The organism is Corallococcus carmarthensis (assembly GCF_003611695.1).
GTDB lineage: Bacteria > Myxococcota > Myxococcia > Myxococcales > Myxococcaceae > Corallococcus > Corallococcus carmarthensis.
In genome coordinates this window covers 1-57671 of sequence record NZ_RAWE01000030.1, presented here as the reverse complement: position 1 = coordinate 57671, position 57671 = coordinate 1, and the positions used below count along the sequence as shown (strand labels likewise).

General features: G+C 69.5%; 41 protein-coding genes, 2 tRNA genes and 1 pseudogene (1 of these 44 running past the window's edge). 22 read left to right on the top strand and 22 right to left on the bottom strand.

Going from position 1 to position 57671, the window contains the following annotated elements; all coding sequences use genetic code 11:
• From D7X32_RS11540 to D7X32_RS11505, 8 genes are all read left to right on the top strand, one after another.
• Positions 1–663, top strand: the 3' portion of a protein-coding gene (locus D7X32_RS11540) for a lytic transglycosylase domain-containing protein (RefSeq protein WP_120602577.1). 27 nt of this gene lie to the left of the window's left edge; 663 of the gene's 690 nt are visible here — the last part of the coding sequence; its start codon lies off the left edge, out of view; the stop codon is at positions 661–663.
• On the top strand, positions 620–2356 hold the full coding sequence (locus D7X32_RS11535) for a tetratricopeptide repeat protein (RefSeq protein WP_120602576.1): 1737 nt from the start codon (positions 620–622) through the stop codon (positions 2354–2356). The genes D7X32_RS11540 and D7X32_RS11535 overlap by 44 nt, the downstream gene beginning before the upstream one ends.
• An 11-nt stretch (positions 2357–2367) precedes the next feature.
• A complete protein-coding gene (pgsA, locus tag D7X32_RS11530; protein ID WP_120602575.1) occupies positions 2368–3057 on the top strand; it encodes a CDP-diacylglycerol--glycerol-3-phosphate 3-phosphatidyltransferase in 690 nt (229 codons plus the stop codon).
• An 80-nt stretch (positions 3058–3137) separates the two neighbouring features.
• A tRNA-Gly gene (locus D7X32_RS11525) sits at positions 3138–3212 on the top strand.
• 38 nt (positions 3213–3250) lie between these two features.
• Positions 3251–3325: transfer RNA gene (locus D7X32_RS11520), tRNA-Gly, on the top strand.
• A 155-nt stretch (positions 3326–3480) separates the two neighbouring features.
• Positions 3481–4260, top strand: a complete 780-nt coding sequence (locus tag D7X32_RS11515) for an ABC transporter permease (protein WP_120602574.1) — start codon at positions 3481–3483, stop codon at positions 4258–4260.
• Entirely contained in the window at positions 4261–5610 is a 1350-nt protein-coding gene (locus D7X32_RS11510; protein ID WP_120602573.1) for an ABC transporter ATP-binding protein, read from the top strand.
• Positions 5611–5673: 63 nt separating this feature from the next.
• Positions 5674–8439, top strand: a complete 2766-nt coding sequence (locus tag D7X32_RS11505) for a glycosyltransferase family 2 protein (RefSeq protein ID WP_279635576.1) — start codon at positions 5674–5676, stop codon at positions 8437–8439.
• A 12-nt stretch (positions 8440–8451) separates the two neighbouring features.
• Here D7X32_RS11505 and D7X32_RS11500 read toward each other — a convergent pair whose 3' ends face one another.
• From D7X32_RS11500 to D7X32_RS11480, 5 genes are all read right to left on the bottom strand, one after another.
• Positions 8452–10776, bottom strand: a complete 2325-nt coding sequence (locus D7X32_RS11500) for an HAD family hydrolase (RefSeq protein WP_120602572.1) — start codon at positions 10774–10776, stop codon at positions 8452–8454.
• 21 nt (positions 10777–10797) lie between these two features.
• Entirely contained in the window at positions 10798–11841 is a 1044-nt protein-coding gene (locus D7X32_RS11495) for a glycosyltransferase (protein WP_120602571.1), read from the bottom strand.
• On the bottom strand, positions 11838–13115 hold the full coding sequence (locus tag D7X32_RS11490; protein ID WP_120602570.1) for a glycosyltransferase family 4 protein: 1278 nt from the start codon (positions 13113–13115) through the stop codon (positions 11838–11840). Before D7X32_RS11490 ends, D7X32_RS11495 begins: the two co-directional genes overlap by 4 nt.
• A gap of 189 nt (positions 13116–13304) precedes the next feature.
• The gene (locus D7X32_RS11485) at positions 13305–13760 is read right to left on the bottom strand and encodes a hypothetical protein (RefSeq protein ID WP_171446439.1); all 456 of its coding nucleotides are present in this window, start codon (positions 13758–13760) and stop codon (positions 13305–13307) included.
• Entirely contained in the window at positions 13747–15354 is a 1608-nt protein-coding gene (locus D7X32_RS11480) for a glycosyltransferase (protein ID WP_244238968.1), read from the bottom strand. Before D7X32_RS11480 ends, D7X32_RS11485 begins: the two co-directional genes overlap by 14 nt.
• Positions 15355–15517: 163 nt before the next feature.
• Between D7X32_RS11480 and rfbB the strand changes: the two genes are divergently transcribed.
• The 5 genes from rfbB to D7X32_RS11455 all read left to right on the top strand — a co-directional run bounded on the left by rfbB (position 15518) and on the right by D7X32_RS11455 (position 20069).
• A complete protein-coding gene (gene rfbB / locus D7X32_RS11475; RefSeq protein WP_120602569.1) occupies positions 15518–16534 on the top strand; it encodes a dTDP-glucose 4,6-dehydratase in 1017 nt (338 codons plus the stop codon).
• Positions 16531–17445, top strand: a complete 915-nt coding sequence (locus D7X32_RS11470) for an SDR family oxidoreductase (protein ID WP_120602568.1) — start codon at positions 16531–16533, stop codon at positions 17443–17445. The genes rfbB and D7X32_RS11470 overlap by 4 nt, the downstream gene beginning before the upstream one ends.
• Positions 17442–18323: a glucose-1-phosphate thymidylyltransferase RfbA gene (gene rfbA / locus D7X32_RS11465; RefSeq protein WP_120602567.1), complete on the top strand. Its 882-nt coding sequence runs from the start codon at positions 17442–17444 to the stop codon at positions 18321–18323. Before D7X32_RS11470 ends, rfbA begins: the two co-directional genes overlap by 4 nt.
• Positions 18320–18865, top strand: coding sequence for a dTDP-4-dehydrorhamnose 3,5-epimerase (rfbC, locus tag D7X32_RS11460; protein WP_120602566.1), 546 nt, complete (start codon positions 18320–18322; stop codon positions 18863–18865). The genes rfbA and rfbC overlap by 4 nt, the downstream gene beginning before the upstream one ends.
• Before the next feature lie 142 nt (positions 18866–19007).
• The gene (locus tag D7X32_RS11455) at positions 19008–20069 is read left to right on the top strand and encodes a YihY/virulence factor BrkB family protein (protein ID WP_120602565.1); all 1062 of its coding nucleotides are present in this window, start codon (positions 19008–19010) and stop codon (positions 20067–20069) included.
• A gap of 57 nt (positions 20070–20126) precedes the next feature.
• Here the strand turns inward: D7X32_RS11455 and D7X32_RS11450 are convergent, their stop codons facing one another.
• Genes D7X32_RS11450 through D7X32_RS11440 form a run of 3 tightly spaced genes read right to left on the bottom strand, consistent with a single transcriptional unit; the run spans position 20127 to position 23050 of the window.
• Positions 20127–20606, bottom strand: coding sequence for a hypothetical protein (locus tag D7X32_RS11450; RefSeq protein WP_120602564.1), 480 nt, complete (start codon positions 20604–20606; stop codon positions 20127–20129).
• Positions 20607–20654: 48 nt separating this feature from the next.
• On the bottom strand, positions 20655–21275 hold the full coding sequence (locus D7X32_RS11445) for a hypothetical protein (RefSeq protein ID WP_147450110.1): 621 nt from the start codon (positions 21273–21275) through the stop codon (positions 20655–20657).
• 29 nt (positions 21276–21304) lie between these two features.
• Positions 21305–23050: a serine hydrolase domain-containing protein gene (locus D7X32_RS11440; protein ID WP_244238967.1), complete on the bottom strand. Its 1746-nt coding sequence runs from the start codon at positions 23048–23050 to the stop codon at positions 21305–21307.
• Positions 23051–23101: 51 nt separating this feature from the next.
• On the opposite strand from D7X32_RS11440, the gene D7X32_RS11435 reads away from it, so the two are divergent.
• Positions 23102–24040: a serine/threonine protein kinase gene (locus tag D7X32_RS11435; protein WP_244238966.1), complete on the top strand. Its 939-nt coding sequence runs from the start codon at positions 23102–23104 to the stop codon at positions 24038–24040.
• A 25-nt stretch (positions 24041–24065) separates the two neighbouring features.
• Here D7X32_RS11435 and D7X32_RS11430 read toward each other — a convergent pair whose 3' ends face one another.
• Positions 24066–25382: a hypothetical protein gene (locus D7X32_RS11430; protein ID WP_120602561.1), complete on the bottom strand. Its 1317-nt coding sequence runs from the start codon at positions 25380–25382 to the stop codon at positions 24066–24068.
• A 330-nt stretch (positions 25383–25712) separates the two neighbouring features.
• On the opposite strand from D7X32_RS11430, the gene D7X32_RS11425 reads away from it, so the two are divergent.
• The gene (locus tag D7X32_RS11425; RefSeq protein WP_120602560.1) at positions 25713–27611 is read left to right on the top strand and encodes an AAA family ATPase; all 1899 of its coding nucleotides are present in this window, start codon (positions 25713–25715) and stop codon (positions 27609–27611) included.
• 162 nt (positions 27612–27773) lie between these two features.
• Here D7X32_RS11425 and D7X32_RS11420 read toward each other — a convergent pair whose 3' ends face one another.
• Positions 27774–30083 carry an Ig-like domain-containing protein gene (locus D7X32_RS11420; protein ID WP_158625659.1) on the bottom strand — a complete coding sequence of 770 codons (2310 nt, stop codon included), beginning with the start codon at positions 30081–30083 and terminating at the stop codon, positions 27774–27776.
• A 338-nt stretch (positions 30084–30421) separates the two neighbouring features.
• On the bottom strand, positions 30422–32020 hold the full coding sequence (locus D7X32_RS11415; protein WP_120602558.1) for an ABC-F family ATP-binding cassette domain-containing protein: 1599 nt from the start codon (positions 32018–32020) through the stop codon (positions 30422–30424).
• Between the two features lie 257 nt (positions 32021–32277).
• Between D7X32_RS11415 and tgt the strand changes: the two genes are divergently transcribed.
• Positions 32278–33447, top strand: a complete 1170-nt coding sequence (gene tgt / locus D7X32_RS11410; protein ID WP_120602557.1) for a tRNA guanosine(34) transglycosylase Tgt — start codon at positions 32278–32280, stop codon at positions 33445–33447.
• A 130-nt stretch (positions 33448–33577) separates the two neighbouring features.
• A complete protein-coding gene (locus D7X32_RS11405; protein ID WP_120602556.1) occupies positions 33578–34759 on the top strand; it encodes an excinuclease ABC subunit UvrC in 1182 nt (393 codons plus the stop codon).
• Here D7X32_RS11405 and D7X32_RS11400 read toward each other — a convergent pair.
• Positions 34751–35371 (bottom strand): TetR/AcrR family transcriptional regulator, encoded by a 621-nt coding sequence (locus D7X32_RS11400; RefSeq protein ID WP_244238965.1) that lies wholly within the window; start codon positions 35369–35371, stop codon positions 34751–34753. The genes D7X32_RS11405 and D7X32_RS11400 overlap by 9 nt on opposite strands.
• A 386-nt stretch (positions 35372–35757) precedes the next feature.
• On the opposite strand from D7X32_RS11400, the gene D7X32_RS11390 reads away from it, so the two are divergent.
• A complete protein-coding gene (locus D7X32_RS11390) occupies positions 35758–36531 on the top strand; it encodes an HAD family hydrolase (RefSeq protein ID WP_120602584.1) in 774 nt (257 codons plus the stop codon).
• A 100-nt stretch (positions 36532–36631) separates the two neighbouring features.
• On the opposite strand, the gene D7X32_RS11385 is transcribed toward D7X32_RS11390, so the two are convergent.
• The 5 genes from D7X32_RS11385 to D7X32_RS47505 form a co-directional block, all read right to left on the bottom strand.
• On the bottom strand, positions 36632–38470 hold the full coding sequence (locus tag D7X32_RS11385; protein WP_120602554.1) for an OmpA family protein: 1839 nt from the start codon (positions 38468–38470) through the stop codon (positions 36632–36634).
• 3 nt (positions 38471–38473) lie between these two features.
• Positions 38474–41764, bottom strand: coding sequence for a Kelch repeat-containing protein (locus D7X32_RS11380; protein ID WP_120602553.1), 3291 nt, complete (start codon positions 41762–41764; stop codon positions 38474–38476).
• A gap of 129 nt (positions 41765–41893) precedes the next feature.
• The gene (locus D7X32_RS11375; protein ID WP_120602552.1) at positions 41894–42898 is read right to left on the bottom strand and encodes a type VI immunity family protein; all 1005 of its coding nucleotides are present in this window, start codon (positions 42896–42898) and stop codon (positions 41894–41896) included.
• Positions 42895–43236 (bottom strand): hypothetical protein, encoded by a 342-nt coding sequence (locus D7X32_RS44945; protein ID WP_147450109.1) that lies wholly within the window; start codon positions 43234–43236, stop codon positions 42895–42897. The genes D7X32_RS11375 and D7X32_RS44945 overlap by 4 nt, the downstream gene beginning before the upstream one ends.
• A gap of 59 nt (positions 43237–43295) precedes the next feature.
• Complete coding sequence (locus tag D7X32_RS47505) at positions 43296–44285, bottom strand: hypothetical protein (RefSeq protein ID WP_147450108.1); 990 nt, start codon at positions 44283–44285, stop codon at positions 43296–43298.
• A gap of 48 nt (positions 44286–44333) precedes the next feature.
• Between D7X32_RS47505 and D7X32_RS11365 the strand changes: the two genes are divergently transcribed.
• Positions 44334–45185, top strand: a complete 852-nt coding sequence (locus D7X32_RS11365; RefSeq protein ID WP_120602550.1) for a tRNA (5-methylaminomethyl-2-thiouridine)(34)-methyltransferase MnmD — start codon at positions 44334–44336, stop codon at positions 45183–45185.
• Here the strand turns inward: D7X32_RS11365 and D7X32_RS11360 are convergent.
• Entirely contained in the window at positions 45136–45753 is a 618-nt protein-coding gene (locus D7X32_RS11360; protein ID WP_120602549.1) for a DUF2378 family protein, read from the bottom strand. The two genes, D7X32_RS11365 and D7X32_RS11360, sit on opposite strands and share 50 nt — an antisense overlap.
• Before the next feature lie 79 nt (positions 45754–45832).
• Positions 45833–46822, bottom strand: a complete 990-nt coding sequence (locus tag D7X32_RS11355) for a LysR family transcriptional regulator (RefSeq protein WP_244238963.1) — start codon at positions 46820–46822, stop codon at positions 45833–45835.
• Between the two features lie 81 nt (positions 46823–46903).
• On the opposite strand from D7X32_RS11355, the gene D7X32_RS11350 reads away from it, so the two are divergent.
• From D7X32_RS11350 to D7X32_RS11340, 3 genes are all read left to right on the top strand, one after another.
• Positions 46904–47797 (top strand): NmrA family NAD(P)-binding protein, encoded by an 894-nt coding sequence (locus tag D7X32_RS11350; RefSeq protein WP_120602547.1) that lies wholly within the window; start codon positions 46904–46906, stop codon positions 47795–47797.
• Positions 47798–47990: 193 nt separating this feature from the next.
• Positions 47991–52391, top strand: coding sequence for a Kelch repeat-containing protein (locus D7X32_RS11345; RefSeq protein ID WP_120602546.1), 4401 nt, complete (start codon positions 47991–47993; stop codon positions 52389–52391).
• A gap of 174 nt (positions 52392–52565) precedes the next feature.
• Positions 52566–55334 carry a bifunctional acetate--CoA ligase family protein/GNAT family N-acetyltransferase gene (locus tag D7X32_RS11340; RefSeq protein ID WP_120602545.1) on the top strand — a complete coding sequence of 923 codons (2769 nt, stop codon included), beginning with the start codon at positions 52566–52568 and terminating at the stop codon, positions 55332–55334.
• A 30-nt stretch (positions 55335–55364) separates the two neighbouring features.
• Here the strand turns inward: D7X32_RS11340 and D7X32_RS11335 are convergent, their stop codons facing one another.
• The 3 genes and pseudogenes from D7X32_RS11335 to D7X32_RS45410 form a co-directional block, all read right to left on the bottom strand.
• Positions 55365–56180: a hypothetical protein gene (locus D7X32_RS11335; protein ID WP_244238962.1), complete on the bottom strand. Its 816-nt coding sequence runs from the start codon at positions 56178–56180 to the stop codon at positions 55365–55367.
• Between the two features lie 17 nt (positions 56181–56197).
• Complete coding sequence (locus D7X32_RS11330; RefSeq protein ID WP_147450107.1) at positions 56198–57028, bottom strand: hypothetical protein; 831 nt, start codon at positions 57026–57028, stop codon at positions 56198–56200.
• A 60-nt stretch (positions 57029–57088) separates the two neighbouring features.
• Positions 57089–57671, bottom strand: a pseudogene (locus D7X32_RS45410) (hypothetical protein); the annotation flags it as partial.

The following is a 57671-nucleotide window of genomic DNA, read 5'->3' as shown; positions in this document are numbered from 1 at the left end:
CTGCTGACCGCCGCCCTTCCGGCTTCCGCCGCCGACGGCATCTACAGCTACGTCGAGAAGGACGGCACCATCGTCTACACGAACGTGCCGCCCGGGGGCGCGCGCAAGGCGCGCAAGCTGTCCGGGACCTTCACGCCCGCGCCGTCCAAGTCCGCGCCCGTGCGGGGCCGCTCCCGGACGCCCACGGAGCTGGATCCGCACATCACCACCGCGGCGCTGCGCTACCGCATCCCTCCGGCGCTGGTGCGCGCCATCATGCACACGGAGAGCAACTTCAACCCGAACGCGCTCAGCCACAAGGGCGCCAGCGGGCTGATGCAGCTCATGCCGGGCACCGCGTCGGACATGTACGTGAAGGACATCTTCGACTCGAAGGACAACATCGAGGGCGGCGTGCGCTACCTGCGCGTGCTGGCGAACATGTTCGACGGCGACATGGTGAAGATGGTCGCCGCGTACAACGCCGGGCCGGACGCGGTGAAGAAGTACGGAGGCCAGGTGCCGCCGTACGCCGAGACGCAGGAATACGTGCGCAAGGTCCTCCAGCTCTACTACCACTACAAGGAGCGCGAGCGGCTCGGCCAGGCCGAGGCCAGCAGCCGTGAGCCCACATCCGAGAATGACGACGCGCACGAAGGGGACGAAGGAGCCGGGCCCCGCTGACGACGAGTTCCTGCAGCAGCTCCACCGTGGAGCGGAGCTGCTGGGCGCCGGCAAGGTCACCGAAGCGAAGGACTTCCTGGAGCGTGCGCACCAGCTGCAGCCGCGCCACGAGAAGGCCCAGAACCTCCTGGGCCTGACGTATTTCAAGCTGGGCCTCTTCGACCGCGCCGCCGAGCTGTACGAGATGCTCGTGCGGGACAACCCGGTGGACCCCACGCTGCGCGTGAACCTGGGGCTCGTCTACCTGAAGACGAACGCGCTCCAGCGCGCGGCGCGCGAGTTCGAGACGGCCACCGACCTGGCCCCGGATCACAAGAAGGCCCACAACTACCTGGGCCTGACCTTCGCCCAGATGGGCGAGTACGGCCGCGCGCGCGAGCACTTCCTGCTGTCCGGCAGCGACGCCATGGCGGAGAAGATGTCGCGCGCCATCGCCGGGGAGGGCTACAGCCGTCCGCCCGCCGCCCCCACGCCGGCCCGTCCGCGCGACGATGAGGAGGGGAGTGCCGCCTCCGCCGCGCCCGCGCCCTCGTCCACCTCTGGCGAGAACGACTGGGGCGCCCAGTTCGGCCTGGATGAAGCGCCTCCGAGCCCGCGCACCGCCGCCGCTCCGGCGCCGCGGGCCAAGGCCCCGGACGACGACCTGCGCTTCGCGGAGGACGAGGGCCCGCCTGCCCCCGCGGACGAGCACGCTTTCTCCAAGCACACCCCGCCCGCGGTCCAGGAGGACGAGGACCCCAGCCTCGCCGCGGGCTCGAGCACCGACGAGGACGCGGAGCTCGCCGCCACCACGGACGCGGACACCTCCGGCGCGGACGTCGAGGTCGCCGACGAGCTGCCCCCCACGCCGGTGTCGGAGGAGATCGAGGTCTCCGAGGAGCCGCCCGTCCTCGCGTCCGACCTGGAGTCGGAGCCCGGCGCCGCCTTCGCGGAGACCTTCGCCGCGCTGGAGAAGAGCGAGCCGCCCCCCGTGGCTCGGCCTGCCGAGCCGGCTCCGATGGCCCGGCCCGCCGAGCCGTCTTCCGTGCCCGCCGCCGGGGCCGGCGTGAACCCGCCCGTGCTCACCGAGTGGGTGCCCACGGTGGCGCTGCCGGGCGTGGCGCCGGGCCAGCCCTTCACCCAGGGCGCGGCAGGGGTGGCGCTGGCGGTGAACGGCGAGCTGCTCACGCGGTTGGAGGGGCTGGTCGCGGTGCGTGGACAGGTCACCTTCGAACCGGAGATGAAGCGCTTCCGGGGCCGGGCCACGGACAAGCCCTTTGGCGAGGGCCACCAAGCCATGGTGCGCGCCCGGGGGCAGGGGACGCTGCACCTGGAGCCCGTTTCCGGAAGGCAGCTGGTGCCGGTGGTGCTGGACGACGAGTCCGTCTACCTGCGCGACGCGTGCGTCTTCGCCTTCGAGGAGCCGGTGGTCTTCGAGAACGGCCGCGTGCCGTCGGAGCTGGCGGAGGACCTGGACCTGGTGCACCTGCGCGGACAGGGGCGGGTGCTGCTCAGCCTGACAGGCCCGCTGCGCTCGGTGCCGGTGGCCATGGACCAGCCGGTGACGGTGCCCCTCACGCACCTGGTGGGCTGGGTGGGCAACCTCACCCCCCGTGTGGTGCCGCTGGTGGTATCCGCTGGCGGGGAGACACTGCGCGGGGCGGTGGAGCTGGGCGGTGAAGGATTTGCCCTCATCGCACTCGGGGTCCGGTAGAACGCGCGCCCATGGCCACCGAGCGAGCCCTCAGGAAGCAGCGCAAGCGCGAGGAGCGGGCCCGCCGCCGCGCCTCCCGCCGTCCCAGCATCCTGGTGCAGGAGTTCTGGAACCTGCCCAACATGCTCACGCTGGGGCGCATCCTCATCATCCCCCTGTTCGTCTGGCTCACCTACGACGCGGACCCCCTGCACTCGCTGCTGGCCGGCCTGGTGTTCGCGGTGGCCGCCATCACGGACGTGGTGGACGGCTACCTGGCCCGGCGCTGGAACCTCATCACCGTGGTGGGCAAGTTCATGGATCCGCTGGCGGACAAGCTCATCGCCATGGCCGCCCTGGTGATGATGGTCCGCCTGGGCCGCATCGCCGCGTGGGTCGTCATCGTGCTGCTGGCCCGCGAGTTCATCGTCAGCGGCCTGCGCACCATCGCCGCCAGCGAGGGCATGGTCATCGCCGCGGGGCAGGAGGGGAAGTGGAAGACGTCCCTCCAGCTGGTGGGGATCATCTCCCTGTGCGTCCACTACGTGCACCCGCTGGACCTGGGCTTCCGCACCGTCACCGTGGACTACAACCAGGTGGGCAAGGTGCTGGTGTACCTGTCGGGCGCGTTCTCCGTGTGGAGCGCCGTCGTCTACTTCCGTGCGTTCCTCGGGATGCTCGCCCGGCGGGGAGGGGCGGATCCGGATGCGAAAAGTGTTTGACGTGTCCGGGGGGCCTCGGTATATCCGCCCCACTTCCGGGGCGGCACTGACCGGGCGGTAGGCAGCACGCGGCACCAGATGCGGGAATAGCTCAGCGGTAGAGCATCGCCTTGCCAAGGCGAGGGTCGAGGGTTCAAATCCCTTTTCCCGCTCCAGACGCAGTCAGCAGTAAAGTCGTTCCGCAGCACCTCATGCGGGAATAGCTCAGCGGTAGAGCATCGCCTTGCCAAGGCGAGGGTCGAGGGTTCAAATCCCTTTTCCCGCTCCAATCAAAGGCCCTCTGGGAAACCAGGGGGCCTTTTTCTTTCTCCCCTGTTGGTTTGCCGCAGGGGCGTCACAGCAGGCGGACGCGCGAGGGGCCGGCGGTCCGCTGTTCCAGGGCGTTCGCCACTGGCGGACCCTTTGCGGTATGGATACCGGCGCATGATTCGCAACTTCCGGGAACTCTATTCGTACCGGGGGCTCCTCCTCAGCCTGGTGCAGCGCGAGCTGAAGGCGCGCTATCGCGGCTCGGTGCTGGGCTTCTTCTGGACGTTCCTGAACCCCACCCTGCACATGCTGGTGTACGCGCTGCTGTTCGGCGTGTTCATGAAGAACCAGATCCCGAACTACGCCTACTTCATGTTCGTGGGCCTGTTGCCGTGGATCTGGTTCTCGACGTCGGTGTCGGCGGGGGCCAGCGCCATCAGCGACCGGCGCGACCTGATGACCAAGGTGCGCTTCCCGGCCCAGGTGCTGCCGGCGACGGTGGTGGCCACCAACTTCTGCAACTTCATCTTCTCCCTGCCCCTGATGGTGGTGCTGGGACTGATTTTCGGCGTGGTGCCGTCCTGGCACGTGGTGCTGTTCCCGGTCGTGGTGCTGGTCCAGATGTGCTTCACCTTCGCGGTGGTGTACGCGGTCAGCGCCTTCAACGTGACGTTCCGGGACCTGCAGCACATCGTGATGAACCTGATGACGCTGTGGTTCTTCGTGACGCCCGTGCTCTACAAGCTGTCCACCATTCCGGAGGAGTACCGGCGCGTGCTGCAGGTGCTCAATCCGATGTCCATCCTCATCACCTCGTACCAGGCCATCTTCTACGAGCACCGGCTGCCGGATACGGTGCCGCTCGTGTCGCTCCTGGTCGTCTCCGTCGTGCTGCTGTGGGGTGCCACGCAGATCTTCGAGAGCCGCCGCGAGGAGTTCGCGGAGTCCATCTAGATGGCCCAGCCACCGACCGAGGACGCCATCGTCATCCAGGACGTGGTGAAGAACTTCCGGAAGAAGACCATCCGGGGGGAATACACCACGTTCAAGTCGGAGCTCGTGCGCTGGCTGCGCGGGCAGCGCCATGCCGCCTTGCAGGGCAGCCGCTTCATTGAATCCCTGCGCGGCGTCAACCTGCGCATCCCCAAGGGCCAGACGGTGGCCATCCTGGGGCGCAATGGCTCCGGCAAGAGCACGCTGCTGAAGCTGATCACCGGCATCTATACGCCCACGTCCGGCAGCATCCAGGTGAATGGCCGCATCTCCGCGCTGTTGGATCTGGGCGCGGGCTTCCACCCGGACTTCTCCGGCCGGGAGAACATCCTCATCAACGGCATCATCCTCGGCATGTCCCGGGCCGAGGTGCGCGCGAAGATGGATGACATCATCGCGTTCAGCGAGCTGGGGGAGTTCATCGACGAGCCGGTGCGCACGTACTCCAGCGGCATGTACATGCGCCTGGCGTTCTCCGTGGCCACGCACGTGGACCCGGACATCCTCATCATCGATGAGATCCTCGCCGTCGGCGACGAGCACTTCAGCAAGAAGAGCCTCGCGAAGATGACGGAGTTCAAGCGGCTGGGGAAAACCATCGTCCTCGTCACGCACGACATGTCCACCGTGGAGCGCTGGTGCGACCAGGCGGCGTGGCTGGACGGTGGGCGGATCCGCCGCGTGGGGACGCCCGCTGAGATCGCCGCCGAGTACCGGCAGGCGGTGTCGCTCGCGGAGGCGCGTTCCACGGTGTTCACCCCGCCGGCCCTGACCGAAGGGGGCGGGGCGCTGCCGTCGCTGCCGGAGGGCCCGGTGGTGCGGGACGAGCCGCCAGCGTCGCCGCCGGTCGCCGTATCGCGGGTGTGGCTGAGCGGGCCGCGCGGAGAGGAGCTGGGGCTCGTCACCGCGGAGACGCGCACGGAGGTCTGCATCGACTACGTGGCGCGCGAGTCGGTGGAGGACGTGGAGTTCGTCCTCACGTTGTCCAGCGCGGACGGGGCGGTGCTGTACGTGACGAGCACGCGGACGGACCGGGTGCCGCTGCCGGCGCCGCTGCCGCCGCAGGGACGGCTGCGCTTCGTGCTTCCCCGGGTGGGGCTGCTGGGCGGCTCCTACGTGCTGAGCGTGGAGCTGAAGACGGGCAACAACGCGAATCCGGAGCCGGGCCGGGAGGCGCGCTGCACCTTCTCCGTGTCCACGGAGCACGACGACCGGGGCGTCTTCCGTCCGGAGCATTCCTGGGTGGTGGAGGAGGCTCCGGCCGCTCCCGTCCAGGCGGTCTCCGTGTCCAAGCATGCCGCGGCCTCCTGAGGGGGGAGGAGGCCTCCCGCTCGCCGCGGGCCCGGGCCTTGAAAAAGGGGAGGCGCCTGGGAAGTGAGCACCTTGTTCCATACCGTGCCCGTGGGGGGGCAGGCGGTGGCGTCCGCCGGTGAGCTCGCCGAGCGCATCGCCGCCTTGCGCGCGGAGCCCTCCGCGGCCAACGCCCAGGAGCTCGCGGCGCTGACGGAGCAGCTGCGCCGGCAGGTGCCTCCCGCCAACACGCCCCTGTCGCCGTTGCTTGCCGCGGCCCGGCTCGCCGTGCCGTTCGACTTCTCCGTGCCGCCGTCGCACCGGGCGTCGGGAGGGCAGTGGGTGACGGCCGCCAAGCGCGCCTTCGTGCTGGGCCTGCGCCCGCTCCACGTCGAACTGCTCAAGCCCCAGGCGGCCTTCAACCAGCGCGTGTTGCGTGTGCTGGAGCGGCTGGAGGCCCGGCGCGATCAGGGCACCCGTGAGGACCTGACGGAGTGGGCCCGGGGGCAGCTGGACGCGCGCGGCTCCGGCAGGGACGCCTCGGCGGGAGCCACTCACGAGCGAGAGGGCGCCCAGGGCTTTGGCAGGGACGCCTCGGCGGGAGCCACTCACGAGCGAGAGGGCGCCCAGGGCTTTGGCAGGGACGCCTCGGCGACTGCCGCCCACGAGCGGGAAGGCGCCCAGGGCGTGGGCCGGGACGCCTCCGCGGCTGCTGCCCGTGCGCCGCACGGCACGCTGGACTTCGTGGAGGTCGGGGCGACGGGAGCGGGGCGCAAGTCGCGCGGTTTCGCTCCCGTGGACATGGCCTGGAAGTTGGCGTGGCGCGCGTGGCGCCGGGCGATGCGGCCCATGCTGGAGCCGCTGCTCGCGCGTCAGGCGGAGTGGAACGCGCTGATGCGCGAGACGCTGCTGGGCGTCGCAGCCGCGCCGGGGGCCAGCACGCCGGATCCGCTGGATGCCACGCACCGGGTAGCGCGGCTCGTGGCGCTGGCATCTCCGTTGGCCCAACCGGGGCTTCCACGAGGCGTCCGGGCCTCCGCGCCGCTGTGGCGCGAGGTGCTGCGCCGGCAGTCCCGCTTCAACGGCGAGGCGGTGGTGGCGCTGGCCGCCATCCTCGGCGTGCGCACGCCGCCTCCTCCCGTGCCCACGCTGGAGGACTTCCACCACTGGTGCACGCTGCGCGAGTCCGGGGACATCCAGGCCGCCCGCGAGGCCGTGACGCGGCTGCCGCGCCGTCCCCGGCTGTCCCTGCTGGTGGCCACCGCGGGGGCGTGTCCTACGCACCTGCGCGAGTGCCTCGCGTCGGTGGAGGCCCAGGTGTACCCGGAATGGGAGCTGGTGCTCGTGGGGCCGGAGGACGGGCCCGTGCTGCCGGAGCCCTGGGCCTCGTCGCGCCGCCAGCCCCGCATCCGCCGGGTGACGCTCTCCGGGCCCACCGACTTCGCCCGCGCGCTGCGCGTGGGCTTGCAGGCCGCGAGCGGTGACTTCGTGGGCGTGCTGGGCGCGGAGGACATGCTCGCCCCCCATGCCCTGGCGGAGGTGGCGCGGGCCCTGGGCGCGGACCCTGGCCTGGACGTCGTCTACGGCGACGAGGACCGGCTGGACACGCGCGGGCGCCGCACGGCTCCCTTCTTCAAGCCGGACTGGTCCCCGGACCTGCTGCGCTCGGTGGACTACCTGGGCCGGGGCGTGATGGTGCGCCGCTCGCTGGTGGAGTCCGTGGGCGGCTTCCGCGAGGGCTTCCCGGGCGCGGAGGAGTACGACCTCTTCCTGCGCATCAGCGAGGCGTCGGAGCGCATCGGCCACGTGCCGCACCTGCTGTACCACCGGCGCACCGGCACCGTGGGCCAGGTGTCCCAGGAGGGCCGCCGCGCGCTCGCGGAGCACCTGGCGCGCCGGGGCGAGGAGGCCGAGGTGACGGTGCCGGGGCCGGGCCGCTACCGCGTGCGCTACGCCGTCCGGGGCACCCCGAAGGTGTCCATCATCGTCCCGTTCAAGGACCGGCCGGACCTCCTCAAGACGCTCACGGACACGCTGCTGGAGCGCACGACGTACCCCCACTTCGAGCTGGTGCTGGTGTCCAACAACAGCGTCCGCCCGGAGACCTTCGCGCTCCTGGACACGCTCAATGATCCGCGCGTGGTGAAGCGCACCTGGGACTTCCCCTTCAACTACCCGGCCATCAACAACTGGGCGGCGGGGCAGGCCACGGGCGAGCTGCTGCTGTTCCTCAACAACGACATGGAAGTGGTGGACCCCGGCTGGCTCACGGAGCTGGTGTCCCAGGCGCAGCGCCCGGAGGTGGGCGCGGTGGGCGCGAAGCTCCTCTTCCCCGAAGGCACCGTGCAGCACGCGGGCATCGTCGTGGGCATGACGGGCATGGCGGGCCACCCCTTCTGGCGCCTGCCGGACGGGCCCATCGCCACGCCCTTCGGCCACACGGAGTGGGTGCGCAACTGGCTGTCCGTCACCAGCGCGTGCGTGATGATCCGCCGGCCCCTCTTCGACGCGCTGGGCGGCTTCGACGAGCGCTTCCTGTTGTGCGGCAGCGATGTGGACCTGGGCCTGCGGCTGCACACCCGGGGCCTGCGCGTGGTGTGCACGCCCTTCGCGCGCGTGGTGCACCACGAATCCGCCAGCCGCCGCACGGACGCGATTCCGGAGCCGGACTACTGGCGCTCCTTCACGTCCTACCGGCCGTGGCTGCTCAAGGGCGACCCCTACTACAACCCCAACCTCACGCTGCTGTCGGGGGACTGCGACCTGCGCCGCCATCCCGAGGACGGCGAGGCGCTGGCGGTGCGCACGCTGGCCCACGAAGTGCCCAGCGCGCGCCGTCCGCCGGCGTGACGGCCCGCTTCGCTAGCGGATGGCCCGCCAGGTGAACCAGGCGTCGTAGGCCAGGTTCGCCAGCGGCACGCCGCTGCGGCGCACCACGCTGTCGCGCCAGGGGTTCGTCTCGAAGGCCTTCCACGCCTCCTTGAGCGCCCCCTTCACCGAGCCGTGCTGCCTCAGCTTCGTCAGGTCCAGCTTGAGGCCGAAGGTGGTGACTTCATGCACGCCGAAGCTCTCCACGTGCGAGTACTTGAGGAACTCGTTCGCCTCCTGCTCCGTGGGGTAGCGCGTGTAGCGCAGCAGCTCCTGGAGCGTGCCGGGCTGCAGCTCGTCCGCGGTGAAGCGAAGCAGGGGAGACAGGCGCGCGTAGTCCCGCGCGTAGTCGTACATGCCCTCCTGTACGCGGCGGAAGAAGCGGGCGCTGTTGTCCTTCTCCTGATCGTGATGCAGCAGCTCCGGCAGCGGCAGGTGCGGCGCCCACGGGTTCTTCCCATAGCGCACCGTGCTGCCGTGGTTCGCCGTGGTGATCATCTCGAAGATGGCGGTGTTGCGCAGGAAGTCCGCCTCCTCCAGGTCGCGCCGCCGCAGGTCCGACAGGTAGCCGTACTTGAAGGACTTCTTCGGCTGGGGCTGACCGTCCGGCACGTATGCCAGGTAGAAGCCGTGCAGCTCCGGGAAGCGCGCGTCGTGCTCGAAGGCGCGCATCAGGTTGTCCTGCATGCTGCCCTTCCACCCGATGTCCACGAGCGCCGTGCGCTCGAGGCCCATCAGCCCGCGGTACTCCAGGTAGCGGGAGAGGTTCGCCTTCGCCTCGTCACGGCGCTGGTGGAAGGCCACGCGCACGCGGCGCGACGCGAGGAAGCGCTGGAAGGCGGCGTCCTTCGTGGGCTCCACGATGGGGCGGTCCGGGTCGGTGAGGCCGCACTCGGCGGCCAGCCGGATGAACTCGTCCTGGGGCAGCGACAGGTTCTTGAGCAGGCCGCGCAGCGACTGGCGGCTGTACTGGCGCCAGAAGCGGTGCACCTCTTCCCAGCTCAGCTCGCGCATGGACGCGAGGATGGTCGAAGCCCGGCTGACGAACAGGTAGTGCGCCTTCGGCACCTTGCGGAACAGCCCCGAGTCCTTCAGCAGGGCGAACACCTTGAGCAGCGTCAGGCCTTCGCGCGCCAGGAAATAGACGTGGTCGATGCCCAGCTTCTCCGAGCGCTCGATGACGTCCACCACGAAGGCCACGATGCCCGGCGCCAGCGTGCGGCCCAGCTGGTAGTTGGGGTCGTCATCCGGCGCGCGGACATGGTGGGCCTCGTTGCCCAGCACGACGTCCACGTAGTGCGCGGCCCAGTACGGGTTCTGATCCACGGCCTTCTGGGCGATTTCCAGCCGGCGGCGGCGCTGCTTCTCGTCCGGGTCGTCCACGCGCAGGGTGGAGATGCCCAGCCGGCGCGGCTGCACGTTGTCCGCGTTCTCGTCGTCGCCGACGAAGAAGAGCTGCTCGGGCTTGAGCCCCTCGCGCTCCAGCACGCACGGGAAGAGCCGGCCGGACGCCTTGCGCAGTCCTTCGTCGATGGAGACGTAGCCCGCGTCGAAGTACTGCTCCAGCCCGCAGTGCCTGAGCAGCTCACGGAGCAGCGGCTGCGACAGGTACATGTCGCTCACGAAGATGAGCCGCTTGCCCTGGGCCTTCAGCGCGGACAGCACCTCGTGGATGCCCGGCGCGGGACGCAGCGCCAGCTTCTCCAGCTCCAGCTCCAGCGCGCGCAGCTCCGCGGCCATGCGCGAGCGGTTCGGCTCCAGCGGCACCCAGCTGCCCGCCCAGCGCTGCACGAGCGCCTCGAAGTCCACCTCGTTGTCGCGGCCCTGGGCCACCTGCTCCCCGGCGATCTCCATCTCCAGGGCGAAGCGGCGCTGGCGCACCTGGGCCACCGTGGGCAGGGCCTTGGGATGCACCAGCTCCTTCAGCCGCGCGTGGAAGCCGCGCGCCACGGCCGTCTTGAGCCACTCGCCCTCCACGCTGCGCACCACCAGCGTGTTGAAGACGTCGAAGCCCACCACGTCGTAGCCCGCCGCCGCCGTGAGCAGCCGCTCGCGCAGCGTGGCGAAGGGGGAGGACTCAATGGGGGGCGCGTCGCCCGCGCGGAACAGGCGCGAGGCCTGGGCCAGGCCGTCCACCACGTTCGGCGGCAGGGCCTCCGAGGCAATCACCGACATGCGCTCGCCAGGCGTCGCGCGCGGGTGCTTCGAGGCGGCGGGGGCGCCCTTCTGCGTCAGGTACAGGTCGCGCGCGGTCTCCACCGCCCAGCGCTGAAGGGCGGGAAGCAGCGCGGCCGCTGCGGGTTCACGGCGGGCAGTCATCTGCTTCCAGTGTCCTTGGCTCTAGTTGGGGACTGCCGCCAGGGGGCGGGTGAGACGCGTGACCTTCTCCGCGCCCAGGGCTTCCGGGGCGGAGGGCTCCGGAGCACGCGCGGACGCGGACTCCACGGCGACGGGGGTGGCCACGGGCGGGCGCGTGGACGTCAGCGACGCCAGGTGCGCCACGGGGTCCGCGAACAGGTGGGCGTCGTGCAGCACGCGCTGGAAGCAGGCGGACGCGTCGAAGGCCTCGCGCATCTTCTGCCACGCACGGATGCGCACGGCGCGGAAGGACACCGGCATCCGGAACACCTCGTCCAGCGAGCGCGCCCACTGTCCGTCCGGCCGGTAGAGGAACTCGTCCTCCGGCTCGATGTTCCACTCGCCGGGGAACACCGTGTCGGCGATGACGAGCAGCCCGTGCGCCATGGCCAGCAGGGGCAGCGGATCAAACCGGCCCATCAGGTCGCGCGACGCGTAGACGAGCGTCCCGGCCTTCTCCAGCGCCTGGATCATCTCCTCCGTCGTGGCGTGCGAGGACAGCACGTCCACCGGGCCCAGCTTGCGCAGGTGCTCCATCGCCTCCGGCGTGGGGCTGGCCCAGTCCGCCACCAGCATCCGCCGGACCTCCAGCCGGGGACCCGCCGGGCACCGCGCGGTGTCCACCGGCAGGGGCAGCGTCTGCAGCAGCGGCAGCCGCGCCAGCTCCGGCGACGCGGGCGTCTCCAGATAGGTGAGCCAGCGGAAGCCCTGCACGTCCGGGCCGGAGCTGCGCGCGAGCCGTTCAATCTCCTCCGCGCTGAACAGCGGCGCGGGGATGACGCCAATGCGCATGGCGCCGGGAACGCGCGCCGCCAGCTCCGGCGTGAGGTCCTGCGGACGGAACACGAGCGTCGCGTTCGCGCCCCACGCCTGGGCGGCGTCGAGCGCGGCCTCCCACTGGCCATCCGTCACGGGGAAGTAGCGCACCTCGGCCCACGCCGCCTGGACGGGCACGTGCGGCTCGAAGGCCGGCTCGCCCACGAAGGCGACGCGCTGGAGGGTGGAGGGAGGAGGATGGACTCTCATGAGAGGACTCGCGTGAAACGCGCGCGGAGGGACTTCTTCAAGTCGTCGGACACCAGCTTCTGCAGGGCGCGGACGGGGCGGGACTTCTTGAACTGGCGGTAGCGCTCCAACAGCACCTGCTCACCGGGGCCCACGTACGGATGCAGCGGCGAGTGGCCACCGCGCTCCGCGCGCCAGACGTCGTCCAGCCAGTGGCCGTGCATCGTGGACATGGCGGCCAGCGCGGGGCGCAGGTGCGTGTTCGTCCAGCCCTCCGCGTGCAGCGCTTCCAGTCCGGAGGCCACCTGGCGCGTGCTGGACTCCCAGTCCGTGAACGCCTTCGCGGTGGCGAGCGCGTTCTCCCGCAGGTGGGCCAGGTACGCGGGCTGCGTGCTCAAGAGGCGCAGGAACTGGACGATCTGCCGGTGGTTGTACGGCTCCACCATCAGCGAGTTCTGCCCGTGCACCATGTACTCGTCGGTGCCGGTGACGGTGTACGTGATGGCGGTGCCGCCCTGGGAGAACATCTCCAGCGGCGGGCCGAACATGCCCTCCACGCGGGAGAGCTTCAGCAGCACGTCGTACTGGCCGTAGACCTGGTGCACCTGATTGATGGGGATGCGCTCGTGCACCTGCACCGGCTGCCCGCCCACGGTGGGCTTCTGCCCGCCGGAGGACGACGCCAGCCACCCCGTCTCGAACTGGACGCCCTGTTCGGCCGCCAGTTCCAGGACCTCGAAGGTCTCCGGCACGCCCTTGAAGCCCACGCCCCACGGGCCCTCCACCAGCACGCGCAGCTTGCCGTCGCGCTTCGGCGGGGCCTGCACGCAGGGGAAGTGGTCGCGGGACAGGCCGTTCTGCACGTAGAGCGTGCGGCCCTCCGGCTGCAGCGTCTGGATGAACTCCACCAGCCACTTCGCCTCGGTGACGAACAAGAGCGGCAGCGAATACGTCTGCCGGTTGAGCAGCTTGTAGTGGCGCTCCGCGTGGAAGCGCGACTCCAGGCTCTGGTTCAGGTAGCCGTACACCCGCGCGTTGACGCGCCACAGGTCGTAGAAGGTGATCCACCAGGTGGCCAGCGCGAAGTCGAACGACTCGCCTTCGGCCTCCGCGAGCGACCGGCGCGGCAGGTCCGCCAGCCGCGGGTGCCACAGGGGATACGTCAGCTTGACGGGGCCCGGGGTGATGAGAACGGCCTCATGGCCGAGGTCCTGGAGCCGTGAGGCGTACTCCAGGATGACGTTGGACCCACCGGAGATATTGGCGATGTCCCCAACGAGGAACCCGATCTTCATGCCTTGGCAACTCGCGTCGTGGGCTGGATGCCGCCCGGAGGAAACGATTCGCCGCCGCCGTTGATTCTCCCCGTGGCATCCCCCTCAGGACAGACGAGGCAGGCGAAGCGAGGGGCCGATGTAGCGCGGAGAAGGTTGCTACGTCAACGCCCGGCGGGGCCGCTGTCCGTCGAGCAGGCAGCCATGCGCTCAGGGTGAAGAGGGGCCCGGCGGATCCTTCTCCAGCTGCTTCAAGCGCGCTTCCAGCTCGCGCCGCCACAGGGCCTGCGTCCGCGCGTGCTCGCGCTGGTTCTCGATGACGACGGTGAGCGCGTCCAGGATGGCCTCGTTGAAGTGCACCTGGCGGCGCAGCACCTCGTTGATGAACGGCTGGAACGCGCCGCGGAACGTTCGCTTGGCGAACACGAGCACGGGCCCTACGACAGGGCGGTGCGATGTCGCGGGCTCCACATAGCGCACGTCCGCCTTCGAGCGCGCCTCCAGGAGCAGCGCCGGCCACTGGGCCGCGACGGGGGCGCGAAGGGACGCGGCCAGCGTGCGGCGCAGCTGGTCGCGCGCGGCGGCGGAAGGCTCGGGGAGCCGCTCGGTGGCGGCGGCCACGGCCTGGGCGGTGGGCTCGGCCGTGAGCAGGTCAGCGGCGTGCATGGCGGGCTCCTCGCTTCGATGACAGGGCCTGGACCAGGGCGTTCGCCACCGCGTCCAGGTCCGAGCGGTCCAGCTCCAACAGCCGGGGCCCCAGATGATGCCGGACCGCTTCCGTCGACGCCTCGTCGGACGCGGCGGCAGCGTCGCGCACGCCCCAGCTCCGGCGGCCCACGCCGGCCAGCACCGCCTGCGCCGCGGCGGTGTCCGTGCCCAGCAGCACCACCTTGCCGGACGAGGCCCGCACCGCGGTCTCCAATGAGGCCGAACCGGGCAGCGGCTCGGGCGGGGGGCCGACCGGCTGGTCGGGGGTGAAGTGCCACACGGGCGCTCCCTCGATCTCCTGGGGACCGAGCGAGAGGACGGGCTCCTCGCCGCGTTCCCGGAGGGCGAGGATGCGGGAGTCTGGCAGGCGGCGGTGCAGCTCGCGGGCGAGCCGCGACATGGGGGCCTCCGGCCGCGCGGAGAAGCCGGGGCAGACCAGCTCGATGGCGGGCGCCTGCGAGGAAGCCACCGCCGGGCCGGGCCCGCGTCCTCCCAGCCAGTCCTGCAGCGCGGTGCGCACCTGCGCGGCCACGGCCTTCTGGGACAGCGCGGCCACGCGGGCGCGCTGCGCGACGAGGACCTGCTTGCGCAGCGCGGGTTCGCGCTCCAGCACCGCGAGCAGCTGCGCCACTTCCATGGGCTCGCGTGAGAAGGTGGTGAGGCCCGCGCCGCCCATTGTCTCGGGGACCGCCGCGGCGCCGTACGCGACGACGGGGACGTCGCGGTACATGGCCTCCAGGAGCGGCACGCCGAACCCTTCATGCCGGCTCATGGACAGGTACGCGGTGGCGGAGGCGAAGCAGGCGGACAGCTGCGCGGCGTTGACGCGGCCCAGGAACTGGATGCGGTCCGGGCCGAGCAGGTCCTTGAGGCCGTGCAGGAAGCCTCCATAAGGCGCGTCGCGGTGGATGTTGCCCGCGATGAGCAGGCGGCTCTTCGGCTGGTACAGGCGCTGGTACGCGGTGAAGACGCGCAGCACGTCGTCCACGTATTTGCTGGGCACCGCACGGCCCACGAAGAGGATGTTGGAGCAGCCGTCGTCCAGCTCCGCCATCAGCGCGGGATCCGGCGGCGTGTCGAAGGTGTGCCAGTCGATGGCGAAGGGCAGCACGGCCACGCGCGGGTAGCCCGCGGCGGCCAGCTCCTCCGCGCTGAAGCGCGAGTAGGCGAAGGCGCCGTCCACGTGCGGGCGCAGCGCGAGCAGCTCCACGCGGGCGGCGTCGCACGCGAGCACGGCGCCCCGGTCGTAGCCCTCGAAGAGCCGGGCGGGGGTGATGTTGTGGTAGACGAGCAGCTTCCGGCCGCGCGACCGGGCGATGAGCGGCACCTGCTTTGATTCGAAGCTGTGGTGCACGAGCAGCACGGAGTCGCGCGTCGCATCCCGCGGGTAGCTCTTGGCGGGGCGCACCTGGTCGCGGCACGCGTCGTCCCAGGTGTCCGCGTAGATTTCAGAGGTGTGGCCCCAGGAGCGCAGGAGGCTCTGGAGGTAGCGCACCTGATTGCCAATCGCGTCACCCCACGCCAGGCGGGTGACCAGCTGGTGGATGTGCAAGGGTCCGCCCGGGCCGTGAGGAGGTCGCGGTGACACGCGCGCGTTCCCTTACAACCGTCCAGCCCGCCCTTACAAGGGTGCCTGAGGCGCCTTGACGGAGGGACCTCCACACAGTAGCCAGGGCGGCCCACGCGTCCCCGAGGTCGGGTCCATGTCAACGTCAATGAACGTCCTGGTCACGGGAGGGTGCGGTTTCATCGGGTCCAACCTGGTCCGCTACCTGCTCCGCGAGCGGCCGGACTGGAAGGTCGTCAACCTGGACCGGCTCACCTACGCGGGCAACCTGGAGAACCTCGCGGGCCTGGAGGACGACGCCCGCCACGTCTTCGTGCAGGGCGACGTGGGCGACCGGGCCTGCGTGGACCGGGTGCTCCAGGCGCACGCCATCGATTCCGTGCTCCACCTGGCCGCGGAGAGCCACGTGGACCGCTCCATCGAAGGCCCGGCCGTCTTCGTCACCACCAACGTCCTGGGCACGCAGCACCTGCTGGAGGCCTGCCGCGTGCACGGCGTGCGGCGGTTCGTGCAGGTCTCCACCGACGAGGTCTACGGCTCGCTGGGGCCGTCCGGGGCGTTCACGGAAGAGTCACCCCTCCAGCCCTCCAGCCCCTATTCGGCGTCCAAGACGGGCGCGGACCTGCTGGCGCTGGCGTACCACCACACGTACGGCCTGGACGTGGTGGTGACGCGCTGTTCGAACAACTACGGGCGCTACCAGTTCCCGGAGAAGCTCATCCCCCGGATGGTGGTGAACGCGCTGAGGAACCAGCCGCTGCCCGTCTACGGCGACGGCCAGCACGTGCGCGACTGGTTGCACGTGGAGGACCACTGTCAGGGGCTGCTCCAGGCGCTGGAGCGGGGACGGGCGGGACAGGTCTACAACCTGGGGGGCGGCGCGGAGCGCAAGAACCTGGACCTGGTGAAGGGCATCCTCGCGGAGCTGGGCAAGCCGGAGTCGCTGATCCAGTTCGTCACGGACCGGCTGGGGCACGACCGCCGCTACGCCATCGACCCGGCGAAGAGCCGGCGCGAGCTGGGGTGGGTGCCCATGCATTCCTTCGAAGCGGGGCTGGCGGACACGGTGCGCTGGTACGTGGAGCATCCGGAGTGGTGGGAGCGAGTGCTGAGCGGGGCGTACCGGAGCACCGTGACGCTGACGCGCCGGGGGCATGGAGCATGAGCCGCTTCGTCGTGACGGGAGCGAACGGGCTGGTGGGCCGCCGGGCCTGCGCGCGGCTGGCCGCGCGGGGGCACTCGGTGGTGGGGTTGGGGAAGGGCCCGCGCCGCGCGGTGGGAGCGTTCGACTACGAGGCGCTGGACCTCACGCGCGAGGCGGACGTGGCGCCCGCGTTGAGCCGGCTGTCGCCGGAGATCGTCGTCCACTGCGCGTCGATGACGGAGGTGGACGCCTGTGAGAAGGCGCCCGAGGCCGCGTACGCCGCGAACGTCACCGCCACGGCGGCGGTGGCCCGCTGGACGCGTGAGGCCGGCGCGCACCTGGTGCACGTGTCCACCGACTACGTCTTCGACGGCGACGCGGGCCCGTATGCCGAGGACGCCGTGCCGAACCCGCGCGGCGTCTACGCGGTGACGAAGCACATGGGCGAACAGGCCGCGCGCGTGCTCTCTCCCGGGTGCGCGATTGCCAGGACCGCGGTGGTGTACGGCTGGCCACCGGTGGAGGGCCGGCTCAACTTCGGCGCGTGGCTGGTGAAGACGCTGTCGGCGGGGCAGCCGGTGAAGCTCTTCGAGGATCAGGTCGTGTCCCCCAGCTTCGCCGACAACGTGGCCGCCATGCTGGTGGAGCTGGGCGAGCGGCGGCTGGGCGGGACGTGGAACACCTGTGGCGGCACGGTGCTGGACCGCGTGGCCTTTGGACGGGCGCTGTGCGGCGTGTTCGGGTTCGACGCGGGGCTGGTGGTGCCCACGCGGATGGCGGACCTGAAGCTGTCGGCGCCCCGGCCGCTGAAGAGCGGGCTGTTGACGGACAAGGCGCGGGAGCAGTTGTCGGAGAAGCCGCTGGCGCTCGCGGAGTCGCTGAAGCGCTTCCATGCGAGCTGGCTCGAGGCCCGGGCCGGGGAGGCGGGATGAAGGGAATCATCCTCGCGGGAGGCTCGGGGACGCGCCTGTATCCGCTGACGCTGGTGGTGAGCAAGCAGCTGCTCCCCGTCTACGACAAGCCGATGATCTACTACCCGCTGACCACGCTGATGCTGGCGGGCATCCGGGACGTGTTGATCATCTCCACGCCGCAGGACCTGCCGCGCTTCCGCGACCTGCTGGGCGACGGCGAGCAGTGGGGCATGTCCTTCCAGTACGCGGAGCAGCCCCGCCCGGAAGGCCTGGCGCAGGCGTTCATCGTGGGCCGCGACTTCGTGGGAGGCGACTCGGTGTCGCTCATCCTGGGGGACAACATCTTCCACGGCGACGGCCTGACCGAACTGGTGCGGCGCGCGGCGCGGCGCACGTCCGGGGCGACGGTGTTCGGCTACCAGGTGAAGGATCCGCAGCGCTACGGCGTGGTGGAGCTGGCGCCGGGCAACCGGGCCATCAGCATCGAGGAGAAACCCGCGAAGCCCCGGTCCAACTACGCCGTCACCGGGTTGTACTTCTACGACAACCAGGTGCTGGACATCGCGGCGGCGCTGAAGCCCAGCAAGCGGGGTGAGCTGGAGATCACCGACGTCAACGCGGAGTACATGCGCCGCGGCCAGCTCACGGTGGAGTTGATGGGGCGCGGCTACGCGTGGCTGGACACCGGGACGCACGAGTCGCTGATGCAGGCGTCGTCGTTCATCGAGATCATCGAGCGCCGCCAGGGCCTGAAGATCGCCTGTCCGGAGGAGATCGCCTACCGCATGGGCTACATCGACGAGGCGCGGCTGGAGGCGCTCGCGGAGCCCATGTTGAAGAACGACTACGGTCAGTACCTGAAGGCGCTCCTGGGGACCCGGGGGACGGCGCCATGAAGGTGCAGACCACGGAGCTTCCCGGCGTCCTGCTGCTGGAGCCTCGCGTGTTCGGGGACTCGCGGGGCTTCTTCGTGGAGACGTTCCACGCGCAGCGCTACGTGGACGCGGGCATCCCGGGCCCCTTCGTGCAGGACAACCTGTCGCGGTCGGTGCGAGGCACGCTGCGGGGCCTGCACTTCCAGGAGCCGGACGGGCAGGGGAAGCTGGTGCAGGTGCTGGCGGGCGCGGTCTGGGACGTGGTGGTGGACGTGCGGAAGGGCTCGCCCACGTTCGGCCGGTGGATGGGGGCGGAGCTGTCGTCGGGGAACAAGTGGCAGCTGTGGATTCCCCCGGGCTTCGCGCATGGGTTCTGCGTGCTGAGCGACTCGGCGGACTTCTTCTACAAGTGCACCGCGCTGTATGCCCCGGAGTCCGAGCGGAGCGTGGCCTGGGATGATCCGGACCTGGCCATTCCCTGGCCCGTGAAGGAACCCCTGCTGTCGGTGAAGGATCAGCGAGCGCCCCGGTTGAAGGACGCGCTTGTGTTGCCTTCCTACTGATTCAAGGCGGCCGGGCAGGCGTGAGGCGGGGCTTGTCATTCCCCACATCCTGCGCGGTGAGCAGGCAGGGAGACAGGCAACGTCCCTGGGGAGGAAGCCAGCCGGGGGATGGAATGCCCAATCTCCTTCGAGGAGGAGACGCATGGTCTTGCCCGGCAAGGGAATGAGTTGGAAGGAGTTCTTCAAGTCCCTCAAGGACGAGTGGGGTCGCGACAACGTGGGCAACGTCGCGGGGGCGTTGACGTTCCAGGGCATCCTCGCGCTCTTCCCGTTCCTGCTGTTTCTCGTGTCCCTGGCCGGTGTGTTGATTGATCCGCACCAGGCGCAGCAGCTCATCCAGGAGATGTCGAAGGTGGCGCCGCAGGAGGTGACGAAGATCCTGGGCGAGCGCCTGGAGGCGCTGGCGAGCAGCAATCCGGTAGGGCTGCTGACCATCGGTGGCGTGGGCGCGGTCTGGGCGGCGTCGGGCGGTGTGGTGGCGCTGATGGAAGCGCTCAACACGGTCTATGGCGTGGAGGAGAAGCGTCCGTTCTGGAAGAAGCGCGGCATCGCGCTGCTGACGACGCTGGGGACGGCGTTGACGGTGGTGCTGGCGGCCATCGTCGCGATCGTGACGCCGGCGATCGCGAACAAGCTGGGCGAGCCGCTCAGCGGCATCCTGCTCTGGCTGCGCATGCCGGTGGCCGGCCTGTTGATGATGTGCCTGCTGGCGGTGCTCTACTACGTGCTTCCGGACGTGAAGCAGAAGTTCAAGTTCATCACGCCGGGCTCGATCGTGGCCGTGCTCATCTGGGTGGCCGCGTCGTGGGCGTTCTCCATGTACGTGGCGAACTTCGGCTCGTATGACGTGAACTACGGCGCCATCGGCGGTGTCATCGTGATGCTGCTGTGGATGTGGATCTCCTGCCAGGTCATCCTGCTGGGCGCGGAGATCAACGGCATCCTCGAGCACAAGTCGCCGGACGGAAAGTCGCCGGGTCAGCGTGATCCGGATGCGCCTGGACCGAACGTGACGAAGACGGAGGCGGAGGAGCAGGGCGCGAACCTGCCCGGCGCCACGGACTTCCGTCCCATCCCGCCCCAGCCGGGCTACGAGGCCCGGCCGGTGCCCCTGAGCAAGACGCCCCTGGCCGCGGCGGCGAAGTGGGCCGCGGGCGTGGGCCTGGGCGTGTTCCTGATGCGCCGCAAGTCCTCGGCGCGGTAGCGCCTTCGCGGAGCTCCACGACGGGCGGTCCTCGCGAGGGGGCCGCCCGCTGTCTTTTCAGGGCAGCGGGGAGGTGACGTAGTCCTTCCCGTCGGAATGGCAGCCATGACAGGTGGAGTGGGCGCGGCCGTAGTAGTTGTTGGAGTAATCCGGGCCGAAGCCCTCGTAGAAGATCCAGGTGTCCTTGCCGGGGCCTTCGGCGATCTTCACGTCCAGCGCGTGCCCCCGGAGCGTCTTCCCGTCGTCCTCGAACAGCTCCTTCACGAGGATGCTGCCTACGGGATGGATGGCATTGCCGTCGCGCAGCGAGCGTTCCACGACGTCGTTGAAGAAGACGCGGACCTTGCTGCCGTGAGGGGCGCGCGTTTCGTGGACGGAAGGTTCCGCGAGCCAGGCGCTGTACTGGCCCGCGCGTACGAACGCGGTGATGCCCTGCTCCGAGGTGTCGAGTTCCTGGATGACGCCGAGCCCTTCATCCACCGAGGACGAGGGACCGCAGGCGGCGAAGCACAGGAGCAGGAGGGAGGGGAGGCGCATGTCCTGGGGTACGCCAGGAATGCGCGGCCGGTTACACCCGGGGGCGGCTCACTGGGGCGAATAGGTGTGGGTCAGGTCGAAGACCAGGGTCTGCACCGCCGGTGGGATGGCGATCTCGAAGCGGCCCCGGTTCAGGTCGGAGCGGGTGACCTGGTAGTGGATGGTGCCGAACTCGTCATCGAGGGCGAAGTCGTCGTTGTCGAAGATGGAGATCTCGATGGAATGATCGAGGAGGTTGGAGGAGATGACCTCGCAGCTGCCCGAGCGCCATTCGGGGTCCCAGCTCTCATCCTCGGCGGTGCGGGAAAGCTCCGGGGCGGAGGGGCAGCGCATCTCCACGACGACGTCCGGCGGGGAGCCGTCGGAGTCCCAGTCCTCGCCATTGTCCGGGTCGACGTCGGCGATGACGGCCCGGCGGGGCTGCACCCGCGTCCGCATCACGCCCGCGTAGCAGGCCTTCGTGTCGAGCCGGCAGACATTGCCTTCGGGACAGCCCTCACAGAGACCCCCGTTGGGGCCACAGAGGGCGTCGCCGCGATCGCGGATACAGAGGTTGCTCGCGGAGCAGCAGCCGTCCGCGCAGCTCTCGGGAGTGCAATCGGGTTCGCCGCACGCGGGCAGGAAGAGGGCGCACGTCAGGGCCATCAGGAACAGGCTGAGGGTTCTCATGAGGGCTGGGGAAGTTATCAGAGGGAGCGTTACTTCGCGGTGACCGCGCTCAGGATGAAGCGGGGCAGCAACTCCTCACGGAACTTCCGCCAGAGGGCGACGTGGTTGTAGTTGCCCGCGGTGAAGAGCACGACGAGGTCCAGCTCCGGGACAACCATCACGAGTTGTCCCCCGTTCCCGCTGGCTTCGTACTGTGAATACACCTTGTCGCCAACGCGAAGCTCATGGCGCCACCACGTGTAGCCATAGGTCCGTCCATCCTGCATCGTCGCGTGGTTCGCGGTGGATCGTTCCACCCAGCGCTGGCTGACCACACGCTTGCCGTTCCACGTTCCGCCGGAGAGGTAGAGCTGCCCGAGCTTCAGCGCATCGCGTGGACGCATGTAGATGCCGCCGCCCAGGTACTGCTCGCCGTTCGGCATCAGGTCGACGTGGTAGCCGCGCATCTGGAGCGGAGATGCGACGTTCTTCGTGAAGAACTCCGGGATCCACATGCGGGTGGCGTTGTGGAGGACACCGCCCAGCAGGTTGATGTTCGCGGAGCAGTACACGGCCTTCTCGCCGGGCGCGCGCACCATGGGCAGGTCGAGCGTGTACTTGTACCAATCCGGCACGGAGTCATCGAGCCGGTCTTCGTTGCCAGGTGAGGCCGGGTCATCGTCGTCACAGGCAAGGCCTGTCGACATGGTCATCAGGTTCGCGACGGTGAGCTTGCGCTTGCGCGCGTCCAGGTTGGAGAGCTTGCCCTTGTACTCGGGGAGCAGGGAGACCACGGGCGTGTCCACGGTGAAGGGGGCACCCTGGTCCAGCGCAATGCCAATCAGCAGGGATGCGTAGGACTTGGAGGAGGAGCGCAGGTCGTGGGGGCGCTCCTTGTCGAAGCCCTGGAAGTACTCCTCGACGATGAGCTTCCCGTGACGCGCGATGAGCAGCCCCTGGATGGCAGGGGCGGGCTCCGGGCTTGGTTCTTGGTCGAGGATGCGCTGCACGAGCTGCTGGAGCGGTTGGACGTCCATGCCGACGTCCGTGGGGGAGGCTGTGGTCCAGCCGTCGTCCTCCGCGATGGGTTTCTGGTAGGCGTAGGGACCAGGCGCGGGCGTGCGGGAGTAGAGGCCCACGGCCTGGGACCGGTCCCGGCGCGTGAAGTCGAACGTCGTGTCAAAGGGAGGGTAGGGGAGGGACAGCCGTCCGGATTGGGCGTCGAAGGTGCCTTCGATCTGGGTGTCGCCCTTGGTGGACGTGAGCCGGACCGTGCGGTCCTGGAGGTCCACGCGGAACAGCATCCTGTTGCCGAAGTTCCGCTCCGGGTTGCGGATGAACGCCGTCACGGAGCCGTCGGGCTGCTGCTGGACGACGAGATACAGCGAGAACCGGTCCTCCAGCGGTGCCACGACTCCTCGCCAGACACCCGGCTGAAGCGATCGCAGCTCCACCGGCGTGGCGAACTTCATCCCGCTCATGAGGACGGGAGGCTGGATCCAGTGGCCAGTGATGCCCTGGCCGTGCTCCGCCAGCGTGGCTCGAAGCTCACCCTGGCCTCCGGGCATGACGACAGACACTTTCCGGCCGTCGATCCGGGCCGGGACGTCGAAGCCCGCGATGCGTGCGCGCCAGTTGTTGCCATCCCGAACCAGCGTGAGTTCGCCTCGGACTTGAGGGCCGAGGACGCGCTCACTTCCCCAGATGCCCACCAACTGCTCCACGGGCATGGGGACCGCGCCGACATGGAGAGGAAGCAGCGCCAGCAGAAGCCCAAGGAAGCGGTAACGGGTCATGGCCCTGATGACGCTACACGACCCGTTCCAATACCGGCGATGATAGGTCTCGTGACCTCCCACGTCGGCAAATACCAGCGCATCCGCCTGCTCGCCGAAGGCATCATCGAGGATTATCTGGCCAAGACGGCCGGCCCACAGGGCTTCGCGAAAACGCTGGTGCTCCAGTGCCTCCGGCCGGACATGGCCGAGCAGGTGGACTTCCCGGAGATGTTCCTCGACACGGCGATGAGCGCCGCCCGGATCACGCACCCGCACATCGTGCAGGTCCTCGACTTCGGTGAGGCGGACGGCACGTATTTCCTCGCCAGGGAGCACATCGATGGGCCTGGCCTGAGCAGGGTGATCAGGCACCTGGCGAACCAGAGGATGACTCTGCCGGCGACACTGTGCGCGCGCATCATCTCGCAAGCCTGCGAGGGACTCGCCTACGCCCACGACCTCACCGACCCCCAGACGAACCAGCCACTGGGGCTCATCCACCGCTGCATCCGGCCGTACAACGTCCTCCTGTCGCGCCAGGGGACGGCCAAGGTGGTGGACTTCGGCATCGACCATTTCCGGGCCCGGTGGACACCTCGATACTTCACCCCCTTCCTGAGCGAGCACGTGTACATGGCGCCCGAGGACATCAGGGGCGGGCCGGTGGACCGGCGGGTGGATGTCTATTCGCTCGGTGTGGTGCTCTATGAGCTGCTCACCACGCGCAAGCCCTTTGAGTCCAAGTCCGACTGGGACGTGATTCAAGCCGTCTTGTCCGAGCCCATGGTGCCCGCCGAGCGGCACCGGCCGGACCTGCCCGGCGCTCTTCGAGCCATCCTCGGCCGTGCGCTCGCCAGGGAGCGGGACCAGCGCTACCCGGATTGCCGCGCGTTCCAGGCGGATCTGGAGGAGTTCATCCTCTCGGCGGGTGAGCCGGTGACCCCTCAGCAGGTGGCCCAGCTCATCCAGCAAGTCACCGCGAGCGACACCCCGACCGTCATGAGCTGATCGAGGACAGGGGGCGCGGTTCGCGCTACTCCACCGTGAGCAGGAATTGGGCGGATGCCGGATGGCCCGTCACCGCGAGGACGCGAGGCTCGTCTTTGCCCTGCCACTGCCAGGAGCACGGCTCGACGGTGATGGTCAGCGATCCCGAGCCCTCGCTCCGGGGCTTGAAGGTCACCTCCAGCTCCGCGTTGGCCCCTGCCTCCAGTCCGGCGGTAGCCCCCACGAGGTTCACGCGGTGCTCCTCCACCATCGGGAGCGGCTGGCCGCGATACCGCACGCTCACGTCCACCACGCGAGCGCCAACGAGCACTCCGGACACCCGGACCCGCACCGCCTCACACGCGGTCCCGTCATTGCGCACCACCGCCCGCCACGTCTCGGCCACGGGCGCGGCCACGGCCAGCGGCGCCGAGGTGTGCTCGGTCCAATGGATTGCGGGCGTCTTGTAGCCCACGTGCATGAGCGGCGCGCCCGGGCTCACCGGACGGTTCGCGGCGTGGAGGCGCAAGGGGTGTCCGGGCTCGGCGGTGAGCAGGAAGAGCGCGTCACTGTCCTCGGCGCCCACCCACCACCGGTCAGGCCCCGCTGGCGTCACGGACACGAAGTGGGTCCACTCTCCCACGAGCGTCTCGAGCACCTGGAGCCCGGGCAGGGACACCAGGAGGGTCTTGTCCTGCACGAAGAGGAGCGCCCGGGCAGCGTCAAGGACGCACACCCCGGCACCGCCCCAGGTCAACTCATCCGCATCCTCATCCTCATCATCGCTCTCCGGGATGGAGCCGAGCAGGGTGCCATCGAGCGCGAAGTGGAGGAGCGCCGTCTGCCGGTAGTTGATGACGAGCAGGAGGAGCACGCCGTTGGGAGTGGCCAGGGCCCGCCAGATGTCCTGCTCATGGCCCGGCTCCAACTGGAGCGCTCCCTCCGGCTGCGCCGCCCCCGGGCGGACCACGTAGACGCGGCCCCGGCCCTTCTCCACGACGGTGATGCCAAAGGGGCTCGTGTCGAGGAACGCCCCATCGGGGGACTGACGGTGGGGGCGCCCCTCGGAATACCCATACCCGTGCGTGGCGGGTACGGGCTTGGGCAAGGTCATGGGCTCCCACCGCTGCCCGAACCCATCGGTCGTGAAGAGGGTGGTCAGCTTGAGAGCGCCGTCCACCACGGTTCCGATGAGCCGGTCCCCATCGGTGGTGAGATCGAAGCACTCCCTCGGAAAGGCCTGGACGGGAGCGCTCGCGCCGGCCCCCACGGAGAAGACACGCCGATCCCCGCTTCCCACCCAGACGTTCTTTGCCTCGTCGAGCGCGGCGAGCACCACGGGCGCGGATGGGGAATCCGGCACGTCTCCACTTGCCTCCCGGCGCACGCCTTCATCTCCGTGGAAGACGATGAGCCGACGCGGTCTGAGATCGAACAACCACGGGCCACGGGCCAGGAGATGGCGTCTCGGGTACATGGCCCTGCATCATACCCACTGACGCACAGTGTCTGGCGGCGATTTCGGCGCCTTGTTCTGGAGGCTATTCAACGCCAAGCAGTCTTCGCTAGGTCGTCGTAGGCCAGTCGCCCCTGGCGCCAGAACTCATGGAGGACGGATGGCACATGGCGAACGCCTTCAACGCGCCCCATTGGACGGGTATGATGGTCGCGCTTTAGCGAGCCAGGAGGACTGATGCGTATCACGGAAGTGAAGCTTCCTGCGGACTACGAAGGAAAAGGCCTGGGCCGGACGAATATGAACCGGCTGGGATCCGTGGTTGTGCTTGCAGGACCCAATGGGGGTGGCAAGTCACGGCTGCTGCATTCTGTTTTTCTGGCAGTTGCGGACCATCCTACGCCGTTGAAGTTAAGTGACCTTCAGGATCAGGTGGTGGGACGGCGGAGACAACTGGAGCAATTGCGCAACGCCCGCGCGGCCATGAGTAGAGAAGACAATTTCGCGCAGATACAGTTTCAAATTCAGGCTGTTGAGCAATGGCTTCAAAAATACGAAGACACCATGGCGCTCGCGAGCATGATTGCGCTCAATCACGCAGGGGATGATAGGCCTGTCTATCATTATGTGCCTCGGCCAGGCGGACTTGTGGATCCATCTGACACGATACGAAGGAACGCGCTCGCAGCGGCAGCTGAGGTGAGTAAGGGTGTTGGATTTCAATTTCTGCAGGAAGGCTGCCTGGCGTACATTGGCAACGTGCAGGACCGCTGGTTCCACGCCACCCACCCGCAGGTAACGATAACGGAATCTGAAAAGATAAAGGCAGTTGAAGATTATCAGCGCTTGTGTGACGACATCAGGAGGCTTCTAGGCACACAGCTCAACCGGAACCTTGATGGTGTCCCTGCACTCTGGGGTCGCGCTATCCCAACAGCTGGTTTGTCTGAGGGACAGCGGCTTTTGCTGCAGCTGGCTGTTGCATTGCATGCTCAGGGCATGCGATTGAGCGAAGCTGTTCTTCTCTTGGATGAGCCTGAGACTCACCTGCATCCTGCGGCAGTGGTTGACGTGCTCGAAACGCTCCGCAAAGCGACACCTGACGGACAGCTCTGGATTGCGACTCACTCATTGTCCATACTCGCTTGGGCGCCAACCGATTCTCTATGGTTCGTCCGCGGAGGCCAGGTGAGGTGGGTTGGTCGAGATCCAGAGCTTGTGCTCACCGGCTTGCTTGGAGATGAGCACGGTCGTGAGCGCCTGGAGGCATTTCTCCAGCTGCCCGCGCAGTTTGCAAGCAACCGTTTTGCAGCAGACTGCTTGCTCCCTCCCGCCGTTGTGATGACGGATGGCGACGACCCCCAGCTTCAGCAGATCCGCAACGCAATCCATGCATTCCGTCGTCCCTCCCAGCCACTCCGGCTACTTGATTTCGGCGCAGGGAAGGGACGGTTGCTGGCGGCGCTGCGCGAAGCTCACAATGATAGCCAGCCGTTCACAGGGGTCGTTGATTATCGTGCTCTTGATGCATCTGCGGATGACCGCGACCAATGCACTTCGTTGATTGATGCAATATACGGTGCGGGGGCGTCGGCCGTGCGGCACTTCAGGGGGGAGGCTGACTTGGAGTCGCAGCTCGATGCCGAGAGTGTCGACGTAGCGATCATGTGCAATGTCCTGCACGAGATTCCGCCAGGTCAGTGGCTTTCAGTGCTCGGCCCCGGATCGGCGCTCGCTCGACGCCTGCGCCCCAGCGGATTTCTGCTCATCGTCGAGGACATGCACATTCCTGTCGGGGAAAAGGCCCATAGTCATGGTTTCCTCCTGCTTGATACGTATCCCCTGAAGGGCTTGTTCGGTTGGCGCGAAGCCGATCCCGCCATTCAGTTGGTTGCTGAGCGAGAGGGACGCTTGAAAGCATGGCTGGTGCCGGCATCGCTGCTAAAGCGAGTCAGTCCTGAAACTCGCAGCGACGCGCTGCTGCGCCTACAGAACTATGCGCGTAAGGAGCTTCAGGCTTTGCGACAGCAGCCTCCGAGCTTTCGCAATGGTCAGCTCCATGGTCTGTGGACCCAACTTTTCGCCAATGCGAGTCTCGCCATTGATGATTTCGGGGGACGGATCGAACACGGCTGATTCCATCGTGACTCAAAGCGCATTCATGCATTTGCTCATCCGCTTCCCTTGTCCCGAATAGCCAAACGCCGCCTCGCTTCCGGAAGCACCGGAAACGGGCGGCGTTGGCACTGCCTGCGGATGTGACGCGGGACTACCGGCGCTTGACCGCCGCGTCAGTCGTTACTGGATGGTCCAGGCCACGGTGCCGCTGCAGCTGCCGCTAGAGTAGCAACCCGCGCGGAGCTGGTATCCGCCGCCACCGCCTGCCGGCACGGTGTAGGTGAAGTTTGAGCCCGCGCCACCACACGCATCATCGTTGAAGGCCACCTGCGAGCCCGTGGGACCGTAGAGGCGCAGATAGGTGTCTCCGATGAAGGACGCCCCGGTGACGCCACAGGTCCCCAGGGTGAGCTTCTGGCCCGCGGCCAATGCGATGGACTTGTTGACCGTGTTCATCTGGGCGCTGCTGGTGTTGGTCGTGCTGTAGGGAAGCGTGTTGCCGCCCGCCGGGGGCGGGGTAGAAGCGCCGATCACGCTCCAGGAAATGGTGCCGCTGCAGCTGTCGCTTGCGAAGCAGCCGGCGCGGAGCTGATAGGTCCCGCCACCACCCGACGGCACCGTGTATGCGAAGCTTGAGCCCAAGCCACCACACGCATCATCGTTGAAGGCCACCTGCAAGCCCGTGGGGCTGTAGAGGCGCAGGACCGTGTTCCCGTTGAAGGTCGCCCCGGAGAGGCCGCAGGTCCCCAAGGCGAGGGTCTGGCCCTCGGCCAGGGGGATGGAGAGGTTGAACGTGTTTGTCTGGGCGCTGCTGGTATTGCCCGCGCCGTAGGCGACGGTGCTGGTCGCCCCATTCGAGACCGTCACGCTCACGGTGGAGCCGGAGGTCGCATTGCCAGTGGCATCATAGGCCCTGGCCTGGAGGGTGGCGGCGCCGTTCGCCACGGTGGTGCTGTTCCAGTAGTAGGTGTACGGCGAGGTGGAGACGCTGCCGATGAGCGAGCCGCCCAAGTAGAACTCGACCCGGGCGACGCCCGTGTTGTCGCTCGCGGTGACCGTCAGGGCGACCATCCCGTTCACGATTGCGCCCACGGTCGGTGCGGTGAGGGAGACGGTGGGGGGCGTGGAGTCGATGCAGACGCCCGCGGAGCCGCAGGTGTTGCCCGCCGCGCAGGTTCCGCAGGAGAGCGTTCCACCGCATCCATCCGAGAGGGGGCCGCAACTCCGGCCCTGCGCCGCGCAGGTGGTGGGCGTGCAGCTCACGCAGACGTTCGCGTTACAAACGTCAGTCCCGCTGCAAGAGCCACACGAGAGCGTGCCGCCGCAGCCGTCAGGGATGCTGCCGCAGTTCTTGCCTTGCTCTGCGCAGGTCGTCGGCGTGCAGCTCACGCAGACGTTGGCTTCACAGAGCTGTCCGGTGCCGCAGGTTCCGCAATTCAGGGTGAAGCCACAGCCATCTGGAATGGCACCGCAGTTCTTCCCTTCCGAGGCGCAGGTCACCGAGGGAGCACAGGCCGTGAACAGCTCGGCGTCAGGGGTACGCACGCTGCTCGCGTCATAACCGCCGACGAACAACACGCGGCCGTCGTTCAAGCGGACCGCCTGGGCCTCGTGTCGGCGGGTGACCAGGGAGTCACCGGCAGTCCAGGTGGCAGTCACAGGGTCATAGATCACCGACGAGGCCAACGCGCCGGCGTAATACCCACTGGCGACCAGGACGCGGCCGTCGGCAAGCACTGCCCCTGCCGCATTGGTACGCCAACCGGGCGCCGCCGTCGCGGACCAGGTGTTCGTGGCCGGATTGTACAGCTCCGCCTCGTTGAAGGTCCCCCCCATGATGGGGATCCCGCCGGTCAACAGCACCGAACCATTTGCCAGAAGGAACGCCTGGTGATTGAGCCGGCTGACGAACGGGCTCGTCCGCGTCGTCCAGGTGTTGGTCGAGGGATCGAACTCCACCGGGTGCATGGGGGTGCTGAGGCCGTTGGTGTCGAACTCAGCCCCGCCGGTCAACAGCACCTTGCCGTTGAGAAGGCGCGTCGCCGTGTGCCCGATGCGGACTTGCGGCAGCGAGTTACACCACGACCAGCTGTTCGTCACGGGGTTGTAGATTTCACAGCCAGACGTGCCATGCGGGGTCGACGTAATCGCGTCCGTGCCAGCGGCGATGAGCACCCGACCATCCAGCAGCAGCGTCGCGGTGTGCCTCGCATGGGAATACAACGTGGGCGCTCCGTTCGACCAGGTGCCCGTGGCCGGATTGTAGAGCTCCACGGTCTTCGTCACCCCGGATGAAGGACTGCTGACGTAACCGCCGACCACGAGCACCCGACCATCCTGCAGCAGCGTGGCCGTGTGTCCGTTGCGGCCGTTCGCCATGCTGGAGACGAGGCTGAACAGCCCCATCGCGGGATCATAGCGCTCCACGCTGGAGAGGCTGCCGTTCGCACCGGAGGAGTTATTAAACCCATACCCCCCGGTCACGAGCACCTTTCCGTCCTGGAGCAAGGTGAGTGCGAATGAGGTCCGACCCACATTCAAGGAGCCAGTCAGAACGCTCAGCGGCTGGCTCTCCTGTGAATAGTCGGTTTCCAGAGGAGCATCCGCGGGTGAACACGCGGTTGCGAGCAAGACAGCCAGGGCCAACGTTGCGAAACGGTCAAACAGTTTGAGCATTCGCACAAACTACGTTGAACCTCGTCAGGCCAACCAGTCCCCCTCTCTGCGGGTACTCCACGACCCGCTCCGCCAGCCCACGAAAACGCCGCCTCGCTTCCGGAAGCACCGGAAACGGGCGGCGTGGGCACTGCCTCGAATGACTGCGCTGACTACCGGCGCTTCTGCGCCGCGTCCGCGTGCTTCTCCATGAACTCCGAATACGGGCCGTTGAAGTCGAGCACTTCCTTGCCCGCCTCCAGGCTCCAGATGCGCGTCGCGACCTCGGAGATGAGCTCCTGGTCGTGCGTCACGCAGATGACCGTGCCGTCGAACTTCGACAGGCCTTCCGCCAGCGCCGCGATGGACTCCAGGTCCAGGTGGTTCGTCGGCTCGTCCAGGATGAGCACGTTGTCCTGCGTGATCATCAGCTTCGACAACAGCACGCGCACCGTCTCACCACCGGAGAGCGTGTCCGTGGGCTTCATCCGCTCCTCACCCGAGAAGAGCATCCGGCCCAGCACGCCCGAAATCTCCTCGTTGGTCAGCTTCTCGCTGATCTCCCGCAGGTAGCCGAAGCACGTCGTGCCCTTGTGGATGACGCCGTGGTGGTCCTGCGGCAGGTAGCCCACCGTCGCCTGGTGACCCCACGTAATCGTGCCCGCGTCCGGCTGCAGCTGCCCCGCCAGCATCTTCACCAGCGTGGACTTGCCCACGGCGTTGCGGCCGATGACGCAGATGCGCTCGCCCTTGCAGACCAGCCCCTTGAACGGCTTGATGACCGGCACGCCGTCGAAGGACTTCTGCAGGCCCTCGAACATCAGCGTCTGACGGCCGCTGATCACCTTCTGGTCGAACCGGATGAACGGCCGCGCGATGTTCGAGCGCTTCAGGTCCTCCGTCTTCAGCTTGTCGATCTGCTTGATGCGGCTCTGCACCTGCGACGCACGCGTACCCGCGTGGAAGCGCGCCACGAAGTCCTGCAGCTGGGCGATCTTCTTCTTCTTCTCCTCCGTCTCGGACTCGACCCGGGTCCGCAGCTGCGACTTCTGCCGGACCATGTCGTCGTAACCACCCGTGTACTGGATGATGGTCTCGTAATCGATGTCCGCGATGTGCGTGCAGATGGAGTTCAGGAAGTGCCGGTCGTGGCTGATCGTGATCAGCACGCCCTCATACGCATGGAGGAAGTTCTCCAGCCAGCGGATGGAGTCGATGTCCAGGTTGTTCGTGGGCTCGTCCAGCAGCAATCCTTCCGGCTTGCCGAACAGCGCCTGCGCGAGCAACACGCGCAGCTTCAGGCCGCCGGTGAGCTGGCGCATGGGCTCTTCGTGGAAGGACTCCTCGATGCCCAGGCCGGCCAGCAGCGTGGCCGCGTCGCTCTCCGCCGAATAGCCGTCCTCTTCCGCGATGACGCCTTCCAGCTCACCCAGCCGGTTGCCGTCCTCCTCGGTGATGTCGGACTTGGCCAGGAGCTTGTTCTTCTCGTCCATCGCCGCCCACAGGTGGCGGTTGCCCATCAGCACCACGTCGATGACGCGGTCGTTCTCGTAGCGGAAGTGGTCCTGGCGCAGGATGCCCAGCTTCCGCGGGCGGATGATGTCGCCCATGTCCTGCTCCTCGTCACCCGCGAGGATCTTCATGAACGTGGACTTGCCGGCCCCGTTCGGACCGGTCAGGCCGTAGCGGCGGCCCGGCGAGAAGGCGACGTTGACCTCCTCGAACAGCTTCTTGGGCCCATAGGCCTTGGAGACGTTGATGACGTTGAACATGGCGGCGGCTTGTAACGGAAATGGCGCGGCGACCCAAGACGCGCGGTGAATCGTTGCCCGGCGGCGTACCGGAGGACCCAATGTAACCGCCGCCACGCCCCGGAAATGCCTGCTTCCCACACCCCCGGCACCCCGTCCCCAGACCCCGGGTAGGGAAAATGGCGCCTCCCCGTCACAAGGCGGCCTCCTGGGGACCAGGCGGGCGTCCCCAGGAAGCGGGTGCCCCCGGACGGGCAGGCTGGGTATAAGGCCCGTCAATGGCCGTCCGCTTCGAACTCCTGAATACCGACCCCACCGGCGCCCGCACGGGCATCCTGCACACCCGCAAGGGGTCCTTCCCCACGCCGATGTTCATGCCGGTGGCCACCCACGCCGGCTTCCGCCACCTCGCCATGGAGGAGGTGAAGGAGACGGGGGCGAAGATCCTCCTCGCCAACACCTACCACCTGATGCTCCGGCCCGGCCCGGAGGTGTTCGAGCGCTTCGGCGGCATCCACCCGTTCATGGGGTGGGACGGCGCGGTGCTGACGGACTCCGGCGGGTTCCAGATCTTCTCCCTGCCGGAGGACCGGCTCATCACGGAGAAGGGCGCCCACTTCCGCAGCTTCTATGACAACAGCCGCCAGCTGCTGAGCCCCGAGTCCAGCATCGCCATGCAGCAGGCGATCAACTCGGAGATCATGATGGTGCTGGACGTGTGCATCGACTCGCGCACGGACGAGGCCGGCACCCGCGAGGCCATGGAGCGCACCCACCGCTGGGCCGTGCGCAGCCTCGCCGCGAAGGAGAAGCGCGCCACGGGCCAGGCCCTGTTCGGCATCGTCCAGGGCGGCGTCCACCCGGCGTTGCGCGACGAGAGCGCCGAGTTCCTCACGAAGCTGCCCTTCGACGGTTTCGCCATCGGCGGGCTGGCGGTGGGGGAGACGAAGGTGGAGCGCGACTCGATGACCGAGCGCGCCACCGCGTCCCTGCCGCAGGACAAGCCGCGCTACCTGATGGGCGTGGGCACGCCCACGGACCTCCTGGAGGCGGTGCTGCGCGGCGTGGACATGTTCGACTGCATCATCCCCACGAAGATGGCGCAGCAGGGCTACGCGTACACCTTCCAGGGCCTGGTGCGCATCACCCGCACCGCGTATCGCCTGGAGGACGGGCCGCTGGATCCGGAGTGCGACTGCTACGTGTGCAAGCGCTACACGCGCGGGTACCTGCAGCACCTGATGCGCGGCAAGCACCACCTGGGCTCGCGCTTCCTGTCGGTGCACAACGTGCGGCACTACCAGAAGCTGATGGAGCGCATCCGCGAGGGCATCCTGCGCAGCGGCTACGCGCAGACGTACCGCGAGCTGAAGTCGGCCATCGCCACGCCCAAGGACCTGAAGGACGAGGCCGCCGCCACCGCGATGACGTTGAAGGACGTGGGCTGAGCTCCGGGCGCGCGTTCCTCCGCCCGCCCCCCGGCCGGGTTGGGCAGGGTAGAGCGCGCACAGCGGTGCGGCGGGACGTGGCGGGTTAACCTGCGGAGCCCGGGTTCACAGGCCCGGTGCTTTCCGCCGCATGGACCCGCGCACCGCCACCCTCCTGAATCACGTCCGCGCGAGCGCGGAGAACCGGCCCGGCGTGTACCGGTTCTTCGGTCCCGCTGGCGAGCTGCTCTACGTGGGCAAGTCCGTGCGCGTGCGCACGCGGCTGATGTCGTATTTCCGCGCGAACGAGGGCGAGAAGGCCTGGGAGATCGTCGCCCAGGCGCACCAGGTGGAGTGGGAGTACACGGCCAGCGAGTTCGCGGCGCTCCTGCATGAGTTCCGGCTGATCAAGAGCCACCGGCCCCTCTACAACGTGGAGCACAAGCGGGACCGTGCGCACTGCTTCCTCCAGCTTACGCGTGAGGCCGTGCCCCGGTTGCGCGTGGTGGGCCAGCCCGGCGGCGGCGGGAGCGCGGAGTACTTCGGGCCCTTCCACGGCCGGCACACCATGGCGGACGTGGTGCGCGCGGTGAACGACCTGCTGGAGCTGCGCGACTGCCCGGCCGAGACGCCCATGCGGCTGGCGGATCAGATCCCGCTCTTCCCCATGAAGGACGACCCGCGGTGCATGCGCGGGCAGACCGCGCGGTGCCTCTCTCCGTGCGCGGGCGGATGCACGACGGCGGAGTACCTGGCGCAGGTCGCGCTGGCGCGGGCGTTCCTCAACGGCGAGTCGGACCGGCCGCTGGTCATCCTGCGCGAGCGCATGGCGATGGCGGCGCGGCGGCTCCAGTTCGAATACGCGGCGGAGCTGCGCGACCGCGCGGAGCGGCTGGAGAACGTGCAGGCGTGGATCGTCGAGCTGGGCCGCACGCTGCGCCGGCTGTCGCTGATCTACACGGCGCGCGGGCACGGTGGAGAGGACCGCACGTACGTGCTCAGGCGGGGACGGATCCGCGCGGAGGTTCCCTCGCCCCGGACGCCGGAGGAGCACGCGGCGCTGGAGGCGCGGGTGAGGGACATCTTCGCCGTGCCGGAGCCGGAGGCGATTGGCCTTCGCGCCCAGGAGGCCCAGGAGGTGATGCTCGTCGCGAAGTGGTTCCGCCTGCATCCGGAGGAGCTGGATGCGACGGTGCCTGCCCCGGCGCGGGCCGGAAGCGATGAGCCTGTCGAGGAGGCCGCGGAGGCCCGGGCAGCGCTCGCTCGCACGTTGGAGCGCACCGTGGAGGGCCCGGAGGAACCGGAGCCCGAGGGTGCCTCCGAGTCAGCGTGAGCGCCGCGCGGCGATCCCGTCGAGCACGCAGTCCAGTCCCTTTTCGAACTCCACGTCCAGGGGCAGGTCCGCGGCGTCCTGGGTGAGCCTGACGACGTTCGGGAACTGGCCGGTGGCAAGCATCCGCTGGAGGTAGGGCATCATGGTGCTCCGCCACTGCGTCTGGGTCTTGCCGCTCCCGAACGCATAGCGCAGCTCGCTGATCTCTGTCTGCATGGCGCCCATGGTGTAGGCGCCGACGGTCCGGAGTGCGAACAGGACGGTGTTGATATCCTCGAACCCTGGCAGGTCCCCCAGCGCGGCCAGTGCCGCCTCCCGGGCCGCGAGCGCGTGGGGGCCCAATTGCGGACGGCCGCCCCACAGGTCGACGAGCCATGGATGCTTGAGTGCGGCATGCCGCGACTGGTGGGCGAAGGCGCGCAGGACCTCGCGCCAGTCACCGGGGGGCCGGCCATCGGCGGCTGTCTCCGCGTGGACCTCGTCCACCATGAGCTCGAGCAGTTCCTCCTTCGAGAGCACGTGGCCACGAAGCCGCTTCGGGTCCACCTTCAGCGCGGTCGCCACGGTGCGCAGGGAGACGGCGTCGAGCCCCTTCTTGTCGGCGAGGCTCACGGCCGTCCGTGCAATGGCCTCCCGGCTCAGCGGGACCGACCGGGGCCGGTGGGCAGGCTCGGGGCGCTCCCAGATCAGCGTGTTCCTCTTCGCTCGCGGTTTCCGTCCTGGGCTCATCGCCTCGAGTCTTGCTCGACTCCCGGCCGCAATGACAGTCCGGACTGTCATTGGGCTGCATCGTCGTCGTGGGCTCCCGCTACCGGAGGTTCCGGATGACGCGGCAGGGATTGCCGGCGGCGAAGACGTACGGAGGAATGTCCCTTTTCACCACGCTGCCCGCGCCAATGAAGGGAGTCACGGCTTCACGGCGCGCTGGTGAACAGCCGGTGTCGCGTCTGCCTGGACGCGGGTGACACCGGACGGCGAGGCCAGCGAGGATGCCGGCCATGAGGATCGAGCGTGTCGAGGAGACGCTGGAGCGCATCCGTCGCGAAGTGGAACGGACGCCGGATGGCGTGCTGGCCTTCGACGGGGACGGCACCCTGTGGAGCGGGGACGTGGGCGACGACCTGTTCATGGCCCTGCTGGAGCACGGCGGCGTGCGGCCCGAGGCTCGCGAGGCGCTGGAGCGGCTGGGCGCCCGCCATGGCGTGGAGGCGCATCCGGACGCGGTGACGCTGGCGCACGCGCTGTTCAAGGCGTTCGAGGCCGGGCGCCTGCCGGAGAAGGACACCTACGAGATGATGGCGTGGATCTTCGCGGGCTGGCACGCGGAGGAGATGCGCGGCTTCGCCCAGGAGGTCGTGACACGGCGGGGCGTGGCCGGCCGTATCCACCCGGAAGCCCGCCGCGTGGTGGAGTGGGCTCGCGGCCAGGGCGTGGACTGCTACGTGGTCAGCGCGTCGCCGCGCGCGGTGGTGGAGGCCGCGGTGCGCGCGGTGGGGATCACGCCCGACTTCGTGCTGGCGTGCACGCCGAAGGAGGAGGGCGGACGGTTGCGGACGTCCGTCTTCGAGCCCGTGCCCTACGGCCCCGGCAAGGTGACGTGCCTGAGGCAGCGCACGAACCGGCCGCTCTACGCCGCCTTCGGCGACAACGTGTTCGACCTGGATCTGCTCGCGGCGGCCCGCGTTCCCGTGGCCATCCGCCCCAAGGTCCGGCTGCGTGACCGTGCGGCGGAGCTGCCCGCGCTGGTGCAGCTGCACCCCGAAGAGGCCTGAGCTTCCGCCCTCGGCTCGCGAGCGCGGTGCCCTGTCGCCGGCTCTGGGATGCAGCCGTGCGCCGCTTCGTGGGTGTCCACGAAGCGGCGTCACGTTGGAGTCAGCGCCCCGTGACGGGGACGAACTCCACGCGGCGGTTCGCGCTGCGGCCTTCCGGCGTCTCGTTGGACACGCGCGGACGGTCGGGGCCAAAGCCCTTCGCCTCCAGCCGCGCGCCCGCGATGCCCTTCTGGATCAGGTACTCACGCACGCGGTTCGCGCGCTGCTGGCTCAACGTGCGGTTGGCTTCCTCCGGACCGCTGTTGTCCGTGTGGCCTTCAATCCGGATGCTCAGCTCTGGATGCGCCTTGAGGTAGGCCGCGATGGAATCCAGCTGCCGCTGCTCGTTCTCCTGGAACTCCGACTGGTTCACCGGGAACTGGACGATGTGCTCCAGCGGCGACGTCGTCTCCTCGGGAGGCGGCTGGGGCTTGGGCTCCTCGGGCGGCTTCTGCTCCTTGGCGGGGCAGCCACGCTCGGACGCGGGGCCCGCCTCGTTCGGGCAGGCATCGTCCTTGTCCGGCACGCCGTCCTTGTCCGTGTCCTTGACGGGGCAGCCACGCTCGGACGCGGGGCCGGCTTCGTTCGGGCAGGCATCGTCCTTGTCCGGCACGCCGTCCTTGTCCGTGTCCTTGTCCGTGTCCTTGACGGGGCAGCCACGCTCGGAAGCGGGACCGGCCTCGCGCGGGCAGGCATCCTCGTCGTCGCGAACACCGTCCTTGTCCTCGTCCGGCGCCGGGCAGCCGTGGTCGCGCGCCGTGCCGGCCTGCGACGGGCACTGGTCCTCGCGGTCCACCACGCCGTCACCATCCGAGTCCTTGTCCGGGCAGCCGTTGTTCTCCACGGAGCCGGCCTCCAGCGGGCAGCGGTCGTCCTTGTTGGCCACCGAGTCCCCGTCGTCATCCTCGTTGGGGCACTGCTCCGGCGTGTGGCTGCGGCCGGTGCGGCACCGGTCCACGGGGGCGGGCTCGTTCGCGTACGCGATGCCCGCGCCCAGGCGGAACGACGGCGTGCCCGGGATGTCCGTGAAGCCGTGCCCCGCGAGCGCGAACGCCTCGAAGCCCGCGCCCACCGGCAACCGCACACCTCCCAGCAGCTCCAGCGCCAGGTCCGACTCCACCAGCGACTCGGCGGCCTGCAGCGCGACTTCACCGCGCAGCCCCTTGCCACGCGTGGCGACGACCACGCCCTGCTCCAGCTCGGTGCCGACGTCGCGGCCCGGTTCGACCTCACGTGAGCGGATCCGCACGCCCGCGTTGGCGCCCAGCACCACGGGCCCCAGCTCGCGGCTCACCGACACGCGGGGCGCGATCTGGAACCCCGCCCAGCCCGCCTGACGGCCGAACGCGTCCGCCGTGCCGCCCGGCAAGCCGATGTCCAGGCCCAGGCCCAGGAACACCGGCGCGCCTTCCTCGCGGCGCAGCAGCTCGTAGCGCACGCCCAGCTCCGGCGTGCCCAGGCCGAACGAGTCCGGCTCGCTCACGCCCACGAGCTGCTCCGCGCCGTGGCCGCCCTGCGCGATGATCACGGGCAGCTTCGCGGAGAACTCCAACCGGTCCACCGGAGACCACGCGCCGGCCAGCCAGCCCGCGGTGCGGTAGTGGAGGATGGAGCGCTCCAGTCCATCACTGCCCTGGAGCAGCAGGATGCCGCGCTCGTAGTTGACCATGAGGAGCAGGCGGTAGCCGCCCTCGGGGAGCACGCGGCCGGTGTCCACGAACATGGAGTCCGTCGCCGCGGGCTGGAAGCGCAGGCGCTCCAGGTCCAGCGGCGCGATGGGACTCGTCGTGGTCTGCCCGAACGCGGCGGGGGTGACGGCGGTGGCCAGCAGCGCGGCCAGCGCCCAGCTCTGAGCCTTTGTACGCAAGGGGAGGTCCATTCGAGAAAAGAGGGAGCGCATGTCTCAGTTCCCCCGGGCCGGGTTCTGACGGCGACGCGACGTGTTCCAGGCCGTCAGCGCGGCGAGGAGCGCCAGCGCGGACGTGGTGCCACCGGTGCTGTCGCAGCCGCCACCGGCGAGCTCCACGACCTCCGCCTGGACCCGGACCTGGAACGTGCATTGCGCGGTGTTGCCCGCGTCATCCGTGGCGGTGACGGTGACCCGCGTGGCGCCCGGCGCGAAGGTGCTGCCCGACGCGGGCGAGGACGTCACCGGCGGCGAGGCCGTCACCGCGTCCGTGGCCGTGGGGTCGAACGTCACCGTCTCGCCCGGAGCCACCGTCCTGTCCGCGGGGCAGGTCAGCGTGGGCGCCGTGGTGTCCCGCACCGTCACCAGGAACGTGCAGGTGAGGCCCGTCGAGGTCGCGGTGACCGTCGTGTCGCCGAGCGGGAAGCGCGAGCCCGAGGAGTTCGAGTAGCTCACCGGGAGCCCCGCCGGAACGACGACCGCGGGGTCGTAGGTCACGATGGCGCCGTCCGCCCCCGTCGCCTCCGCGGTGACGTTCGCGGGGCAGGTGAGGGTGGGGGGCGGGCCATCCACCACGGTGAGGGTCACGGTCGCGATGTTGCTGTCGTCCGCGCAGTCGCGAACCCGGAAGGTGAAGCTGTCCGTGCCCACGAAGCCGGGGGCGGGCGTGTACGCGAGGTGCCCCTGCGCACTGGTGCCAAGCGTGCCGTGCTGCGGCTGGGTGACCGCGGACCAGGACAACGCCTGCCCGGGGTCCGGATCCGTACCGCCCAGCGAGAGTTCCACTTCGGTGTCCTTCGGGACGGTGACCGCCTGGTCCGCCGCCGTCGGGGGACGGTTGGCGACGAGGGTCACCGTGCGTCCTCCGGGGATGGCGTTGGCGAACACGGAGAGCCCGTAGGTGCCCAGCGGCGTGCCGGTGGGGACGGTCACCGTCGCGCGCGTGGCCGAGGTGTCGCTGCTGGGGAGCGTCCAGAGGCGTCCGCCCTCGGCGGCCCGCAGCCGCACCAGCGGGAAGTCGGTGGGGGAGTCGGAGTAGCTGCCGCTGCTTCCGCCGGAGATGCCGCGGAACAGCAGGCCCTCCAGGACGGTGGGGCAGCCGGCGACCAGGGTCGCCGGGTTCGTCACCGTGGGCTTCCAGGCCGGCAGGGCACCGGTGTCGTTGAACAGCTCCGCGTTGGTGGCGGCCACGCCTCCCACGAGGAGGACCTCGCCGGAGGGAAGGGCGGTGGAGATCAACCCGCCTTGCGTGGTGGGGTCCGCGACGGTCGTCCAGGCGCGGAGCTGGGGATCGTAGATCTCCGCGGTGTCGGCGAACGCGCTCCCCACGGTCAGGCCGCCCGCGACCAGGACCTTGCCGGAGGGCAGCAGCGTGGCGGTGTGGCGCTGGCGCGACTGCGCGAGCGGACCCACCAAAGTCCAGGTGTTGGTGGCGGGGTCGTACAGCTCCGTGGACGTCAGGGGCGTGAAGCCCGCGAGCCCTCCCGTCGCCAGCACCTGGCCCGAAGGGAGCAGCGTCAGCGTCAGCTCGTCCCGGGCCTCGGCGAGGTTCGCCGCGGGAGCCCAGGTATCGGTGGCGGGGTCGTACAGCTCCGCGGAGGCCGTCTCCGCACCGCCGCTGTCATGGCCGCCCGCGACGAGCACCCTGCCGTCGTGGAGCAGGACGGCGCCATGGCTGGCGCGGGCGAGGCCGGAGGGCGCCGCCGCGCTCCAGGTGTTGGTGTCGGGCGAGTAGAGCGCCGCGGAGACGAGCACCGCGGCGTTGGTCTGGCCGCCGGCCACGAGCACCCGGCCATCCGGAAGGAGCGTGGCGGTGTGGACGTGCCTCGGGGTGGGGAGGGCCGCGGTGGCAAGCCAGGTTCCGGTGGTGGAATCGTAGCGCTCGGTGGAGGCCGTCGAAGTGGTTCCGTTGCGTCCACCGGCGACCAGCACCTGGCCGGAGCGCAGGACGGTCGCGGTCGCGCGCTCACGCGGCACGGCGAGCGCGGGCGCGGCGCTCCAGCTGTTGCTCGCGCGGTCATACACTTCCACCGTCGCCGACGAACCGGCGCCGCGGCCGCCCGCGACGAGCACCCGGCCCGTGGGCAGCAGCGCCACCAGCGGATCCGTCCGGGGCGTGCCCATGCTGCCAGCGGGCGACCACCGGCTCGCGGCGGGGTCGTAGACCTCCGTCTCCGCGTAGAAGGTCAGGCTGGGGGTACTGAAGTAGCCGCCCGCGACGAACACCTTGCCGGTGGGCAGCAGCGTCGCGGTGTGGTTCTCGCGGCCGAGGTTCATCGTGCCCGCGGAGGTCCAGGTGCCGGTGGCGGGATCGTAGAGCTCCGACTCGATCTGCACCGCCCGGCTGGAGTCGGAGCCGCCGGTGACGAGGACCCGGCCATCGGGAAGAAGGTTGGCCGCGTGCCCGGAGCGCGGGAACGCGAGGCTGCCCGTGGCGGTCCAGGTGTTGGCCACCGGGTCGTAGAGCTCCGACTGGGTCGTCACCCCGCCCGCGGTGAAGCCGCCCGCGACGAGCACGCGGCCGTCGGGGAGCAGGGTGCTGGTGGAGTAGTGCCGGGGAACGATCGGGGCCGCCGCGACGGTCCAGGTGCCGGTCGCGGGGGTGTAGAGGTCAGCGCCGGGCACCTCGCCGGCCTGGTTGAAGCCGCTCACCGCGAGCACGCGACCGTCGCGCAGCCGCGTGGCGGTGTGCGCGTTGCGGCCCACGGCCATGGGGCCCGTGGCGGTGAAGGCGTTGGAGCCGGGGTCATAAAGCTCGGCCGTCGTGAGCCGCACGCCGCCCGCGCCGGTGCCGCCCGCGATCAGGACCTGACCCGAGCTCAGCAGCGTGGCGGTGGGGAGGCCTCGGGTGGCGGACATGTTTCCCGTGGCGGTCCAGGCGTTGGTCGCCGGGTCGTAGACGCGGCCCGCCTGCGAACCGTCCGTCAGCATCAGCACCTTGCCTGAAGGCAGGAGCACGGCCAGCGAGACGTTTCCCTGGATGCCAGGCGTGCCCGCGGGGCTCCAGGTGCCGGTGGCGGGATCATAGGTCTCCGCCGTGCTCACGAACCCGTTCCGGTTGACGCCGTTGATGACGAGGAGCCTCCCGTCAGGCAGCAGGACGGCCGCGTGTTGCGCGCGGGCCACCGGCATGGCCGAAGTGGCGTACCAGGCCGCAGGCGTCGCGAGACGGGAGTGCGCGGTACGGGCGCCCTCCGGTTCCGGGCGCGCGTTGCCGCCGCAGGACAGAAGGCCCAGGCTCGCGGCGAACACCAGGAGCCCGCTCCAGACAGCGCGTTGTGACCGCATTGATGAAACCCCGATCCGCGAGGGCTGGCGCGAACACGGCCGTCGGCCCGCCGCTCGACGTGAACACTCCGGATGGCGGATTATCAGTGACCCAGGTGGTGGGGCAATGCGTGAAAAAATCCGGTGCGGCTACCCATCGAGCGGGTTGGAGACTGGCGCCGGGGGAGGCTCCAGGAAGCGGCGCCACCAATGGCGGGTCTCTTCCTCGGTGTATCCGTCCCAGGTGTTGAAGCGGGCGAAGGGCAGGAGCCAGGGTTCCAGGAGCCGGGCCAGCTCGCGATACGCCGGCAGCGTTTCACCCAGCTTCGTGTCCCCCGCCAGCGGAGCGGGGCCCAGGCTGATCAGGGCTCGGCCCCCGGTGAGTTCCTGGACGGTGGTCTCCGGATGGCGCAGGTGGGAGCGGAGCGCCTGAGTCCCACCAATGGTTTCGAGCATGGCCGGGCCGAGGAAGTTCAGCCAATGGATGCCGTCGATCCGCTTCTCCTGATGCCACAGTCTCGTCACCGGAATGGCCCAGCCGGGATGCCGGGCCAGCTGGTCCTTGAGGAGGGGAAGGAGTTTCGACTTCCCCCGAGTGAACGAGAGCGACAGCCCGGCATGGCCCGTGGCGAAGGGAAGACGGTCCGCCAGGGACTGCGCCAGGTCATGGGCCTTCTCGGGACCCGCAACCTCCAGGAAGCGCATGGGCAGCGTGACACTCAGAACACTGTACTCAGAAGAAGGCTCTCTCCATGGGAGCCGAGACTCGAAGCTGAATTCATAGCCATCAGGCTCCGAATCTCCTCCCTTGAGGATTACCCATGTGTCGAAATTCCTCTTCGTCAATCTGCGGAACCAGTAGGAGTCCTGGTCCATGTCGTCCAGATATTCAAAGCGAGGCTTTGCGAGATGGCGTTGGACCTCTTCCCAAAACTCAGGCGTAAGCGGGAAGGTATCCTCGGTGATGTCGGAATCCTCCCCGGATGTCAGACTCCCTCCACCGAGCCCGATGAAATCAAGATAGATATCGAGGACGCGCCGGAGGATCGGCGCCACAACCGCATGGTCGTGCGGCAAATAAAAGACTACACGCATGACCAGTTGGACTCGAGGAAGCGAAGCAGCGAAGTGCTGGTACGAGGGGTACTTGCTCAACGCACGACTCCTTGCTGCGGCGTGACGATGGCAGGCCTGCAATTGCCGCCCAATTCCTTGTAGCTGGTCATTTGCTTCTGGGTTTCAGAACTGGCGAATGGATCGCTCTTGCTTGACCGGGTGCACGGGAACTTGAAGTCGAAGATGCATTGAATCTGGTGAGGCTGGCCTGTTGCGTGAAGGACGATGTCGGGCTTCTTCGAGCCCGTCCATTGATTCGTCAAGACAGGGCCGCCAGACCTGGCGTCGCCGCTATATCGCGGCTCAATCGAGACGTTTTCGGGGAAGAGCCGGAGGATTTCACGCTGCACACATGCGAAGGCGACGGCATGCTTCATCGTTCCAAGTTCAGCCTGCCAAGCAGAGCAGGGCGACAACCCCACTCAGATAACGTCCCTCAATCATCGTCTTCGCCCACGTCATGCGCCGCCGCGTTGAACAGGCCGAAGCCACCGGCCTCCTCGCTCGAAATGTCCGCGCGGCGCAGCGCGGGTGAATCCTGCGTCTGTCCCACCGCCATCCAGCGGGGCGCGGCCAGCAGCACGCCGTCCTTCGGCAGCTCCGGCAACAGGTGCACCAGGTCCCCGAGGATGAACTCCGTGTGACCCACGCCCTCGGGCTCCGGCAGGTCCTCTGTCGGATGCCACGGCCCGCCGTCCAGGTGGCCGAAGGGGAAGCTCCCCGTGCCACTCGCACCGCCGTACCCGCCCTCCAGCAATTGACGCGTCCGCTCCTCGCTCCCCGTCACCGCCGGCAGACAGACGCGCGTCAGCCACTCCCAGGTCGCCGCTCCCTGCTCCACGGGCCAGTCCAACTCCACCGTGTCGTCGGCCTTCGCCAGCAGCGCGTCCAGGTACGCGCACGCCGCGCGCGGCCCCAGCACTCCGCCCCGGCGCGCCTCCTCCACCGCCGGGGCCCACAGCTCCTCGCGGTAGTAGTGCGCGAAGTAGAACCCCGGCTCCTCCCACTCCGGACGCACGTCCCGGGGCAGCTTCGCCAGCACCAGCCCGCTCGACAGGTACGCCGGCCCGGTGGCCCGGGGATGGAACTGGCTGAACGCGAAGCGGAACACGCGCACCGCCAGCCCCGCCTCCTCCGTCGCCTCCAGCCCCTCCGGACACCCCGCCCGCAGGTGGAAGTCGTCGAAGCGCAGGAACACGTCCACGCCAATGCCCACCGCGTTCTGGCACAGCGACTCCAGGCACGCCGCCAACACATGCCCCGCGTCCACCGAGCCCGGGGCCTCCCACGCCGCCTCCCGGAGGGTCCGCGTCCCGGCCTCCACCCGGAGCGACAGCCGCACCCGGCCTCCCGCGAAGGGCGCCTCCCCGTGCCGCACGTCCGCCCCGTGAAGCTCGCCCCGATGTTCCTGCCCTGGAGTCCTCATGCTAGGCACCCATCCTTTCCCACACGTTCCCTCCAGGCCAGGAGCCCCATGTCCGAGCCCTCCCATCCGCGCGACGGCGACTTCGAGCTCGTCACCCTGCGCAACGGCCACCGCGCCGTGCGCCACCTGGGCCATGGCGAGGTCATGCACCCCGCGGTGGGCCCGTGGCAGGAAGCCCTGCGCCTCTACGTGGACCAACCCGGCCTCGCGGACCGCCTGCGCAAGCCCGGCCCGCCGCTCGTCATCCACGACGTGGGCCTGGGCGCCGCCACCAACGCCGTCGCCGCGCTCACCCGCGCCCGTGACCTGGGCCCCGAGCGCGCCCGCGACCTGCACATCGTCAGCTTCGAAGTCGACCTGGCCCCGCTGCGGCTCGCGCTCGCGGACGCGGAGGGCTTCCCGTTCCTCCAGCCGTTCCGCGAGGCCGCCGAAAGCCTCAGGAAGCACGGCGCTTGGACCGAGCCCGGCATCCAATGGACCCTCAAGCTGGGGGACGCGGTGCCCTTCCTGGAACCGGACGCGGAGCTGCCCCCCGCCGACCTCGTCTTCTTCGACCCGTTCTCACCCGCGTCCAACCCGGACATGTGGACCGAAGCCGTGCTCGCCCGCGTCCGCCGGCACTGCCGCGAGGACGGGGAGGGCGCCCTGCTGATGACCTACAGCGCGGCCACGCCCACCCGCGTCACGCTGCTGCTCGCGGGGTTCTACGTGGGCGCCGGCGCGTCCACCGGCACCAAGGGGGAGACCACCGTGGCCTCGACCCGCTACGAAACACTGGCCGCCCCGCTGGGGACCCGGTGGCTGGAGCGCTGGGAGCGCTCGTCCTCCCGGGCCCCGCATGGGGCCACCCTCACGCCTGAGGTCGAGCGTCGCCTGCGGACCCATCCTCAGTGGCGCTGAGCGCCGACTCCGAGGGGGCCTCGCTCCAGCGCAGGTGGAACGTCGCCGCCGTGCCGTCGAACTCCTCCGGCAGCGCCACCACCCGCCAGCCCCCGCACAGCTGCACCGCGCGCGCCAGCAGCCCCGCCGCGAACGTCGGCTGATCCGCCAGCACGTCGTTCATCCACAGCTCCAGCGACGTCGCGCCACGCTCCACGATTTTGACTTCACTGAAGTTGTTGCCGGCGCGAAAGCCCAGGTCCGCCCGCAGCAGCATCCGCCGGGGACCGGCCAGCCGGCCCACGCCCAGCAGCGCACGGCCAAAGAAGGTGCCGAAGTAGGCGTCCATGAAGCGCTCGCCCAGGGAGTAGTACGCGGCCTCCGCGGGCACGCCGCCATAGACGTGGCCGGCGGCGATGCGCAGGAACTCCCGCCACTGCTCCAGCGAATAGGTGCGCTCCAGCTTGCGGTCGAGGTCCAGGCCTGCCCGCTTCAGGTGCTCGCGGCACGCGGGCGTCAGCCGGTTCTCCAGCGCTCGGACGAAGAGCGCGTCGACGGTCTGGGCGAAGACAAGCTTCTCAGGATTCATGGGGAGCACCCTACACGAAGCCCCCCATGCGATGCTCCCCCACCTGTGTACTGACGTTCAGTGCCGCGCCCCCCGAGTGTCAGGAAGCTGGCGCGCGCCGCACCCGTCGTGAACTCTGGGTGCTTTCAGACCCCGCGTTGACGGCCCGCGCCACGAGTCCGCGCAGCCATTGGTGCGCGGGGTCGGCGTCGAAGCGGTCGTGCCAGACCTGGAAGATGTCGAAGGGGCGCACGGGGAGGGGGGGCGTGAACACCTGGAGCGCGTACGCCTCGCTGAACGTGGCGATGAGGCGGCGGGGCGCGGTGAGGATGTGGTCGGAGCGCGACACCACCAGCGGGGCGATGAGGAAGTAGGGCACGCGCACGGCGATGCGGCGCGGGGGCAGGCCCCGCTTCTCCAGGGCCACGTCCACCGCGCCCACGCCGTCGCCGCGCGGGCTGATGAGGACGTGGGACAGCTTCAAGTAGGTGTCCAGGTCCAGCGTGCGGCGCACGGTGGGGTGGTCCTTGCGCACCACGCAGACGAAGTCCTCGGTGAAGAGCTTCTGCTGGCGCAGGCCCGGCCCGGACTCCACCGGCGGCGTGACGACGACCAGGTCCGCCTCGCCCGTCTCCAGGAGCGCGGGGTAGGTGCTGCTCTCCACGTGCAGCACGGACAGGTCCACGCCGGGGGCCTCGCGGCCCAGCAGCTCCAGCGCGCCCGGCAGCAGCACCGACCCGAAGTAGTCGCGCGTGGCCACCGTGAAGCGGCGGGACGCGGTGGCGGGTTCGAAGGGAGGCTCGTGGCGCAGGGCCCGCCGCAGCTCCGCCAGTCCCCGCCTGAGCGGTGCGACCAGCTGTTCCGCGCGCGGGGTCAGCACCATGCCGCCCCGGCCCCGGATGAGGAGCGCGTCGCCCAACAGCTCCCGGAGCTGGGCGAGCGCATGGCTCATGGCGGACTGGGTGAGCCCCACGCGCGCGGCGGCGCGGGTGACGTGCGCCTCCTGGAGGAGCGCCTCCAGCGCCACCATCAGGTTGAGGTTGATGCCGGAGAGATCCACCTCCGCGGGGGGTTCATGAACGCGGTGCATGGGGACATGCATAGCATGCAGTGGCCTCATGCAGGGCGCGGGGGCACTGTTGCGCCATCCCGCAGTCGCTGGAGGCACCCCATGTCCATCGTCATCAACACCCCGAATGGCAACATCGGCCGTCCCCTCGTGCAGAAGCTGCTGAAGGCTGGCCGGCAGGTCACGATCATCGCCCGCGGCCCGGACAAGGTGGCGGACCTGGTGAAGCTGGGCGCGAAGCTGGTGCAGGGCTCCATCGACGAGCAGGCCACGCTGGACGCGGCGCTCCCGGGCGCGGAGGCGCTGTTCTGGCTCACGCCGTCGGTGCCCCGTCCGGACTTCGTCGAGTGGGCGACGGCCACTGGCCGCATGGCCGCGGCGCGCGTGAAGGCGCACGGCGTGAAGCGCGTGGTGCTCATCTCCAGCGTCGGCGCGCAGAACGGGCCGGGCTCGGGTCCGGTGTCCGCGCTGAAGCCCGTGGAAGAGGCCTTCCAGGCGGCGGCGCCCAACGTCACCAGCCTGCGCGCGGGGTTCTTCATGGAGAACCTGCTGCGCGACGTGCAGGGCCTGGCGAAGGCGGGCGCGCTCTTCGGCCCGAACCCGGAGACGAAGGCCTTCCCGATGGTCGCGACGGTGGACATCGCGGCCAAGGCCGCCGAAACCCTGACGGACGCGTCGTGGACGGGCCACCGCTACGTGGGCGTGCACGGGCCCAAGGACCTCACCTACCCGGAGGTCGCGAGCATCCTCACCCAGGTGCTGGGGCAGCCCGTGAAGTACGTGCGGGTGGGGCTGGAGGACCTGCGCAACGGCATGACGGGCGCGGGCATGCCCTCGTGGATGGCGGCCACCTTCGTGGAGATGTACGGCGCCGTCCTGGACGGGCGCATGGAACCGGCCGAGCCGCGCTCCAAGGAGACGACGACGCCCACGACGCTGGCGGAGTTCGCCAGCACCGTGATCAAGCCGGTGGTGGAGCAGGCGCGCGCGTCGTAAGGGCGTCCGCCGCCGCACCCGGGTGTGGGGACCTGGGTGCGACGTGACTGGTCATGTCTTGGATTGAGTGCCTGAGAATCCAGGGGGTTGGGTCCTGGCCTGGGGATTGCGTTGGGTGCGCGCCGCTGCACCCAACACCATCCCGTCTGGCATTGCGGCCGCGGCCGGTGCCGGACTGACAGGCATCCTCGTCATGAGAAGACCCGTGGTCGTGTGGCTGTGCCTCCTGCTGGGGCTGACGGCGTGTGACGGAGTCTCGTCGCGTCCGCGTGAGGAGGTGGGAGTCACTTTGGAGTCACGGCTCCGGGAGACCCCAGGGGGCTCGGAAGCCAGGCTCGCGGCGGTGCGCGCGTGGCGCGAGGCGCCTTCCGACGAACGCGCCCGGGCGCTGGCGCACGCGTACTTTCCGGAGTGGGCACCGGGTGAGGAATCACTGGCGGACGCGTCGCCCGCGGCCCTGCGCGTGACGGTGCCGGAGACGGCCACGGGGACGCTGGAGGTGGAGACCCGGGGCCTGACGTTCCGGGTGCGGCGGCACGGCGTGGAAGGGCAGGGCCCCCAGACGAAGGACCGCGCCACCGGGCCGCACTTCTGGGCGCCGGTGGGAGCGCGTTCGCGGGATGCGGCGGGCCGCTGGGTGACGTCCCGCGTGGAGGAGTACGACGTCGCTCCGGAGGGCGCCGCCGAACACCGCGTGCGCTACACCGTGGAGGTCCCCGAGGGCATCGTCGCGGTGCGCGACCTGGGGGGCTCCCTGGAGTTCGCGGACGCGCAGGGCGTGCCCCGGTTGCGCATGCACACGCTGGTCGCGCGGGACGCGGAGGGCCTGAGCCGTGAGGGCACGGTCCAACTCCACGGCGGGGTGCGCGTTCCGGGCGCTGGGCCCACGCGCTATGCGCTGTCGGGACGCAGCCTGGACGTGGCGATGGCCGTGGACCTGCGTGGGATGCAGGGGCCCGTGGTCGTGGATCCGGGCTGGTCGTCGACCGGCGTGATGTCCACGGTGCGCCGCTACCACACCGCGACGCTGCTCCCATCCGGAAAGGTGCTGGTGGCTGGCGGGCGCACCCCCGGCGCGGTCATGACGCCGAGCGCGGAGCTGTTCGACCCCGTGACCGGGACCTGGAAGGGCGTCATGCGCCTGGCGACCGGCCGGGCCGTGCACACCGCGACGCTGCTCCCATCGGGCCGGGTGCTCGTCGTGGGAGGGGTCTCCGGAGTGACGCCCCTGGCCACGACGGAGCTCTTCGACCCCGAATCCGAAACGTGGAGCCCCGCGGATGTGATGACCACGGGCCGCGCCTTCCACACCGCGACGCTGCTGGCCGGCGGTCGTGTCCTGGTCGCGGGAGGGCAGGGCTCCGCGACCCCGGTGCTGACCTCCGCCGAGCTCTTCGATCCCGAGACCGGCGCCTGGACCCCGGCCGGGGCCATGTCCTTCGCTCGTGCGGCTGGCACCGCGACGCTGCTGCCCACGGGCCACGTGTTGTTGGCGGGAGGAAACACCGCCACCGCCGTCACGGAGCTGTTCAATCCGGCCACGGGGACCTGGACCACCACGGGCCCCATGGTGAACGCCCGTGAGGCGCACACCGCGACCCTCCTGCCCAATGGGAAGGTGCTGATCGCCGGCGGAACGACCACGGGCGGATACAACCAGATGATCGCCGTCAGCGAGACGTATGATCCCGTCACGGGACGCTGGACGGCCACGGGGGCCATGCCGGCCGCTCACAAATGGCACACGGCTTCGTTGATGCCGGATGGCCGCGTACTCGTCGTGGGCGGGGTGGCGAGCCAGGAGTCCGGCTGGGCCCTCGGGACGAACTCCACGGAGGCCTACAATCCGATGACGGGCACCTGGCAGCGCAGTGGTCTGCTCCAGGTCGCGCGCGGTGACCACACCGCGACCCTCCTTCCATCGGGCCGGCTGTTGATCGCGGGCGGCTACAACTTCACGACCAACAGCAGTGACGCCAACCACCTGAACTCCCCGGAGCTGCTGGAGGCGCCAGGGGTCTGGTCCTCCGGGTTGCCAGCCAGCACTCCGCGCGTGGACCACACGGTGACGCCGCTCCCCTCCGGTCAGCTCCTGGCCGTGGGTGGTCGTGATGCGACGGGGGCGCTTGCCTCCGCGGACCTCTACGACCGCGACGGGGCGCGCTGGAGCGGTGCCAGCTGGATGCTCATCCCCCGGACGCAGCACACCGCGACGCTGCTGCCTTCGGGACGGGTGCTCGTCACCGGAGGTTCGGATGGCTTCGCGCCCCTCGCCGACGCGGAGCTGTATGACGCGGCCTCCAGCCAGTGGCTGCCCGCGGGCCGGATGTCCGTGGAGCGCACCCGGCACACCGCGACGCTGCTTCCTTCGGGCAAGGTGCTGGTGACGGGCGGCGCGGGCTACTACGGCGTCCACGCCAGCGTGGAGCTGTACGACCCGCGCAGTGGCCTGTGGACCTCCGCGAGCCCCATGGCCACGCCTCGCGCCGCCCACTCCGCCACGCTGCTGCCCAACGGCAAGGTGCTGGTCGCGGGTGGCACCAACGGCAGCGGACCGCTCAACACCGCGCAGGTCTACGACCCGGTCACGGACACCTGGAGCGCCGTGCTCACGATGCTCACCGCCCGCGAGGACCACACCGCGACCGCGTTGTCTTCCGGCAAGGTGCTGCTCGTGGGCGGCCTCGCCACGGGCGGTGGCGCCACGTCCGAGGTGGAGCAGTACGACCCGGGCCTCAACACCTGGACCCGGCTCACCCGGCTGGGCGTTCCGCGCGCGGGCCACACCGCGACGCTGCTGCCTTCCGGCGACGTCGTCCTCATGGGTGGCCACAGCGGAGCGGAGAGCTACTTCAACAGCGTCGAGCGCTTCGAACCGTCCACCGCCACGTGGGACTACCTGACACCCATGGTGACCGCGCGCACCGGCCACACCGCGACGCTGCTGCCCACGGGAGAAGTCATCGTGTCCGGTGGACGCAGCAGCACGGTGCAGGCTTCCGTGGAAGCCTTCGACCCCATGTCCTCGGTGGCCGCCGTGCGGCCCACGCTCGATACGCCGCGCATCCTGTCTCCCGGTGCCACGTTCATCGCCACGGGCACCCGTCTGCGCGGCGTCTCCGATGGCGGCAGTGGCACCACGAACTCCTCCGCGAGCGAGGCCCCCCTGGTCCGGCTCGTGAGCGTGGAGAGCGGCGCGGTCTCCTGGGTGAAGGGCGTCACCGGGTGGCAGGACGGCAAGCAGTTCTCCGCGCGCGTGCCCACCGTCGCCGCCGGACAGTACCTCCTGCTCGTCACCGTCCAGGGCGCCACCGGTGGCCGCATGGTGCGTGTCACCGACGAGAACGCCGCCCCCGTCGTGCTCAACGCCTCCGCGTCCGTGCCGAAGAACACGCCCATCGCCATCACGCTGTCCGGCATGGACGCGGATTCAGACTCGCTGACGTACTCCGTCATCCAGGCGCCCCAGCACGGCACCCTGTCCGGCGCGGGCGCGTACCACGTCTACACGCCTGCCACCGGTTACAGCGGCGTCGACACGTTCACCTTCCGCGTGAACGACGGCGTCGCGGACTCCAACGTGGGCACCGTGACCCTCAGGGTGAGCAACTCCATCCCGGTGGCGCTCGCCTTCGCCGTCACGACCTCCAAGGCGAAGCCGGTGCAGCTCACGCTCTCCGGTCAGGACGGCGACGGGGATGCGCTCACGTTCCGCCTCCTCACCCAGCCCACGCGCGGCACACTGTCCGGCACCGCGCCGTACCTGACGTACACGCCCAACGCGGGCCACACCGGCACGGACTCGTTCACCTACCGCGCGAACGACGGGACCACGGACTCCTGGCCCGTGTCCGTGACCCTCAGCACCGTGAACCTGGCCCCCGTGGCACGAAGCGCGTCACTCACCACGCTGGTGGGGCAGGGCGTGCCGCTCACCCTGGAGGCCACCGATGCGGACGGCGACATGCTGACGTACAGCGTGCTCCAGGCCCCCGCGCACGGCACGCTCTCCGGCACCGCGCCCCACCTCGTCTACACACCGCAGGCCGGCTACGAGGGCCCGGACGCCTTCACCTTCCGGGCGCATGACGGCACCACCGCCTCCACCTCCGCGACCGTCACCACCACCGTCGTCGCGCAGGTGCCGCACGCGCCGTCCGTGCCCGTGCTCCGCTCGCCCTCCGACACCGCGCTCGTGACGTCCGGCGACGTGACCTTCACGTGGGATGCCGCCATCGACCCGGAGGGCGACGCGGTCAGCTACCGGTTGGAGCTGAGCCGCGACGGCACCGTGCTCGCGTCGCTCAATGCCGCGGGCACGTCGCTCACGCTGCCTGGGACCCTGTCTTCGGGGACGTACACGTGGCGCGTGGAGGCGCAGGACTTCCAGGGACACCGCAGCGGCTTCTCCGCCCCTTCGTCGTTCAGCGTGGCCCTGAACCCGCTGTGGCGGATCACCGGGGGACAGGGCCTGCGGGAGGAGGACGCTCCGAGCGGCTTCGCATGTTCGGCTGGAGGCCCCTCCGGTTGGGCTCCGTGGCTCGGGACGCTCGTCCTGCTCGCCTGGGGCTTCCGGCGCCGTCCGGTCCGGTAGCAATCCTGGACCCCGGACGCCCCGCGTCGTTCGCGGGGCGTCCGCCCGACCGCTCGCATGTGAAACAGGACAGGGGAACGTACGCCGCCCCGTCCTCTTCCTCCCAACTGGTGCACGATGGGGGCCGGCCGGAGATTTCTCCGGTACGGCCACCCCACCGAAGACGAGCGCACCATGGACGAGCAACGCCCCGCCACGCCCCCGGCCCGGACGGACCCCTCCATCGACCTGCTCCACCAGCGCACGCGTCAGCCGCTGGAGGTCCTCTTCTCCCCCCGCAGCGTCGCGGTGGTGGGGGCGAGCGAGCGCGCCGGCAGCGTGGGCCGCACCGTCCTCTGGAACCTCATCAGCAGCCCATTCGGCGGGACCGTCTACCCCGTCAACCCGCAGCGCCCCAACGTGCTCGGCATCAAGGCGTGGCCGTCCCTGCGCGCGCTGCCGGAGGCCGTGGACCTGGCGGTCATCGTCACCCCCGCGAAGTCCGTGCCGGCCATCATCCGCGAGTGCGCGGAGGTCGGCGTCAAGGGCGCCATCATCATCTCCGCGGGCTTCAAGGAGACGGGCCCGGAGGGCGTGAAGCTGGAGCAGGAGGTCTTGCGCATCGCGCAGGCCGCGAACCTGCGAATCATCGGGCCCAATTGCCTGGGCGTGATGCGCCCCACGGGCGGCTTCAACGCCACCTTCGCCAAGGGCATGGCCCGCCCCGGCAACGTGGCCTTCATCAGCCAGTCCGGCGCGCTGCTCACCTCCATCCTCGACTGGAGCCTGCGCGAGGCCGTGGGCTTCAGCGCGTTCGTCTCCGTGGGCTCCATGCTGGACGTGGGCTGGGGAGACCTCATCGACTTCCTCGCGGATGATCCGATGACGCGCTCCATCCTGCTCTACATGGAGTCCATCGGCGACGCGCGCGCCTTCCTGTCCGCCGCGCGCGAGGTGGCCCTCACCAAGCCCATCATCGTCATCAAGGCCGGCCGCACCGCGCAGGCCGCGCAGGCCGCCGCGTCCCACACCGGCACGCTCGCCGGCAGCGACGAGGTGCTCTCCGCCGCCTTCCGCCGCGCGGGCGTGCTGCGCGTGGACTCCATCGAGGACCTCTTCCACATGGCGGAGGTGCTGGCCCGCCAGCCCAGGCCCTCCGGCCGCAGGCTCACGCTGCTCACCAACGCGGGCGGCCCCGCCGTGCTCGCCACGGACGCGCTCGTGTCCGGCGGCGGCGAACTGGCCGTGCTGTCCGACGCCACCCGCGCCCAACTGGACGCCTTCCTCCCGCCGCCGTGGAGCCACGCCAACCCGGTGGACATCCTGGGAGACGCGGACGCGGAGCGCTACGCGAAGGCGCTGGAGACCACCGGCGCGGACCCCAACAGCGACGGCCTGCTCGTCATCCTCACCCCGCAGGACATGACGGAGCCCACCAAGACCGCCGACCGCCTCAAGGGCTACGCGAAGCTGCCCGGCAAGCCCGTGCTCGCGAGCTGGATGGGCGGCTCCGAGGTGGCCGCCGGCGAGCGCATCCTCAACGACGCGGGCATCCCGACCTTCGGCTACCCGGACACCGCGGCCCGCGTCTTCAACTACATGTGGCGCTACGCGGACAACATCGCCGGGCTCTACGAAACGCCCACGCTGGCGGAGGAGCCCACCGGCGGAGGCCGCGACGTGGCGCGCGCCCTGGTGGACGAGGCCCGCGCCGCCGGCCGCGTCCTCCTGTCCGAATACGAGTCCAAGCGCCTGCTGGCCGCCTACGGCATCCCCACCGTGGAGACGTGGCTCGCCACGTCCGAGGAGGAGGCGGTGGAGAAGGCCCGCACGCTGGGCTTCCCCGTGGTGCTCAAGCTGCACTCGCTCACGGTGACGCACAAGACGGACGTGGGCGGCGTGCGGTTGAACCTGCCCGACGAAACACACGTGCGTGAAGCGTTCCGCGCCATCCGCGACGCGCTCACGGAGCGGGGCCTGGCGGACGCGTTCGACGGCGTCACCGTGCAGCCCATGGCGAAGCTGGACGGCTACGAGCTGATCCTCGGCAGCAGCCTGGACGCGCAGTTCGGGCCGGTGCTGCTCTTCGGCGCGGGCGGCACGCTGGTGGAGGTCTTCCAGGATCGGGCCCTGGGCCTGCCGCCCCTCAACACCACGCTGGCGCGCCGGATGATGGAGCGCACGCGCATCCACCACGCGCTGAAGGGCGTGCGCGGCCGGGCCCCCGTGGACCTGGGCGCGCTGGAGCGGCTGATGGTGCGCTTCAGCCAGCTGGTGGTGGAGCAGCCTTTCATCCGCGAGCTGGACATCAACCCGCTGCTCGTCTCCGGCGAGCGCATCATCGCGCTGGACGCGCGCGTGGTGCTGCACCCGCCGGACGTCTCCGCCGCGTCGCTGCCGAAGCTCGCCATCGAACCGTATCCGCACCAGTACGCGCAGCTGCTCACGCTGAAGAACGGCGAGCAGCTCCTGGTGCGCCCCATCCGCCCGGAGGACGAGCCCGCCATGGGCCGCTTCCACCAGGCCCTGTCCGAACAGACGGTGTTCATGCGCTACGCGGGCCTGATGAAGCTCAGCCAGCGCGTGGCCCATGAGCGCCTGGCGCGCATCTGCTTCAACGACTACGCGCGGGAGATGGCGCTCGTCGCCGTTCGGCCGTCGCCGGACGGGAAGGGCGGGGGAGAGATTCTCGCGGTGGGCCGGCTCACGCGCCTGCGCGGCACGAAGGACGCGGAGTTCGCCATCACCGTCAGCGACCCCGCGCAGCGGCTGGGCCTGGGCACGGAGCTCTTGCGGCGGCTGGTGGACATCGGGAAGGACTGGGGCCTGCGCCGCATCGTCGCGGACATCCTCACGCGAAACCGCGGCATGCAGGCCGTCAGCAAGAAGCTGGGGTTCACCCTCGTGGAACACGAGGAGCTGGCCCCGGACATGGTGAAGGCCGTGAAGGTGCTCAACGGCTGACCGTGCCCGGGGCCCTACCGCCTCACGGCACTACACGTCGTCGCAGGGCGTGCCCAGCCGCGCGCCCGTGTAGACGCCCAGCTCGTTGTAGATGAACGGCAGGTTCTCACCCACCGGCACCGCGCGCAGCTTCTGGCGCTTGCTCTTCACCACCCAGAACGACGGCTCCTCGCGGTCCACCACGAGGCGCAGGTCGCCGCCCTGCGTGGAGAAGATCTCCCCCTGCGAGTCGGTGACGACGTTGAGCATCTTCTGCGGCTTCACCTGGCCGCGCTGGCCCGTGAAGATGCGGAAGCTCTTGTTGTCCGCGCCGATGCCGCGCTCCACCAGGTAGTACGTGCCCTTGTCGTCGCGCAGCAGCGCGTACGGCTGGAACTTCACCGGGCTGGGCTGGTAGGTGGCCTTGCGCAAGAGCTCCTTGGCCTGCTCCGCCGCCACCGGCTGCTGGGGCAGGGTCTTCTCCCCGCAGCTCAGCGTGCACGTCTTGAGGTCCTCGCTGAGCTTCACGAAGGAGACGACCCGGTAGTCCGTGCCGCGGAAGTTCTCGTTGGACTTGGGGTTGAAGAAGCGGGGCTCGAAGAAGGCAGCCTCCGTGACGGAGGGGTAGCCCACGGCCGGCACCTGCGTGAACGTCTTGCCGTCGCCGTAATACAGCTCGCCGTCGTGCTCGGGCGTCTGGGGCACGAGGAGCGTGAAGTGGCCCTTGCCGTCCGCGCACACCTTCGTGGACTCAAGCACCATGCGCTCCTTCAGCTTCTGCTCCTTCCCCCAGGGGGGATCCAGCGCGAGCGCGGCTTGCGGGGCCAGGACGAGCCCCAGGGCGATGACCATGTTTCGAAGCGTCATGTCAGTGGGCTTTCGTTCTACAGGTTGTCGGTGAAGAAGGTGGTGGTCGCTTCGGGCTGGACCGTCTCACCCGACGTCACGGACCAGATGACCTTCTGGGCTTCCAGCTTCAGCGCGGCCTTGGGGTCCACGCGGCACTCCACCGTCTGGACCTTCTGCTGGATGGTGCGCTTGGCCTCGTCGGAGCGCTCGCACAGCTTCTGGAGCGACTCCAGGGGGCCCACGCAGTAGCTGCCGAAGGACATCTCGTTGATCTGCTCATCCGTGACGGAGTCCCAGGCCACGGTGGACGTCAGCTTCGAGCCGCAGGCCTTGTTCGTCGCCGCCAGGGCCTCCGCCAGCTGCACTTCCGCCTGGTTCGTCCAGAACTTGCGGTCGAACGCGAGCAGCGCCTGGTACTTCTTGTCGCCCTCCAGGTCCTGGTAGCGCTCGAAGACCTTCTCCACCTTCAGCGCGCCCGTCTTGGCCGTGTCCGGCTTCAGGTACGTGTAGTCCGTGTGGTTCACGTTGCTGAAGACCAGGTCCTGGTAGCCGCCCCGGTCATTCACGGTGACGAAGCGCTGCTTGCGGCCGCGCCACAGCGTCCAGTACTGCGTCTCGCGCCGCTCCTCGCCCACCGACGCGACCAGCACCTGGCCGTCCAGCTCGCTCTTCGTGCCTTCGAACGCCACCAGCGCCTTGTGCGCGTCACCGGGCTCCAGCCCGATGAGGGTGATCTTCTCGCCGGCCTCGTTGGAATACACCTTGCCGGTGACGGGCTTCGTGCCCGCCACGGCGCTGTCGGGCCGCACGCCCCGGGAACACCCCAGGGACAGCGCCACGACGCTCACTGCCAGTAGGACTCTCACGACCACTCCTTGAATTGAGGGCGCGCCCCCGCTCTGGAGCTTCCGCGCGCCCGGACGACCCTACAGGTCGATTTCGTACTTCGAACAGTATTGTCGGACCCTTGGACGTTCCGTTGCCGGGACGCGGGTCCATTGTGCCCGCGCATTCGCCAGGTCGTGCTGCTGGCAGTAGACGCGGGTGAGCAGCGAGAACGACAGGCCGGTGATCTTCGTGCGCTGGCTGCGCCGGATGTGACGCAGCGCTTCCGCCGTGTTCGACGCGTCCAGCGCCTTCTGCGCCGACGCCAGGTCCTCGCGCACGCTGTCCGGCATCGATTCGTTCGCGCCGCCGCGCCCTGTCTTGGGTTTGGTCGTGACGGTGGGTGCGTCCGGCACGGGCTGCTGGGACGTCTCGGGCTGGGAGGGTGGCTCCGGCTTCACCTCGGGCTCCACGGGCTTCTTCGGATCCACCGGCGGCGTCACGGCCGCGACGGGCGCCGCGGGCTGGGGCTGCGGCTGGACCGCGGGCGCCGGCGGAGTCACCCCCACGACGGGGGGCGGGACCGTGCCCGCGCCCTTCCAGAAGAAGGCGACGGCGAACGCGATGATGACCGTCAGGCCCACGGCGACCGCCACCGGCCACTTCGGGCGGGCGGGGGCCAGG

Coding starts and splice junctions, on each gene's coding strand:
- D7X32_RS11535 (WP_120602576.1), top strand. CDS start 620: ATGACGACGCGCACGAAGGGGACGAAGGAGCCGGGCCCCGCTGACGAC.
- pgsA (WP_120602575.1), top strand. CDS start 2,368: ATGGCCACCGAGCGAGCCCTCAGGAAGCAGCGCAAGCGCGAGGAGCGG.
- D7X32_RS11515 (WP_120602574.1), top strand. CDS start 3,481: ATGATTCGCAACTTCCGGGAACTCTATTCGTACCGGGGGCTCCTCCTC.
- D7X32_RS11510 (WP_120602573.1), top strand. CDS start 4,261: ATGGCCCAGCCACCGACCGAGGACGCCATCGTCATCCAGGACGTGGTG.
- D7X32_RS11500 (WP_120602572.1), bottom strand. CDS start 10,776: ATGACTGCCCGCCGTGAACCCGCAGCGGCCGCGCTGCTTCCCGCCCTT.
- D7X32_RS11495 (WP_120602571.1), bottom strand. CDS start 11,841: ATGAGAGTCCATCCTCCTCCCTCCACCCTCCAGCGCGTCGCCTTCGTG.
- D7X32_RS11490 (WP_120602570.1), bottom strand. CDS start 13,115: ATGAAGATCGGGTTCCTCGTTGGGGACATCGCCAATATCTCCGGTGGG.
- D7X32_RS11485 (WP_171446439.1), bottom strand. CDS start 13,760: ATGCACGCCGCTGACCTGCTCACGGCCGAGCCCACCGCCCAGGCCGTG.
- rfbB (WP_120602569.1), top strand. CDS start 15,518: ATGAACGTCCTGGTCACGGGAGGGTGCGGTTTCATCGGGTCCAACCTG.
- D7X32_RS11470 (WP_120602568.1), top strand. CDS start 16,531: ATGAGCCGCTTCGTCGTGACGGGAGCGAACGGGCTGGTGGGCCGCCGG.
- rfbA (WP_120602567.1), top strand. CDS start 17,442: ATGAAGGGAATCATCCTCGCGGGAGGCTCGGGGACGCGCCTGTATCCG.
- rfbC (WP_120602566.1), top strand. CDS start 18,320: ATGAAGGTGCAGACCACGGAGCTTCCCGGCGTCCTGCTGCTGGAGCCT.
- D7X32_RS11455 (WP_120602565.1), top strand. CDS start 19,008: ATGGTCTTGCCCGGCAAGGGAATGAGTTGGAAGGAGTTCTTCAAGTCC.
- D7X32_RS11450 (WP_120602564.1), bottom strand. CDS start 20,606: ATGCGCCTCCCCTCCCTCCTGCTCCTGTGCTTCGCCGCCTGCGGTCCC.
- D7X32_RS11445 (WP_147450110.1), bottom strand. CDS start 21,275: ATGAGAACCCTCAGCCTGTTCCTGATGGCCCTGACGTGCGCCCTCTTC.
- D7X32_RS11440 (WP_244238967.1), bottom strand. CDS start 23,050: ATGACCCGTTACCGCTTCCTTGGGCTTCTGCTGGCGCTGCTTCCTCTC.
- D7X32_RS11425 (WP_120602560.1), top strand. CDS start 25,713: ATGCGTATCACGGAAGTGAAGCTTCCTGCGGACTACGAAGGAAAAGGC.
- D7X32_RS11415 (WP_120602558.1), bottom strand. CDS start 32,020: ATGTTCAACGTCATCAACGTCTCCAAGGCCTATGGGCCCAAGAAGCTG.
- tgt (WP_120602557.1), top strand. CDS start 32,278: ATGGCCGTCCGCTTCGAACTCCTGAATACCGACCCCACCGGCGCCCGC.
- D7X32_RS11405 (WP_120602556.1), top strand. CDS start 33,578: ATGGACCCGCGCACCGCCACCCTCCTGAATCACGTCCGCGCGAGCGCG.
- D7X32_RS11390 (WP_120602584.1), top strand. CDS start 35,758: ATGAGGATCGAGCGTGTCGAGGAGACGCTGGAGCGCATCCGTCGCGAA.
- D7X32_RS11385 (WP_120602554.1), bottom strand. CDS start 38,470: ATGCGCTCCCTCTTTTCTCGAATGGACCTCCCCTTGCGTACAAAGGCT.
- D7X32_RS11380 (WP_120602553.1), bottom strand. CDS start 41,764: ATGCGGTCACAACGCGCTGTCTGGAGCGGGCTCCTGGTGTTCGCCGCG.
- D7X32_RS44945 (WP_147450109.1), bottom strand. CDS start 43,236: ATGAAGCATGCCGTCGCCTTCGCATGTGTGCAGCGTGAAATCCTCCGG.
- D7X32_RS47505 (WP_147450108.1), bottom strand. CDS start 44,285: ATGAGGACTCCAGGGCAGGAACATCGGGGCGAGCTTCACGGGGCGGAC.
- D7X32_RS11365 (WP_120602550.1), top strand. CDS start 44,334: ATGTCCGAGCCCTCCCATCCGCGCGACGGCGACTTCGAGCTCGTCACC.
- D7X32_RS11360 (WP_120602549.1), bottom strand. CDS start 45,753: ATGAATCCTGAGAAGCTTGTCTTCGCCCAGACCGTCGACGCGCTCTTC.
- D7X32_RS11355 (WP_244238963.1), bottom strand. CDS start 46,822: ATGCACCGCGTTCATGAACCCCCCGCGGAGGTGGATCTCTCCGGCATC.
- D7X32_RS11350 (WP_120602547.1), top strand. CDS start 46,904: ATGTCCATCGTCATCAACACCCCGAATGGCAACATCGGCCGTCCCCTC.
- D7X32_RS11345 (WP_120602546.1), top strand. CDS start 47,991: ATGAGAAGACCCGTGGTCGTGTGGCTGTGCCTCCTGCTGGGGCTGACG.
- D7X32_RS11340 (WP_120602545.1), top strand. CDS start 52,566: ATGGACGAGCAACGCCCCGCCACGCCCCCGGCCCGGACGGACCCCTCC.
- D7X32_RS11335 (WP_244238962.1), bottom strand. CDS start 56,180: ATGACGCTTCGAAACATGGTCATCGCCCTGGGGCTCGTCCTGGCCCCG.